Consider the following 57671-nt stretch of genomic DNA (forward strand, 5'->3'; position numbering starts at 1 on the left):
GCCTTTGACGGCCTCCTCCGTCGGACCGTCGTACGTCCCCGTCGGCCCGTCGAACAGCCAGCCGACCTGGCGCAGCCGGGCCTGGAGTTCGCGCACGTCCGGGCCGGTGTTCCCGCGGGACCACAGGACGCGCGGCGGCGCGGCGGGCGGCGGTGGCGCGGGGGCGGACGGTGACGCGGTGGTGCGCGCCGGCGCGGGAGCGGACGGTGCCGCGGGCGCGGGCGTGGCCTTCGCCGGGCCGCCGCCGGACGCGGGCGTGGCGGACGGGCGGGCGCTCGGCAGCCGGATGTGCACCGGCGAGCGGTTCTTCCCGTCGGCCGCCGTGGGCTGCACGGTGCATCCGCACAGCGTGGCGAGCACGGTGAGCGCGGCGGCCGAGGCGAGTGCGGCGGCGGGCCGTCGAGCGATCCGGTCGATCCCCGTGTACCTCATGCCCATGATGCTTCCCAGCGTGACCGCCGCCGAACTACGGGGCATGGTGGGGAGTAGCCGGCCGGCGGGAAGCAGTCGGTGTACATCGGCGTACAGACGTACCGCGGAGGCACCACCATGGCGCGTGAGTCGGAGTCCGGACTGCCCATCGAGCCGGTCTACGGGCCGGACGCACTGCGCGGCTGGGACCCGGCGGAGCAGCTGGGCGAGCCGGGCGGGTACCCCTTCACCCGGGGCGTGTACCCGACGATGTACACCGGCCGCCCCTGGACGATGCGCCAGTACGCCGGCTTCGGCACGGCCGCCGAGTCCAACGCGCGCTACCGGCAGCTGATCGCGCACGGCACCACGGGCCTGTCCGTCGCCTTCGACCTGCCCACCCAGATGGGCCACGACTCCGATGCCCCGATCGCGCACGGCGAGGTCGGCAAGGTGGGGGTCGCCGTCGACTCGATCGAGGACATGCGGGTGCTGTTCGACGGCATCCCGCTCGGCGACGTCTCCACCTCGATGACGATCAACGCCCCGGCGGCGCTGCTGTTGCTGCTGTACCAACTGGTGGCGGAGGAGCAGGGCGTGCCCGCCGACCGGCTGACCGGCACCATCCAGAACGACGTACTCAAGGAGTACATCGCGCGGGGCACCTACATCTTCCCGCCGGGGCCGTCCCTGCGGCTGACCGCGGACATCTTCCGCTACTGCCGCGCCGAGCTGCCGAAGTGGAACACCATCTCGATCTCGGGCTACCACATGGCCGAGGCGGGCGCGTCGCCCGCGCAGGAGATCGCCTTCACCCTGGCGGACGGCATCGAGTACGTGCGGACCGCGGTGGCGGCGGGCATGGACGTCGACGACTTCGCCCCCCGGCTGTCGTTCTTCTTCGTCGCCCGTACGACGCTCCTGGAGGAGGTCGCCAAGTTCCGTGCCGCGCGCCGGATCTGGGCGCGGGTGATGCGCGAGGAGTTCGGCGCGCGGGACCCGAAGTCCCTGATGCTGCGGTTCCACACCCAGACGGCCGGAGTGCAGCTGACGGCGCAGCAGCCGGAGGTGAACCTGGTCCGGGTCGCCGTGCAGGCGCTGGGCGCGGTGCTGGGCGGCACCCAGTCGCTGCACACCAACTCCTTCGACGAGGCCATCGCCCTGCCCACGGACAAGAGCGCCCGCCTCGCCCTGCGCACCCAGCAGGTCCTGGCGCACGAGACGGACGTGACGGCGACGGTCGACCCCTTCGCCGGGTCGTACGCCGTGGAGCGGCTGACGGACGACGTGGAGGCCGCCGCGCTCGACCTGATGCGCCGGGTCGAGGACCTGGGCGGCGCGGTGGGGGCGATCGAGCACGGCTTCCAGAAGGCGGAGATCGAGCGCAACGCCTACCGCATCGCCCAGGAGACCGACGCGGGCGAGCGGGTCGTGGTCGGTGTCAACCGCTTCCGGCTCGACGAGGAGGAACCCTACGAACCGCTGCGCGTCGACCCGGCCATCGAGGCCCGCCAGGCCGAGCGGCTGGCCGCGCTGCGGGCCGGACGGGACCGGGCCGCGGTGGACTCGGCACTGGCCGCGCTGCGCAAGGCGGCCGGCGGCGCCGGGAAGGACGACAACGTCCTCTACCCGATGAAGGAGGCCCTGCGGGCCCGCGCGACGGTGGGCGAGGTGTGCGGCGCACTGCGGGAGGTGTGGGGGGTCCATGTGCCCCAGGACCTATTCTGACCTGCGGTATCGCGCCAGGTACCCGGGGAGTCCCGCGGTCGTGTCCCCTGCCCAGCCGACGTAACCGTCCGGACGGACCAGGAACAGGCCGGGGCCGTACGGTGCGGGGGCCGGGCCGGGGACGGTCCGCAGCCCGGGGAACCCGGGAGAGCGGACCGTCCCGGGTGCGTCGGTGCCCAGCAGTGTCCAGTGCGGGCCCCGGAACGCGTCGAAGAGGCGCACGCCGTCCACCGTCCCGTCCGGCGCACGGTCGCCGGCCCGTACCCCGGTCACGGCCGGCCGGGTCTCCGCGGTCAGTGACGAGTCCCGGTAGCCGAGCCCGAGCTGCTGCGTCGCCGCACCGCGCCGGACCTCGCCGCGGTGCACGGCGGTGGACAGGCCCAGCATGGCCGCGGCGACCGCCCGCCGCTCCTCCTCGTAGGTGGCGAGCAGGGACTCCGGCGCGTCCGCGGTCAGCACCGCACCCAGTTTCCAGCCGAGGTTGTAGGCGTCCTGGACGCTGGTGTTGAGGCCCTGGCCGCCCGCCGGCGAGTGGACGTGCGCCGCGTCGCCCGCGAGGAGGACGCGGCCCGAGCGGAACCGGTCCGCGAGCGCTGCCCGCGGTTGGAAGACCGAGGCCCAGCCCACCTCCGTCACGTCCGCGGCGGCGAGGTGGGAGCGGTCGGCGACCACGGCGCGGATCCCGTCCGGGGTGAGGTCGGGGGCCGCGCCCGCGGGGATCCGGGCGATCAGCTGGAACTCGTCCGTGCCCGCGAGCGGGCAGAGCGCCAGGAAGCCGCCTCCCTCCTCGCCCGGCGGGAAGACGTGCCAGTGGTCGCGGTCGAGGCCGGTGATCCGGAGGTCGGCGACCAGGGCGGGGTCCGGGTCGACGGTCTCGCCGGTCATGCCGGTGCCCAGCGCCCGGCGCACCGCCGAGCGCCCGCCGTCGGCGCCGACCGCGTAGCGCGCGCGGATCGGCGAGCCGTCGGCGAAGTGCACGGTCACCCCGTCCGGGTCCTGCTCAAGGCCCACCGCCCGGCGGCCGAACACCACCCGCCCGCCCAGCTCCGCCAGCCGTGCGGCCAGGATTTCCTGGGTGCGCCACTGGGGCACCATCCACGGCTGTGCGTACGGCGCGTCCGCGGTCGGTTCGGCCGAGTCGAACATCGTTTGTTCGCCGACCCGCATTCCGTAGCCCACGATGCGTCCTTAACGATGTCAAGTTATCGAGCGTGCATGCCGACCGACGAGCCCCGTCCCCTCCCCGGGGGCACCGGCGTCCGGCCCGCCGCCGGGCAGGGCGCCGTGGCCCCACGGTCCGCCGCCCCGTTTCAGCCGCGGGCCGAGCGGTCGCTCCACGAAGCGGTGGATCAGCCAGGCCAGGCCCAGCAGCCCGAGCACGGTGACCGCGAGCGTCGGCCACGGCGGCAGGCCGAGCCCCCGGTGCAGCACCCGGATGACGAACCAGCCCAGGTGCTCGTGGACCAGGTAGAAGGGGTACGTCAGCGCGCCGGCCGCGGCCAGCCAGGGTCGGCAGGCCCACCGCGTCCAGCCCAGCGCCACGGCCGCCACGGCGCCGAAGGCCAGCGTCACCAGCAGCAGGATGACGTACGGGTCGCGGTGGAAGTCGCCGGTGGCGCCCGGCCGCCACAGCCCGGTCGTGACGGACTCCTGGCCGAGCAGCCAGGAGACGCCGACGAGGCCCCACAGGGTCGGGCTGTGGCCGAAGCGGTGGACCAGATAGAGCGCGAGCCCGCCGACGAAGAACGGTGCGTGCTCGGGCATGACCACCTGCGCGGTCAGCGGGGTGCCGGCGTTCTTGCAGATCACCGCGGCCAGCGTCCACACGTAGCAGAACAGCACCACCCGGCGGTAGGTGACGCCCCGCAGTACTACGCACACCGCGAACAGGGCGTAGAACCGGACCTCGACCCAGAGCGTCCAGCACACCCCCAGCACCCTCGGCACGCCCAACGGCTGCTGGAACATCGTCAGGTTGACCAGGATCTGGTCGAGGCGCAGCGGGTGCAGGACGACCGGCAGGGCGAACGCGGCGGCGGTGACCAGGAGCACGGCCACCCAGTAGGCGGGGTAGAGGCGGGCGACGCGGGACCGGAGGAAGTCGCCGGGGCTGCGGCCCCAACTGCTCATGCAGATCACGAAGCCGCTGATGACGAAGAAGAACTGCACGCCGATACAGCCGTAGACGGCCGCCTGGGACAGGTCCGGGAAGATCCGGGCCGGTGTCTGGCCCCAGGAGCGGGAGATGTCGCCGCCGCGGCCGGCGAAGTGGTAGAGGCAGACCATCAGCGCGGCCAGCAGCCGCAGCCCGTCCAGGGCGAGCAGCCGGCCCCCGCGGCGGCCGGGGCCGGGAGGCGGGGCGCGATGTGCGGCGGGCGGGGGAGGAGAGGGAACGGAGGCACGGGTGGGGGATGTCGTCGCTCGCATGGTCCCGCACGCTTACCCGGATCCGCGGGGTTCATTGCGGTGTTCTGTCCCGATATCCCCGGGATGCCTCAGTTGCCCACCCCGCAGCTGGGGGAATCGCCCGGTCGACCGGTGGGTTCCGCGCCGGGGCCGGCGGCGGCTCGGCCGCCGGCCCCGTGACGCGTTCGGCTCAGTCGGACTTCAGCAGCCGCGCGGAGCGGTTGGCGAGGTCGATCCGGATCGACTCCTTGCGGGCGAGCTGCCGTATCGCCTTCCCGCGGTGGCCGAGCCCGCCCGCCACGCGGGAGATCTCCGACCAGACCCGGGCCCGGTCGCCGCCCGCGATCGCGGCCGCGGACAGCAGCCGGTGCGCCTCGTCGACCTCACCGCGCCCGGCCCGTATCTCGGCCATGCCGATGAGCACGTCCACCGGCTGCCGGCGGCGCAGGATCTCCGTGCCCACGCGGAGCGCGTCGTCGTGCTTGCCCGAGGTGAGGTGCCGGGTGAAGTCCTCGGCGAGGTACTTGCCGTGCCGGGAGAGCACCGCGGCGAACGGCCCCTCGCCGTAGACGGTCTCACCGTCCGGCTCCTGCCCGTCACCGCCGGCGGTGCGGCCGCGCACCGCGTCCTCGGGGCCGGCGAGGCCCAGTGCCGTGGTCATCCGGGCGGTGAAGGCGGAGATGTCGAACAGTTCCTCGACGTCCTGGTACTCCTGCTCCGACACCTCCTCGTCGAGCACCTTGCGCAGCGCGTCCAGCGCGGCTTCGGGCGTGTACTCGGCGAAGGAGTGGTAGCCGGGCACCCCTTCCAGCACCTCGCGGGAGCCCACCCGGTGGTAGGTGACGGCACGCAGCCGCTGCTGCACCGCCTCGACCACCGACAGCGGCATCGGGTCGTCCACGCTGGAGAGGAAGAAGACGTCCGAGGCGGCGAGCTCCTCGCGCACCCGGTCCCGGGAGAGCGCCCCCATCCACTCGACGCGGTCCGACAGCAGGGTGGAGGGGCCGATCCGCCAGGTCTTGTGGCCGATCCAGGCGAAGCGCCACGGCAGGCCCTGCGCGTACGCCAGCTCCGCGACCCGCGAGAACAGGTCGAGGCCCTTGCGGTCCTGCATCGAGCCGACCATCACGATCCGCGGGCGCTCGCCGGGGGTCCGCCGGGCGCGGGCGCGGTGGGTGTCGAGCGGCACCGTGTTGTAGACGACGACCGGGTCGCTCACGCCGAGCTGCCGGAACATGTCGGCCTGGGAGGTGGAGACGCACAGCACCTTGATCTTGGGCAGCACCTTGAGCATCTCGGCGTGCCGCAGCGCGTGCTGTTCGCCCTCGAAGTTCATGACGTACTCGGTCTCGTGGGCGTACAGCACCACGGTGCGGCCCAGGGCGTGCAGCGCCTCCGTCAGCTCGTTGGCCAGCGGCGAACGCCAGAACGGGGCGAGGCTGTTGATCAGGACGACCTCGGCGCCCTCCAGGTCGGCCAGGACGTCCTCGGTCCGTGAGTAGACCCCGAGGTCGAAGTAGCGGATGTCGACCGGGCTCTGGGCCAGCAGCGCCTGGGTGTAGGTGAGCACGGGGATCGCCACGCCGGTGACGTAGGAGAAGCCCAGGCCGAGGATGGCCAGTGAGCGCGGCCGGTTCAGCCGGCCCTCGACGGCGCGCAGGGCGCGTTCGGCGCGCGACAGGTGGGCCTGCGGTCCCTCGCCCGGTGCCGACCACCGGGGCGCGGGCCGCTCGACCGGAACCTCGGCCTCCTCGATGCGGCGCAGGACGCGGGAGGGCACGTCCTCGTGGAAGGTGAGGAAGTGCTCGACCGGCTCGCCGTGCACGTTGGCGGTGAACTTGCCCGAGCGCTGGAGGTCGGCGGCGACGTCGACGAGCTCGCCGACCGTGCCGACGTTGCGCAGCAGCGGGTGGTTGACCGTCGGGAAGACGATGTTCATCGGCGGCGGGCTGAACAGGATCAGCGGCGTGCCCGCCCGCAGGGTCTGCAGGTAGGTGGTGGAGAAGAAGGTGATCGCGAGGTCGTACCCGTCGAGGGTCTCCGCCTCCAGCAGCGCGCTCTCGTCGAGCACGGTGACGTCCGGCAGCTTCTGGAGCCACTCCAGGTGGCCGCGGAGCGTGGAGGGGTGCGGCTTGATCTCCACCTCGCCGAAGGCGGTGAGCGCCTCGCACAGCTCGGTGAGCTGCTGCCGGTGGTCGCCCCGGGAGAGCTTTTTCTGGTCGCTGAGCGGCTGGTCGAGGATGACCATGCGCAGCGGCTCACCGGGGCGCTTGGCGTGCCGGTGGGTGGTGGAGCGGGCCGCCCTGAGCAGTTGGGGGTCGTCGCTGTGGCCGAGCGCCCCGGTGATGTGGACGGGCGCGTCGGCGTCCGCCTGGCGGAACATGATGTGGTGCGCCGTCGCCGGTCCCCATACGCAGACGGCGGCCGGTGAGGACGAACCGTAGTACCAGTTCTGGTCGCGCAGGCCGGCGTCCGTCTTCTTGAAGTGGAAGTCCAGATGCCCGTCCTGGACGAGGATCAGCGGCAGGGAGCGGCCCAGCTCGCCGGCCACCCGGCGGCCCCGCTGCGACTGGTCGTTGAAGAACACCAGCCGGTCGATGCGCTCCCGGTCGGTGAAGGCGTGGATGCGGTGGCCCACCTCCTCCAGGAACTCGGCGCCGCTGAGCGCCTCGTCCACCTGGAACAGGTTGTGCACCTTCAGGTCGTCGAAGCGGGCTGCCGCCTCCTGCTCGATCCAGCCGGCGACGTCCCCGTCCCGGTCGGCGGTGACCAGGTGGAACGAGTGGGCGTGGGCCTCCGGTGCGTTCATGATCTGTGCGGCGAGGCCGACGCCGTTGCGGTTCTCGACGAACACAGCGATGCGCATGGACGTAATCAATCCTTCAATCGGGTCCGCCCCGTGTGTGGCCGTGGGCCGACCGAACCTTCATGTGTCTTAAGGAAATACGACCATCTGCCGTTCCATGTCTAACCAATGGGGAACCCCAGGTGAACTCTGGGCAATGACTCGTTAGGTATACGGGTAGAGAGAAGCCCTTGGGGTAGTGGCGCGGTTCACTCCGTGCTACCCCAAGGGCTTCAGTTGCTTTTGTTAAGTTATATGGATTATGTCCGGTCTTAACGCTTGACGGCCCTCTTCAGCGCCCGCGCCCGCCGGGCCACCCGGCGCACGGTGGCGTTGCGCGGGATGAACGACAGCTGGGCCGGGATCCCGCCGGGCAGGCCGAGCGAGGTCAGCCGCTTGCGCTTGAAGTAGCGCAGCGTGTGCGGGCTCAGGTGCTTGGCGAGATAGCTCTCGGCCTGAGGGCGCAGCCGCGGGTAGATCTTCGGCTGCATGGTGAAGCCCACCGCCCGGACCAGTTCGCCGAGGGCCGCCGCGTCCGTGCCGGGCCGCTGCTCGGTGACCGCGGCCCGGTCCGTCAGCTCGGGCAGCAGCGCGTCGACGACGGTGACCGGGATGCGGTTGCTGTTCTCGAACGGGGACAGCCGGTCCAGCAGGATGTCGGTGCCCACCCGGGCGGTCGGCAGTCCGTACAGCGCGGACGCGGTCAGCAGTGCCGTGGAGAAGCAGCCGACGACCAGGGCCGGGCGCATCCGCTGGTACAGCACCTCCGCCAGGACCGGTGTGTCGACGACGGTGAGGTCGGCGCCGAGCCGTTCGGCCTCCTGCTCCAGGGTGCGGGCGAAGCGGGCCGGGGCGGTGGGGTGCGGCTTGAACACGATCCGCTGGTGGCCGAGGTCGACGGCCCCCTTCAGCATCCGTACGTGGAGGTCCTCCTCCTGCTCGGTGCTGAGGATGCCCAGCGCCGACAGGTACTGGCCGAGCAGCAGGGCGGGCTCGTCGATGTCCGGCAGGCTGTCACCGCTGCCGGACAGTTCCGCCAGCACCTTGGTGAACGCGGTGGTCGGGACGATCTCCGGTGCCACGCCGAACTCGGTGAGCAGCAGCGGCGTCAGGCCCGGCACCAGATCGAGGTGGAGCAGCCGGTCCACCCGGGTGCCGACCAGCGGGTCGATCTTGTTGCGGGTGGGGCCGTAGCTCATCAGGCCGTCCGCGTAGACGGTGACGGCGGCGCCGGTGAAGATCTGCGCGATGCCGAGCGACGGGTTGACCTGGATCGACTCGACGGCCAGCTCGACCTCGTCGTCGCCGAGGTCCCAGGCCAGCCGCAGGAAGCGTTCCCACAGCGGGAGGTCCTCCGGCCGCGGGAGCCAGCCGCCCGGGTGGAAGGGGAAGATCGTCTCGTTGTACGAGATGACGTCGTCGAAGCGCTCCCGCAGCCGCTCGAAGCCCGGCATCTCGTCCGGGCCCGGCGTCGTCTCGGGCGTCGTCGCGTTGTTGCAGACCAGCAGGATGCGCCGGTCGGCGGGGCGGAACGAACCGGAGTCGAGGGCGGCGGCCAGCGTCGCCATGCCGTACAGCGTCGACGCCTGGAAGATCTGCGTGGTCACGCGGCGACCCCCGACGGCGCGGGGCGGCGGCGCAGCCGGCGCAGCTTCGTGGCGCGCTGGAGGTCCATCGAGTCCAGGGCCTCGTCCAGGACGGCCTGCGGCATGCGCCGCAACGCCGCGGCGCTCAGTGATTTCAGCTTCTTCGCCACCGGGGGCTCGAACCTTTCGATGGATCCCAGATGATGGGAAATGATGGCGCAGTAAGTCCGGACGGCCTTCGGCAGCAGTTCGTCCGCCTGGGGGTCCTGGGCGGTTTCTTCGATGACCTGATCGAATGCTCGAATGAAATCGAGCTGCCGGACGTCACCGATCTGGGTGAGCGACGAGGCGACCCCGCGCCGGTAGAAGGTGCCGAGCAGGTTCACCGCGGCGAACGAATCCGCCTCCCGGTGCAGCTTCCAGATCCACGGCCGGTCCTCGGCCGTGCGCAGCCCGTCGGTGAAGTGCAGCAGTCCGCGGTCCACCAGCCGGCGGTGGTAGATCCCCGCCCAGGCGTACGCGTAGTCGACCGAGGTGGTGCGGTCGGCGGGCAGGATCGCGTCGCGCGGCTTCATCACGCGGTTCCGGCGGCCGTGCGGCACCCGGTGCACCACCCGCGCCCGCGCCGTGCACTGTACGTGGTCGGTGCGCAGGAAGTCGCAGGCCAGCTCGTCCATGGCGGCGACCAACTGCGGGTAGTAGCCCGGGGCGAGCCAGTCGTCGCCGTCCAGGAAGGTCAGGTATTCGCCGCGCGCCCGGTCGATTCCGGTGTTGCGCGCGGTCGCCAGTCCCCCGTTCTTCTCGTGTCTGACATGTACAGAGCCTGGCAGTTCGTGCTCCGCGCGCGCGAGGAGCTCCGGAGTCCCGTCGGTGGAGCGGTCGTCGACGAGGATGAACTCGAAGTCTTCACGGGCGTTCGCACGCAGGCTTCTGAGCGTGTCCGGCACGTATTGCTGGACGTTGTAGAACGGCACGATGACGGAGAGCTTGACCACGTCATCGACGTTAGGGGGAGCCCCGTCATTCGTCTTGACGGCTGCCTTGATATCAGGTGAACGACATGTGTCGAAGCCGTGAACCGTGGTTTTTTGCCGTGGGATCCCGGGCTGATTCGCCATTCGGCGACATGCTGTTAACCCTTTGTTGTATTCGGGTTGGGCGGAAGCTAGGAATGGCTTCCTAGCTTCTTCGGTGTGCCAGTAAGTGCAACGAACTCCCTGCGGGTCGCCGTCCTCGCGGATTCCGACACCCGGTGGAAGTGGGGCGCGCTCACCGCGACCCGCATCGCCGGGCATCCCGCCGAACCCGACGGATCGGGCATCCAGCTCGACGGCTACCTCCTGCGCGGCCGTGCCACCCCCACCGCCCGCCAGCTCAGAGAGGTCGGCGTGCACGCCGACTCGCTGCGCGAGGTGACCGCCGTCGAGTTCCTGCGCGCCATGGACCAGGAGTCGTACGACGTCCTCGTGCTCGCCCTCGTCGGCGGCGGCGTACAGGCCATCATGCACGGTCTGAAGAAGGCGTGGGAGGACCGCACCGACCGGCCCGTCGTCGTCACCGGCTACGTCGGCGTCGTCTACGAGAAACTGGCCGACGGTCTGCTGCTGCGGCACGGCGCGGACCTGGTCCTCGCCAACTCCCGCCAGGACGCGGACCGGTTCCGCGCCGTGTACGAGGGCGTGGGCGCCGACTCCTCCAGCGTGACCGAGGTGGCCCTGCCGTTCCTCGGCGGCACCCCCTACGCCGGCGAACCCGCGCCCGCCGGTGAGCCGGGCGGCCGGCCCTACACCGTCGTGTTCGCGGCCCAGCCCTCGGTCCCGGACAGCCGCAAGGACCGTACGTACCTGCTCGACCGGCTGATCCGGCACGCGCAGGCGTTCCCCGACCGCGAGGTGCTGCTGAAGCTGCGCTCCCGGCCCGGCGAGCACACCACGCACATCGAGGAACTGCCCTACCAGAAGCTGGCGCAGAGCCGGGAGCTGCCCGCCAACTTCCAGCTGGTGTACGGGCACATGGGCGAGGTGCTCGACCGCACCGACCTGATGGTCACCATCAGCTCGACGGCCGCGCTGGAGGCCCTGCACCGGCGGATCCCCACGGTCGTCCTGACCGACCTCGGGGTCCGCGAGGTGCTCGGCAACCACCACTTCGTCGGATCGGGATGCCTCGCCTCCTGGGACCAGCTGGACGCCGGGCACCGCCCCGAGCCCGAGCCCGGGTGGCTGGCCCGGCAGGGCGTCGCCGCCGACGGTTCGTACGGCACGGCCTTCGACTCCGCCCGGCAGCGCATCGCCCGGCTGCTGGACCGGCCCGGCGGCCTGCCGCGCCTCAACCCCTACTACACGACCGAGACCGCGCCCGGCTATCTGCCGGGGATCCTCGCCCGCCACCACCTCGGCCCGGACGGCACCCCGCTGCCCGGCGCACCCGCCGCCGACAAGGCACCGGGACCCGTCCGCCAGATCGTCCGCAGGGCGGCACGCGGCGCCTACCGGCACGGCGTCCAGCGGGTGGCACCTGTGATCCGACGAATGGGAGAGCTGTGAGCGACCGGATCCCGCGTCAAGGAGGAGAGCCCATGTCCAACTCCGAAGCGGGCCGAGGTGCTTCCGCACGCCGGGTGCTCGCCGTGATCCCCGCGCGCGGCGGCTCCAAGGGTGTGCCCGCCAAGAACCTCGCGCCCGTCGGCGGCGTGCCCCTGGTGGCCCGCGCGGTGCGCGCGTGCCGGGGCGCCCGGCTGGTCACCGACGTCGTCGTCTCCACCGACGACGAGGCCATCGCCGAGGCCGCGCGGCAGGCCGGCGCGGAGGTCGTGCTGCGGCCCGCCGCCATCGCCGGTGACACCGCGACCTCCGAGGCCGCCGTGCTGCACGCCATGGACGCCCACGAGGCCCGGCACGACGCGAACGTGGACGTCGTCCTGCTCGTGCAGTGCACCAGCCCCTTCCTGACCCGCGAGGACCTGGACGGGGTCGCGGGTGCCGTCGTCGAGAACGGCGCCGACACCGCGCTGACCGTGGCCCACTTCCACGGCTTCGTCTGGCGGGACGCGGGCGACGACCCGGTCGCCGTGGAGTCCGCCCGCGAGCAGGCCGCCGGCGGCGGCACCACCCGCGTCACCCACTCCACCGCCACCCAGGGCGGGTACGGCGTCAACCACGACAAGTCGTTCCGGCCGCGCCGCCAGGACCGTCCCCAGGACCTGCTGGAGACCGGCGCCGCCTACGCCATGGACGCCGCCGGGTTCCGCAAGCACAACCACCGCTTCTTCGGCAACACCGAGCTGGTGCGCACCGACCCGGCCCGGGTCCTGGAGATCGACGACCCGCACGACCTCGCCCGGGCCCGCGCCCTGGCCCCGCTGTTCGACGCGGACGCCGCCCGGGCCGACGACCCGGCCGACGCGGTGGAGTGTGCCGCCGCTCTCCCTGCGGCCGACGACATCGACGCGGTCGTCCTCGACTTCGACGGCACCCAGACCGACGACCGGGTGCTGATCGACGCCGACGGACGGGAATTCGTCACCGTGCACCGCGGCGACGGACTCGGCATCGCCGCGCTGCGCAAGAGCGGCCTGAAGATGCTGATCCTGTCCTCGGAGCAGAACCCGGTCGTCGCCGCCCGGGCCCGCAAGCTCCAGCTCCCGGTGCTGCACGGCATCGACCGCAAGGACCTCGCCCTCAAGCAGTGGTGCGAGGAACAGGGCATCGCGCCACAGCGCGTGCTCTACGTCGGCAACGACGTCAATGATCTCCCCTGCTTCGCCCTCGTGGGCTGGCCCGTGGCGGTCGCGAGCGCCCACGAGGTCGTCCGCGACGCCGCCCGCGCGGTCACCACCGTCCCCGGCGGCGACGGTGCCATCCGAGAGATCGCCAGCTGGATCCTCGGCCCCTCTCTCGATTCCCTCACCAAGTAAGGACCCCTGATGACCACCAACTCCCGCATCCGCGCCTTCGGTTCGCGTGAGGCCGGCCCCGGCCGCCCCGTCTACGTCACCGGCGAGATCGGCATCAACCACAACGGCGACCTGGACAACGCCTTCAAGCTGATCGACGCCGCCGCCGAGGCCGGCTGCGACGCCGTGAAGTTCCAGAAGCGCACCCCGGAGATCTGCACGCCGCGCGACCAGTGGGACATCGAGCGCGACACGCCCTGGGGCCGGATGACCTACATCGACTACCGCCACCGCGTGGAGTTCGGTGAGGACGACTACCGCAAGATCGACGAGTACTGCAAGGAGAAGGGGATCGACTGGTTCGCGTCCCCGTGGGACACCGAGGCCGTCGCCTTCCTGGAGAAGTTCGACGTCCCGGCCCACAAGGTCGCCTCCGCCTCCCTCACGGACGACGAGCTGCTGCGCGCCCTGCGCGCCACCGGCCGCACGGTCATCCTCTCCACCGGCATGTCCACCCCGAAGCAGATCCGCCACGCGGTCGAGGTCCTGGGCTCGGACAACATCCTCCTGTGCCACGCCACCTCCACCTACCCGGCCAAGGCCGAGGAGCTGAACCTGCGCGTGATCAACACGCTGCAGCAGGAGTACCCGAACGTCCCGATCGGCTACTCCGGCCACGAGACCGGCCTGCAGACCACGCTCGCCGCCGTCGCCCTCGGTGCCACCTTCGTCGAGCGCCACATCACCCTCGACCGCGCCATGTGGGGTTCCGACCAGGCCGCCTCCGTCGAGCCCCAGGGCCTGACGCGCCTGGTCCGCGACATCCGGATCATCGAGGCCTCGCTCGGCGACGGCGTCAAGAAGGTCTACGACTCCGAGCTGGGCCCGATGAAGAAGCTGCGCCGGGTCGCCGGTGCCGTCGCCGAGGCGGAGATCGCCGCGGCGGCGGGCGAGCCGGTCCAGGTCTGACACCGATTGCACCCGAGTCCGCCTTGGACGCCTGCCGAACGCCTCACGGGACGGTCGTACGCCGATGAACCGCCGCGCCGGTAACGCCGGCCCCAGCCTGAGCACGCTCGCCTTCGTGGAGAGCCCGGTACAGCTGCTGAACGTACTGGAGTGGGCGCACACCCACGCCCTGGGCACAGTGCCCGGGGCCCAGGCGGCCGGCGCGGCGCCGGCCGCGCCCGGCCCGTCCGTGCCGCCGCAGCTGCGGCGCACGGCGTCCGGCGACGCACCGAGGACCGGCCCGGACCTCACGGTCGTCGTGCTGTCCCCGACCGACCCGATGACCCGCGGTCAGCTGCGGCGCATGGCCGACCTGGCCCGGGACGAGGGGTACGAGGTGCGCTGGGAGGAGGCGCGGGGCGGGACGACCGCGCCCTTCCACACCATCGGCTCACTCGCCGGTCCGCTGCGCCGGGCGGACCGGATCGTCATGGGGGACCCGTTCTCCCGCTACGTACAGCTGCTGCTGACCATCACCCGGGCCCGGGATCTGGTGGTGGTCGACGACGGCACGGCGACGATGGAGTTCGTCGCCCAGCTCGCGCGCGGTGAACGGCTGGTGCGCTGGCACCGCAAGGGCGGCCGGCCGGGCCCGCGCGACCTGCTGTTCGCCCCGGTCTCCTCCTCGGCCCGGCGCCGGCTGACGCCGAGCGCCGGCCGCCGGGTGGAGGTGTTCTCCTCCATGCCGGTCGAGGAGGCCCCCGACGGCGTCACCGTCACCGCCAACGACTTCGGCTGGACCCGCGCCCGCTTCGGCCCGCCGCGCATCACCAAGGGCGCCGACATGGTCGGTACGTCGCTGGTGGAGACCGGCGTCGTGGACGGCGACCGGTACGTGGCGGCCGTACACGCCCTGGCCAGGGCACACGGCGCCGACCGCTACTTCGCGCACCGCCGCGAGAGCACGGAGAAACTCCACCGCCTCGCGACCGAGACCGGCCTGGAGATCGTCCGCCCCGACCTCCCCCTGGAACTGATCGCCCGCCGCGGTCCGATCGGCCGGACCATCCTCAGCTTCCCGTCCACGGTCGTCCACACCCTCCCGCTGGCGCTGGCCGGGACGGGCGTCCGCATCGCGGTGTGCGACATCGACCCGGCCTGGCTGACGGAACACGCGTCACCGCGGGCCCAGGGCTTCCTGTCCGGGGTGACGGGGACGGCGAAGGACGTGCACCGGCTGGCGGCGGTGGCGCCGGCCTGACCGACGGGGCCGTCGGGCTCCGCGGCGACACCCCGCCGCTCAAGGTCGCCGCCGAAACCTCCCATTAACACAAGTTTACTTGTTAGAAATGCCACACGGTCCGGGCTCCCCGGACCGTGAACTTGTCGCATGCATAGGGCACCAGTCTCCTGAGGCAACTTTCCTTAGAGGAATGAGGCGCTTATGTGTGGAATCACCGGCTGGGTCTCTTACCAGCGTGACCTGACGGGGCACAGGCAAGACCTCGACACCATGACCGAGACCATGTCCTGCCGTGGCCCGGACGCCGAGGGCGTCTGGCTCTCACCCCACGCGGCCCTGGGGCACCGGCGGCTCGCGGTCATCGATCTGCCGGGCGGCACCCAGCCCATGACCGTCGAGACCCCCGACGGCCCGGTGAGCATGGTCTACTCCGGCGAGGCGTACAACTTCACCGAACTCCGCACGGAACTGCGCCGGTCCGGGCAGCGCTTCGACACCGACTCCGACACCGAGGTGGTGCTGCGCGGCTACCTGGTGTGGGGCGAAAAGCTCGTCGAGCACCTCAACGGCATGTACGCGTTCGCCATCTGGGACGCCCGCATCGAGCGGCTGGTCATGATCCGCGACCGGATGGGCATCAAGCCGTTCTACTACTACGAGACCGATGACGGCGTGATCTTCGGCTCGGAACCGAAGGCGATCCTCGCCAACCCCCTCGTCGACCCCGTCGTCGGACTCGACGGCCTGCGGGAGCTGTTCACCGGGGCCAAGACCCCCGGCGCCGCGGTGTGGGAGGGCATGCGGGAGGTACGTCCCGGCGAGATCATCCTGCTCGACCGCGGCGGACTGCGCCGCCGCACCTACTGGCGGCTGCGCTCCGAACCGCACACCGACACCCGGCAGGAGACCGTCGCGCACATCCGCGAGCTGCTGGACGACATCGTCCGGCGCCAGCTCGTCGCCGACGTGCCCCGCTGCACCCTGCTCTCCGGGGGCCTGGACTCCTCCGCGCTGACCTCGCTCTCGCAGATCCACCTCGCCCCGCAGGGCGAGACCGTCCGCAGCTTCGCGGTGGACTTCCCCGACCAGGACAAGCACTTCCAGGCCATCGACGTCGCGCCTACCCAGGACACCCCGTACGTCCATGCCCTCGCCGAATACGTCGGCTGCGACCACCAGGACATCGTCCTGGACGGAGCCGCGCTCTCCGCCCCCGAGGTCCGCCGGGCCGCCGTCGCCGCGCGCGATCTGCCGATCGGCATCGGCGACCGCGACAACTCCCTCTACCTGCTGTTCGCCGCGGTCCGCCGGCACTCCACGGTGGCCCTGTCCGGCGAGTCCGCGGACGAGGTGTTCGGCGGCTACCCCTGGTTCCACGACGAGCGCCGGTACACCGAGACCTTCCCTTGGCTCGCGGGCAATCAGTCGATCGTCGAGTCCAGCGGCATGGTCGGCGACGACCTCAAACCGGTGCTCGGCCTGCGGGAACACACCTTGGAGAGCTACCGCTCGGCGGTCGCGGAAACCCCCGTGCTCGACGGTGAGACGGGCCTGGACCAGCGGATGCGGGCGGTCAGCTACCTCCACCTGACCCGCATGGTGCAGACCCTCCTGGACCGCAAGGACCGGATGAGCATGGCCGTGGGCCTGGAGGTCCGCGTCCCGTTCTGCGACCACCGCCTCGTGCAGTACGTCTTCAACACCCCCTGGTCCCTGAAGACCTTCGACGGCCGCGAGAAGAGTCTGCTGCGCGCCGCCACCCGGGACGTCCTGCCGGAATCGATCGCCAACCGCAAGAAGAGCGGCTACCCGGGCACGTTCGACCCCGACTACGTCTCCGCCATCCAGTCCCAGGCGGCCGACCTGCTGCGCTCCGGCCACGCGGCGGTGCACCTGGTCAGCCACGACGGCCTGACCGCGGCCACCAGCGGACCCGCCGCGGACCTCACCCAGCAGCAGCGCATGCTGCTGGAACGCACCCTCGACCTCGGTGCCTGGTTCGACCTCCACCACCCCACGGTCAAGATCTGACCCGACGGGGGCGGGCACCTCGGCCCGCTCCCGCCATCCCGCCCGCCCTTCGCCCCGGCGGCCGGCTGCGGGCGATGAAGCGCCGTCGGACGACGTCCGCCCCCGTCAGGGCACGCCCGGCGGTTTCGGCATGTACGGGGGTGCAGCTGGCTTGAACCGTCGGCGGATCGGTTCCGTTAAGGACCGGAGAAAGCCCGCGGCGGCCGGTGTTTCCGGCTGTAGGCGACCGGAGGCCGCGTGGGGCAGCGATACGCAGATCAACGACGGCAAGGGGAGGCGACGAGTTGCCGCGAGACGAGCAGGCGCAGGGCGAGAATTCCACACGGCATCGTAGTAAGCGCTTGGGCCGGGAGAGAGAGAAAGAGTTCCTGCGAGCCTATTTGGAAGAGCCGGAGGGCACTCCGCTCAATAAATTTGCCGAAAATTGGATATCAAAGGACCGGCAGCGCAAGGTAAACGTCGACGCGGCCTATAAGTTGGCTAGCTCCGCAACGATTGAGGGTGGTCGCGGCGATTTGACGTTCAAGGAACGGGAAGAACTGAGCCGGCGTTTGGGGACCAACCGAGAGAGATTCCTGAAAGGGGGGTCGTCGAAGCGGAAGGGCGTTGGTGTGGCTGCGGCGGAAACGCCACCCGGACACTCGCCCGACCCACGAGATCAACCCGCCGCCCCTGGTTCGAGCACCATGGCGTCTGCCGCCGCGGCCCGCCCCGTTCCCGACCCTCTCGCCCCCTCCGGCTCGTACGACACGACACCTCCCTTTCCCCTCGACCGTGACTCGTACTCCCGCTCGCACGGCGCTCCCACCCCTCTTCCTTCTATTGATTCCTTCGGCCCTGATCCGTCTTCCGGCTCGTACGGCACAGGCACAGCACTTCCTTCTATTGATTCTTTTGGCCCTGACCCGTCTTCCGGCGCGTACGGTACGACGCCTCTCCCTCCTATCACCTCCTTCGACCACAACCCGAACGACGGCTCGTACCGCACCGGCACAACACCTCCTCCGGCGCCGTTCAAAGCCCAGGGCTACCCCGGGTATGGCGGCGGCGCGCACGGCCCGGCGAGAGGCGGACGCTGAGGCCCGTCAGCGGGCCCGTCCTTTCCCTTTAGCCTTCCAACTATGCGTCCAACTCTTCCCGGAAACGCCATCGGAGCGCGGACCAGATGGACGGGAAAGCAACCCGAAGTGCCCGCCCACCGCGCTCCCGCTTCTCGTCTCAGCGGCCCGGGAGTCTACGCTTCGGCGCCGACTGGAGGCGGTCTGACAGCAGCAGCCGTTGCCAGGCCGCAGGTAGAGCGTCGGCGGTGACCAGCAGCACAGTGCCGAGGAGCGCCGCACAACTCCCCGCCACACACACGATGCCGAGCCAGCCGACACGGTGGTCCTCGGCCCAGCCCGCCGCCAACAGGCCGCCCACGGCGAGCGCGAAGAGCATCAGGCCGATGGCGAGCCGCAAGAGCCAGAGTCGCATGTCCCCAGCATCCCACCGCCGCTATCCGGCCCCAGTGGCATTGGGCGTACGCGCCCTGAGCCCGCCCGCGTCAGGCGGTCAGCCCTTCGGTCGCCTGCAGCTTGACGGTGCGGGCGAGCGTCAGTCCCTGCGGTGCCGTGCACTCCACCACGGCGTTCGGGCCGAGCGGGACGATCTGCGGCGGCGTCCAGCCGGCCGGTACCGAACCCCCGGCGGAGCCGAAGGAGTCGAGGACGCGGGATGCGGGTGCCCACCGGGTGACGGTGTTCATGGCCACCGATACGGGACTCGCCGCCGCGGCGGCCGAATGCGGGCGGGTTGAACCGTCGGTAGATCGGTTCCGTAGTGGACGGGAGAAAGTTTGCGGCGGCCGGGGGTCCCGGCCGCAGACGATCGGGAGGTCACGCGATGCCTGGTGTCAGGATGGACGAAGAGCAGAAGCTACGCCTCATCCGCAAATTTTTGGGGACGTCACCGGCGATTTCACTCAGGCAGTTCGTTGAAAGAGTTAAAGCTGATGCCAGCGACGACCATGAGAGGAATCTGGCCCAGAAGAGTTTCAATCGTTGGGCCCAAGAAGCAAGTGAAGAAATCGGGGGGGAGATAAGGCTGCCAGGGTTGGAAGCTCAGGAGCGGAAGCTGCTTGTGGAGCTCAGGAAGGGAAATAATAGAAAGCAGCCTGCCGGAAGGGACCACGAGGTGAAGATTGCTCTCATCCGAGATTTTATGGCGACTGGCTTGTCAATTAGGCAGTTCATTGCAACAAAGAATCCTGTAGACTCCAATGGGAAACCTGTAGGTCACTCGATTTTCGGTCGTTGGGTCAAACAAGCAAGTGAAGAAGTCGGGGGGAAGGTAGGGCTGCCAGGGCTGGAAGCCCAGGAGCGGAAGCTGCTTGCGGAGCGCAGGGAGGAAAAGAACCTGCACACTCGATCCGGCCGCCTTGGTTCAAGCGCCATGGCGTCTGCCGCGGCGGCCGGCCCCGATCCCGCCCGTCTGACAGCCTCCGACTCGTACGGCACGACACCTCTCCCTCCCTTCGGCAGTGACTCGCACTCCCGCTCGCACGGCGCATTCACCTCTCTTCCTCCTATTAGTTCCTTTGGTCCCGATCTGACTCTCGGCCCCGTACTTCCACCTATTGGTTCCTTCGGCCCTGATCCGACTTCCGGTTCGTATCACGCGACACCTCTCCCTCAGGAAGCCGCTCGCACCTTTTTTCCTCCTGTCACGTCCTCCGACAACAACCCGGACTACGGCTCTTACCGCACCGTCACAACACCTCCTCCGGCGTCGTTCAATGCCCAGGGCTACCCCGGGTATGGCGGCGGACAGGGTCGGGCGCGGTGACCATCCAGTTGCCCGGCGGTTCTCGGTTCAGGGACCGCGCACGGGTGAGACCCGGGCAAGCTCCGCCGGCGGACCCTCCGACCTGCCGACTGCGGTTCCGGTCCTTGACGACTCGTACGGCGGAGCCCAGTTCCCCTGTTACCAAGTGCGGACACAACTCGGCGAACAACTGCCACCGGGGTGCCATCTCACGGGGTGTAGCGAACAGAAACCGCGGCCGGTCGCCCTGCGAGAGCAGGCGCAGGTGCCGCGGCCCGAGACCCCTGGGGTGACTTCCATGATGACTACTCGCCGTACTCGCCGCACCGTCCGTTCCGCCGCCCTGGTGGCCGTCGCCGCCGCCGCGGCCTTCTCGCTGACCGCCTGCCAGGGCGGGGGCAACGTCGCCGCCTCCGGCACTGAGAAGAACGTCTCCGCCTCCGTCTCCGTTTCCGGCTCCGGTTCCGGTTCCGCCAGTGACGGTGGTGCGTCCAGCGGTGCCAAGACCGGCACGGGCAAGGACACGACCGGCACGCAGGACACCGCCGCAACGGGCGCCGCGAGCGGCACGAAGTCCTCCCCGATCCGTACCGAGACCCTGGTGGACGGCAGCAAGGCCGAGGTCTACAAGACCGGCGAGGACTACCTTGCCAAGATCGTCAACAACGGTTCGGTCCTGGCCACGCTGCAGACGAAGGGCCACGACGACGGTGTCGACGCCAATGACATGTTCGTCGTGCTCACGATGGGCGGCGAGGTCAAGTCCTGGATGGGCGGCGGCGACCAGGGGCCGGGCACCTTCGTGCTTGAGGGCGGCTGGCAGGCCGAGGTCAGCAAGGTCGGCGACCTCAAGTACCGTGCGGAGATCCTCGGCAGGGAGGGCGACGTGGAAGCCACGCTGGAGACGAACGGGCACGACGTCGGCCTCGACGCCAACGGCTCCTACATCGTGCTCAGCGCCGGCGGTGTGATCAGCTCCCACATGTGATGCCCGCCCGGCAGCACGGTGGAGCCGCCCGCTCAGGAGCGATGCGGCTCCTTCAGTGCCTCGACGAAGGCGGCGAAGGCGGGGGTGGGGAAGGTGAGGGTGGCTCGGGTGGGGGTTTTGGAGTCGCGGACGGCTATGTGGGCGGGGCTGGTGGCGATCTCTACGCACGCATTGCCGTCGCCGCTGCCGCTGTAGGAAGACTTCCGCCAGTTGTCGAAAGTGATCACCGAACGCCTCACAGTTCTTTGGCCAGCTCGTGGAGGAGATCACGCGACCGTTCAGGATCGAGTGATGCCGCCTCCACTCTACGAAAGAGCGTTCGGAAGACCGCCAGCTGTGCCTCGGAGTCGATGAACAGCGATCCGTGCGGACCGTCGCGCACTACGGTGTCCAGCTTGGGTACGCCACCGCCGACGTAGACCATGGCAGCTGTGATGTCGGCGAAGCTGTCCAGGTCGAACGGGATAACGCGTACGGTGACATGCTCCGCCTCCGACACCTCCAGGATGTGGGAGAGCTGTGCCCTGGAGACGGCGCGTCCTCCCACTCTGATGCGCAATGCCGCCTCGTGCACCAGTACGTCGTATGGCACCCACCTTGGTCCCTCGATGATGATGCGCCGCTCAAGGCGGTGACGGACACGCAAACTCAGCTCGTCCTCGGTGAGTTCGGGTACCCGGCGGGAGAAGAGAGCATGAGCGTAATCCTCCGTCTGGAGAAGGCCCGGAACGTGCAAGAAGTCCACGTCCCAGCGATAGGTGGCGTGGTACTCCAGCTCTGCCAGGTCCAGGAAGGACGTGGGCAACGAACCTCGGTACTTCTCCCACCAACCGACTGTCCTGTCAGCGGCCATGGTGGCCAGAGCGTCGACGAAACCCCCGTCCGTGCACGCGTAATGCGAGGCGAGACGACGGAGTCGTTTCTCGCTGACACCTGCGAGTGCGGACTCGATGTGGGTGATCTGTGGGGGGCTCACGCCGAGCAGCCCCGCCGCCTGGCGGGCGCTCAAGCCCGCCGATTCGCGGAGTCTGCGAAGTTCTGTCGCGAGACGTGACTGACGGCCTGTTGATTGGCGCCTCAGAGCTCTCAACTGCTCCTTGTCCAACGCGCTCAAAGAGCGCTACTCGTTCGGTGTCAGTTTACGCGACCAGCTTGCTCGATCTCTAGATTTAGATCCACCGTCGGTGACGTACTCGATGCGCTGCGGAAGCGCACCGCCCCGTCCTGCCGCGACGGCTGCGGCAATGCCACCGCGCGCGAAATCCCCTTCACCGCATTGGAGTTGACGCCGCATGCCCGAAAACGCACACGAGATCTGGGACTACACCCTCTACGTTCCCAACGACCTCAGAGCGGTCACGGTCTGCCGTCGCACCCTCCGTCTGATCCTGACGATCCACGGTCTGATCGGGCTGGTGGACACGGCGGAGCTGCTGGCGGCGGAGCTGGTGTCCAATGCAGTACGGCATACGAAGGGGCCGGCCGCGCTCAGGGTCCGGCGTTCCCCGGAGGGCATGGTGTGGATCGGGGCGTGGGACACCGACCCCGAGCCGCCGGACTCGCCCCAGCCCTTGGGGTTGGCCCTCGATGTGGAGGAGGGGCGGGGGCTGGGGTTGGTGATGGCCTGCGCGGACTACTGGGGCTGGCGGCCCTCGGCCCGTTTCGGCGACCGGGGCAAATACGTGTGGTGCGAACTCGCCGCGGCCTGAACGGGCGAGGCGAAGTGCCGCCCGCCGGACGATGCGCGCACCCGTCACGGGTGCGCCCGTCGTTTCAGGGCGTGAGGGGCGTGAGCTCCTGGTTGTGGCTGTGCTCGCAGCGTAACCGCACGCAGTCCTGAATCCGAGACGAACTCCAGTCGCCGTGGCAGCCCTTTCGGGCATCGTCGGGCACGCACGGTTGGGGCGGGCCGGTGGTGCGGCTCAGCCCCTCCGTCGTGGTTGTCGTCGGTCGCCGCTGTTGCTCCCCAAAGGAGGGCGGCGGCCTTGGCGGCCACGGCGGTGGTCGTGGCCGCCAAGGCCCGGTGAGTAAAGTGAGGCGGCCTGAGACACACTCAGTTCCGGCGTGCTGTAAAGCCCCGTCCGAAGTGCGACTCTCTGCGTCAGCCCGCGGCTTTCGATGTGATGGATGAGATTATTCTCGTAGGTGTTGAGTAGACTGCTCGCAATCTCCTGAGATCGTCGCACGTCTTCTGTCAGCCCCTGTCGAAGCCCCTCCGTTTGTTGATATACAACCTGGGCTTGGTCAGGGGTATACCCCTGGGTGGCAATATTTCGCTCTACATTACTATCAAAAATTTGCAGTTCATTCATCCAGTATTGAAGGAGCTCGTGAGCTCTTTGGATTTCGCTCCACGGGTTCGCCTGGTCGAAAAGCAGTCGCTCGTCTGAGGGCAGGGCGTCTCGGACGGCCTCGGAACCAAGCTGCTCAACCAGTTCACGGGCAGTCTGCGGAGGCGGCGGAGCAGTGTAGATCTCGAAGTCCTGCCCGTCCTGATACCGATAACTCACTGAAGTCCCTCCAACGTTCGGAAACCCCTGTTTTAACGTGCCGCCCACCCGAGTGGTTCCATCTGAGCTTGCGGCAACACCGTCTTGGAGCGGATGCGATCAGCCATCGGGGCACCTGACGCTGCCTCACCGGACCGACGGGCCCCCGCGAACGCGGAACGACGGCTCGCCGAGCAGCGGACGAACCACGGCAGCGAATAGCCGGGCCCGTCCGTCGGGTTCCAGGCTTTCCCGGCTCGGCGGCGTTCTCACCTGAGGCAAGCCGGTGGTGCGGCTCAGCGCCTCTGTCGTGGTTGTCGTCGGTCGCCCCTGTTGTTCCCCAGAGGAGCACGGCCGCCTTGGGGGTCACGGCGGTCATCGTTTCCGCCAAGGTCCGGTGGGTAAAGTGAGGCGGCCTGAGACACACTGAGTTCCGGCGTGCTGTAAAGCCCCGTTTGATGTGCGACTCTCTGCGTCAGCCCGAGGCTTTCAATGTGATTGATGAGATTATTCGCGTAGTTGTTGAATATTGTGCTCGCAATTTCTGTCAGCCCTTGTCGTCGCTCCGCCGCTTGCTGATATAAAACCTGGGCTTCTGCACGGGTGTACCCCTGGTCGGCAATATTTTGCTCAAGAATTTCCAGTTCAGTCATCCAGTGTGCATAGAGCTCTTGAGCGCTTTGGATTTGGCTCCATGGGTTCGCCCGGTCGAAAGACCGTCGCGCGGCTGCGGGCAGGGCGTCTCGGACGGCCTCGGCACCCAGCTGCTCAACCAGTTCACGAGCAGTCGGCGGAGGCAGCGGCTGAGTGTAGATCTCGAAGTCCGCCCCGTCCTGATTCGGATAACTCATTGAAGTCCCTTCAGCGTTCGGAAACCACTGTTCCAACGTGCCGCCCACCTGAACGGTTCAATCTGAGCTTGCGGCACCGACTTGGGCGGATGCGATCACGCCATCAGGGCTCACCGGCCGCCGCCGTCATCAGGCCCGTGAACGCTGGTTCGGCCCGAGCGCGACCAAGCCGTGAACCGTCCCTCGGTTCGGCGAAGGGCCGGATCTCGTTGCCGCGGTCGCTGTCAGCAGGGCCGGTACGGGGCCTACGGGCGGTGCGCGATGTGAGTCGAAGCGCCGGGTCCTGGCCCGGGGTGTCCGAGCAGCCGTCGCGCACGCCGGAACTTGCCCGTCCACCTCTGTGAAGATCTTATAAAGATGCAGTCAAGTTGCCACGCGTACAGAACTTTTTGACGCGGAACGCACTCCGAAGAAGTGGAAGAAGTGATGGTGCCGAATCAAACCCGTCGGCATCCGCCACCGATGAGCCGCACGTTCCACCTACGTTCCGAGAAACCTGACCGGCGGGATCTGCCGGCCGGGGACCGGCCGTTGCGGGTGGAGTGCCCGGTGCGGGACATCGCGGTCAGCCGGTGGCGGGCGTTGGCCGAATCACGGCACGCCTGCGGCCGGGGCGGGCGAACGCGCCCTACCAAGGGCTGTGTTTCACGACGTCAGGAACCGGAATTGAACCATGAGCGAGGCGAAACGTAGTGGTGGTATGGACAACAATGTGAACTACACAGGGTCCGCTGATACGGATGAGGCACTCCGTAATAATCTAGACCTCTGGGCTGTTGGGGCTGCGGGACGCGCTGCGCAAGCGTCCAGGCTTAATAGGGGGCGGACTGAGGCTGACAGGCGAGCAGCGGTGTATTCCGACCGGGCGGCGGAACCGTACCAGCGGCAACCAACGCAGCAAGCAGCGGATTGGTACTCGCAGCAATACCAGGTATCACAGGAACGACCGGTGTCACAGGTATCGGATGGGCCGTTCGACCCGCGGATGGTATCACCAATGACGCCTACCGCCCCCTCCTGGGGATTTGAGACCGCGACGTATGGGCAGTCGTCAGTGGACACCACGAATCAGGTGCATTATGCCCATACCTCCGAAATTCCACATGCAGCCAGCTACTTGAATCAGAATCGGCATAATGTGCAGGGTTCTTCGGGGAGTTACGGAGGTCGCGGAGGCGAGGAGAGGCCAGCATATAAGGCGCCGAAGAAGACCAAGGCGCAGAGTAAGAAAAAGTAGGTCGTCGGAGCTGCGAAAACGCAGGCGGAGCCATGGGCTGATACGCAAGGCGTGCCCGTCGCACCGCTCCCACGTCCTTCTGCCCCAGCTTTCCGGGCTGACCGCCGCCGCCCATGAGCCGAGGGCGAACCCGCCCCTGTCCCGCCGGACTTCCAGGGCACCGGAGCCGCCGAAGTGCGCGGGGACGAGCAGTTCCCGTTCTTCGACGGCCCGGTCGAGGATCCGGCGCGGCCGGCCGCCGCCGGATCCGGGTTCAGGCGTCCGTACGCGCTCTCCCACGCCTTCCAAAGGGAGTTCGGCACCACGCGGGCGGTATCGGGCGCGGGCCGCGGAGTGGTCGTTCCGCTTCGGCCGGGGGCCCGGTGACTCCTCCGGGTCCCCGGCCGTCCGCTCAGGGTGCCAGGGCCGCCCCGTCGGCGCCGGGCGCGGACTCGGTTCCGTCCGCGTACTGAGCGGTCACCCAGTAGAAGTGGGAGGTGCCCTTGGCGGCGTCGATGTCCTTGTAGGAGGTCTCCGCCGTGGCCGCCAGCTTCTCGTACGCCTTGGTGTCCGGGTTCCAGCGGTAGACGTGGTAGCCGGTGGCGTCGGCCACCGTGGACCAGGACAGTGCGACAGCTCCCCCTGCGGATTCCGCCGTCAACCGGACCGGTGAACCCTCCGGCGTCGCCACGGTCGGTGTCATGTCCAGCTCGGTCGCGGTCGCGACCTCCATCTCACGGGTCCACTCGTAGGAAGAGTTCGAGGCGTCGTCGACGGCGTCGACCATGAAACAGGCCTCCTCGCCGTCCGGGAGGGCGGTGTACGTGTACGAGGTGGTGCCGGCCGGCACATGGAAGCCGGCCCCGCTCGCGTAACACACGTACTGTCCCTCGTCGTACTCCATCAGCTCACCCCGATGGACCACGTACCACTCCAGGTCGGGGGTCGGGTTGGCGTCCCAGCTCACCTCGAAGCCGTACTCGGTCGGGGTGGCGGTCACCCCGGTGACGGCGGACGGCGGGGTGAGGTCCTGGCGCGTTCCGCTGACGGCGGCGGACCGTGCGGACTCGTTGCCCGCGGCGTCCAGGGCGGTCACCCGGTAGGAGAAGGGGGTGTCCTCGGCGGCCGAGGCGTCCAGGTACGAGACCTGGCCGGTGCTGCCGACACGGGTGTAGGTCCCGTCGGCACCGGTCGCCCGGTACACCCGGTACGACACCGCTCCCGGGACCGCGCTCCAGCCGACCCGCAGACCGTCCTGCCCCGAGTCGGTGCTCAGGCCGGTCGGCACGGACGGCGCCGTGCGGTCGACGGTGGTGACCAACTGATCGGCGGTGCCCGTCGACTCGTTGCCCGCCTTGTCGTAGGCGCGGATCTCGTAGAAGTACGCGGCGCCGGTCACCGGCAGGGTCGCGTCTGTGTACGACGTGCCGGTGGTGGACGCCATCCTCGTCCACGTGCTGCTGTCCTTCGGGCGCCGGTAGACCCGGTAACCCGCGAGGTCCATCTCCTTGTTCACGGACCAGGTGAGCTTGGCCTTCCCCGTCGCCTTGTCGTACGACGCGGAGGTTCCGGCCGGGGCGAGCGGCCTGACCTTGTCGACACTCGCCGTGGTCCGGGGTGCATAGGTGAACTTGGCGTTCGCGTTCCCGGTCCAGTTGACGTAGTCGACACGGAGGGTGTGCTTGCCCGAGGGGACGGTCAGGTTGACGGTCTTGGAGACCGTCGACGAGACGTTCTTCCAGAGGTCGATCCTGCGGGTGCCGTCGAGGTAGACGCGGATGCCGTCCTGGGCCGACGCGGTGAAGGCGAAGGGCCCGCCGGAACCGAAGTCGCGCGTCAGGGTCCAGCGGACGCCGAAGCTGTTGGACGGCAGACCCGAAGCGGGGGCGCCCGCGCCCCAGCTCTCGCTGATCGCGGAGTCGCAGTCGGTCTTCTTCGGCGCCCCCGAGAAGGCGGTGTTGGCGAAGAACTGCCGCTGGTAGACGGGGGAGGTGCAGCTGACGGCTGCGGAGGCGGGCGTCGCGAGCGCGGTGAGCAGGCCGCCGGTGGTGGCGAGTACGACGGCGGTGGCGGCCGCGGAGGCCGTGCGTCGTCTGGCTGGATTCATTCGGTCCTCTGATCGGATCAGGACGCGGAAAGAGCGTTCGCGATCACGACACGCGAGGGCAGGAAAAGGTTGTGCCGAATCTTTACGGTTCGACGACTGGGACTTTGCGTCGGCTACGCGACGTCGAGTCCGGCCGTGCCGGCCGCGGGGTTCCTCGGGGGTGAGGGGCTCGCCGGCGGAATGCCGGCGACAGCACTGGTGCACGGCGACGACCTGACGGCTGGCCGGAAGCCGGGAGCCGCGGCGGCATGGTTCCCTGACGCGGCAGGGCCCGGGTGATTCCTCCGGGCCTCCGTCCCGTCCGCTGTGTTCGGTGAGGCTTCTGCGCGGCGTCACAACACCAGGAGGCTGAAATTGAACCATGGTCGGGAGCGCGACGTAGTGATGGTATGGACGAAGACGACCGGATTGATCTTGGACCAGACCCTCGTGGAAGGGTTGGTTGGGTAAACGCCGCAACTTATCAACTTAATACATTGAATGACCCATATTTTGCGCAGGGAGCGGGTCAGGAGGCAGCCCAGGGGTACACGGCTCCCGCGCAGCCAGGATCGGGAACGTTCGTGTCTTACGCCGCGGCTCCTGCTTACTCGCAGGTGGCGGAAGAGACGCAGGCATCAGCGGTGTACAGCCCGGTGGGTGACGCGTTTGGGTCGGCGGCGTCGCGGATGCCGGAATCGGAAGCGGATTACAGCCCGGTGGGTGACGCGTTTGCGCAGGCGGCGGTAGGTATACCCCAAACCGACTATGAACCGGAACCGGAAGAGTACAGCCCGGTGGACGGTGCCTCTTTCGCGGCGGCGGTACCGTGGATGGGAGAACCACCAGTTTACTACGCCCCGGATCGCGCCCTTGTGGCGCACCGTGACGACCGGACCGTCGTCCGCCCAAACATAGCCAACAGGTCGCGCGAGCGGGCAATGAGAGACAGGCTCGTGCCCGCGATCAATACGGGCTCCAAGGAGGGCGCGGAGAGGCCCCAGCGGACTCAGCAGTCGAAGCCCCAGCCCAAGCCGCGGTCTCTGATGTCGGATGTGGCCGGCTACTTGCGCAAGCAGCGGAATCCTGTGCAGGGGGGTTCTTCGCGGCCCCAGGGCGTAGTACCGCCGCAACAGCCGCATAAGAAGCACGAAGAAAAGAAGAATAAGATGAGGACCAAGTAGGTTCTTGAGCTTCGAAAGCGCAGGTCAAGGCGGGGGCTGATAGGCAAGAGGTGCCCGTCGCGCCGCTCCCGTCATCCGCAAGGGTTCTCCCGGCTGACCGCCGCCCATGAGCCGAGGCGGACCTGCCGCTGTCCCACCGGATTTCCACGGCACCCGGGCCGCTGAAGTGCGCGGCCCGGGTGCCGTGGCCGGGAACGCCCCAGGTACACACGCCGCGTTGCCGGGAATACGGCCGATCGACTGCGGAGCGCTCCCGGCAGTCCGGGCGCCGTCCGGGCGAGCCGTCCGTTCGGTCCTCCGGCCCGGCCGCCGGCCGTGTTCGCGACCGACCGTACGACCGGCCGTACGAATTGCCGTACGACCTGCCGTACGACCGGCGGAAACCGGACCTCTCGTGCTCGTTACTGCGCCCTGAGGGACCAAAGACGCGACGGGTCGGTGTCGCAGTTGTAGATGACGGTGGGGGTGTTGTTCAGGACACCCCCGCCTGCCGGGCTGAGGCACTTGCCGCTGTTGTTGTTCACCAAGTGGTAATTGAGATTGCCCTTGTCGACGAAGTACCAGAGTCTCGACGGGTCGTTGTCGCAGTTGTAGATGACGGTCTCGGTGTTGTTGGTGCCGGCACCCCCGGCGGGGCTGAGGCACTTGCCGCTGTTGAGATTCAGGATCTGGTAGATGTTGTTCCCCTTGTTCACCAGATACCAGGCCCGCGACGGGTCGGTGTCGCAGTTGTAGATGACGGTGAAGGCGTTGTTGTCCACACGGCCGCCGGCGGGGCTGAGACATTTGCCGCTGTTGGAATTCACGAGGTAGAGCCCGGCCGCCGCAGCCCTGGCCTCCGCCGACGGCGCCGCGGACGCCGCTTTGGGCGTCACCGACGCGGGACCGGACGCCGAGGCGGTCGGCGCGGACAGGAGTGAACCACCGATCGCCGCCGCGGTTGCCGCGATCAGCCCAGCAGCCTTGAAGTACATGGTCGTCGTCGCCTGCTCTCTTGTGTGAGTGCGGAGGGTCGAAGAGGGTCGAGTGTGGGCGGACGGACGTCTCTGCCGCGCCCGGTCGGACGAGGCGGTGCTCAGCCGCAACTGCGGAACGCGTCCGTCGTCCCGGCCGTGGTGACCAGGCCGGACTTCCGGTCGAGGACCACCACGGTGGCTGGTTGTGTGACACCGCTGCGGCAGCTGATGAAGCCGACGTACTGGTAGCCCGGGATCCGGCCGGTGGCATCGGCGGTCAACTGGCCCAACGAGAACGGGCCGGTCGTGCTGATGCCGACGGCGTAGAAGGACACCGTGCCGCTCGGGGACAGGCCGCTGCCGGTGGCCTTCAGGTAGGCGCCGGTCGAGTAGCCGTATTCGGTGTACACCGACACCCCGCCGAGCGGTGTGGCGCCCGGGTCCACCAGCCTCCAGGGCGCGTTGCCGTTGTCGGCGCGGGCCTGGTCGCGACTGGCCGGCGGCACGCACACGTGGTCCGCGGGGCTCGTCTCCCGCCAGACGTAGCCCGCCTTGCAGGTGTCGGGCCCGTAGGGGCCGCCGTCCGGCTCGCGTCGCGAGTCGGCGAGTGAGTTCTCCGTGACGGTCTGGGAGCGGATCTGCGGGGTGACGCAGACCAGGTCGGACGGGACGGCCTCGCGCCAGACGTAGCCGTTCACGCAGGTGTACGGCCCGTACGGCAGATCGGCCGCGCTCGCCTGTGTGCCCGTCGCCAGCAGACCCGTCACCAGTGCGGCCCCCGCGGCCAGCGCGGCCGTGGCCCGGCGGGCGGAGCGGGCCTGCCGAGTGGATCGGGTCTGCCGAGTGGATCCGGTCTTCTGGGCTGAGGCGTTTCGTGTGTCGCGCATGTGACCCCTCTGGATAGGTCGGATGCAATGCAACGTCGAATTCACGCGCCGGTTTACTGAATTCCCCTGCTGATTTGTTCGGTTGGCCCGAGGAATCGTTCCCTGTGTCACCTTCCGGCAAGGCGAAAACGTACCTGTGAGGCGGCGTCCAGTCGTGAGTAATGTGTTACTCAATGTGCGGACCCTGGCTTGCCCGGCGGTTCGGGCCGACCTGTGCGGAGAGGCTGCTGATGAAGGATCGGGAGAACGCACCGCACCATAGACCCGGCTCCGGCTCCGGCTCCGGCCCCGATTCCGTCCCCGGTCCCGTCCCCGACCGGTCCTGGCCGCTCACCGGCCGGGACGGTTCGCTGGCGGAGCTGAGGTCGCTGCTGGCGGATCCGGCCAGGGCCGGCGTTCTGATCACGGGTCCGATGGGGGTCGGCAAGACGCGGCTGGCCCGTGAACTGCTGGCCGGGTTGTCGGCCGCGGGGCCGGTCCTGGTGGTCGCGGCCACCGAGAGCACCGCGGGAATTCCGTTCGGCGCCTTCGCCCACCTGCTGCCGGTGGCGCTGCCGCCCACCGGCGGGCGGCCCAACCTGCTGCGGATCCTCGCCGACGCGCTCCTCGCCGAGGCGGGCGACGGCCGGACGCTGTTCGTGGACGACGCGCACCTGCTGGACGACGGTTCGGCAGCCCTGCTGCTCCAGCTCGCCGTGCGCGGCGGCACCCGGATCGTCCTCACCGCGCGCTCCGGCGCCCCGATGCCGGACGCCGTGGCGGCGCTGCTGCGCGGCGACTACGCCACGCGTGTCGAGGTGGGGCCACTGGACCAGGACGAGGTCGGCCGCCTGCTGGAGGGGGTGTTGGGCGGACAGGTGGAGACCGCGAGCGCGTACCGGCTCGGGCAGGTCAGCGGCGGCAACGTGCTGTGGCTGCGGCAGCTCGTGGAGGCGGGACTCACCGCGGGGACACTGGCGCTGGTCGCGCGGGTGTGGCGCTGTCGGGGGCCGTTGGGACTGCCGGCGCACCTGACCGACCTGGTACGCCACCGGATGGGACGGCTCGGGCCGGACGAGCAGCGCGCCGCCGAATTACTGGCGTTCGGCGAGCCGCTGGAGACCGCCGTCCTCGACCAGCTCACCGGCCCCGCGGTCCTGGAAGCACTCGACCGGCACGGTCTCGTCCTCGGCGAACAGGACGGCTGCCACACCCTGCTCCGGCTGGCCCACCCCCTCTACGGCGAGGTGCTGCGCGCGGGAACGCCGCCCCACCGCAGGCAGCGGCGCTGCCTCGAACTGGCCACGGCGGCCGAGCGGACCGGCCTGCACCGACGAGGGGACATCGCCCGGGTGGGCGCCTGGCGGCTGGCCGCCGGAGACCACAGCGACCCGCGTTTTCTGCTCGCCGCGGCCGAACACGCCGTCCGCACCCTGGACTTCGCGCTGGCCGCCCGGCTCGCCGAGGCCGCCTGCGCCGCCGGGGGCGGGAGCCCCGCCCGGCGCGCGCTGGCCGCGGCGCTCGGCCATACCGGGGACGGCGTACAGGCCGAGGAGGTGCACAGCGACCTGCCGCAGACCGACGTGTCCGAACGCGACCAGGTGCGCTCGGTGCAGTTGCGGGCGGCCAACATGTACCTGTCGCTGGACCGGCCCACCGATGCGCTCGACCTGCTGCACCGTACCGAGAACCGCCTGCATGATCCGGCGGCCCGGTCCGAACTCGCCGCACTCCAGGCTGTGTTGCGGGCCAGTCAGGCCGACTGGCCGGCCTGCGAACGGGATCTGGCGCGGGCCCGGCAGCACACGTCCCCGGGTTCTGCCACCCTGGTCAGGACCCGCTATGCCGAATGCGTGGCGCACTTCGCCCAGGGCCGGACCGGCGCGGCGGTCGAACTGGCCGAGTCGGGCCTCGCGGCACTGACGGCCGGGGACGCCGAGGAGGACCTGCCCATGCTGGGGGCGGGTCTGGTGGGCTGGCTCGCCACCGCCCAGGCGTTCGCGGGGCGGCTGGATGCGGCCGTGGCGACCGCCGACGCGCAGTACCGGCTGGCACGGGAATCCGGCTGGGTGGGCAGTCAGGGCGCGTGGCAGTTCTTCCTGGGGCGGATCGCCGCCCGCCGGGGGCGGCTCCGGTCGGCGCGGCGGCACATGCGGGAGGCCGTCTCGACGCTGCGCGAGGACACCACCTGGGGGCAGCAGGCACTGGTCTTCGGGGAACTGGCCACCATCGAGGCGCTGCTCGGCGACGTGGCCGAGGCACGGTCCCTGCTCGACCGGGCGCACCTGGCGCGCGTGGAGTCCTATCGCGTCCTCGACGTGCCGGCGTTCCAGCTGGCCCGGCCGTGGATCCTGGTCGCCCAGGGCCGTGGGCACGACGCCGTGCGGCAGGCGATGCGCGTCGCGGCGGACGCCCGTGAGCGACGGGCCCTGCTGTGGGAGGCGGAGCTGCTGCACATCCCGGTGCGGCTCGGCCGGTCCTCGACCGTTGCCCGCCGGCTCGCCGAACTCGTCGCCGTCTGCGACGCGCCGCACATCGCCGTCTACGCCGACCACGCCGCGGCACTGGCGGCCCGCGACCCGGACGCCCTGGAACGGGTCTGCGGCGCGTTCGAGGCGGGCGGCCTGCTCCTGCACGCGGCGGAGGCCGCCGCGCAGGCCGCGCGTCTGTGGCCGGGAACGGGTGGTTCGCTGTCCGCCCAACGGGCCGCCGACCGCTGCCACCGCCTCGTCGGCCGGTGCGAGGGCGTCATGACGCCTGCCGTGCTGGCCTGCCGGTCTCCCGAGCTGACCGACCGGGAACGCGACGTGGCCCGGCTCGCCGCGGCGGGTCTGAGCAGCCGGGACGTCGCGGACCGACTGGGCATCACCGTACGGACCGTCGACAACCACCTCTACCGGGTCTACCGCAAGACCGGTGTGACCAGCCGCGGGGGCCTGCGCGGGCTGCTGACGCCCGGCGGGGCCGGAGAGACCGGGGAAAACTGATCCCCCCGGTCCGCGGTACCTCGAACCCGCGCTCGGTCATCCCGGCAGGCGTTTTCCGGTCGGGAAGCAGTGACTTGCGCAGCCGTCGTGGAACGGCATCCGCACGCAAGGGTGCCCGGTTCGCCCCTCTCGTTCTCCGGTCGGCCGGAGCCGCGTCGGCACGTACGCGGACGCAGGTGGCATGAACCTCCGGCGGATCGCTCGCGTTGTAGGCGTGGGAACGCTCGCGACGGCCGGGGATCTCGGCCACGGACGACCGGAGGACAACGATGCCGAGGCGCGAAGGCCAACAGAGAATCGATTTGTTGAGGGAATTCAGGGCTTCCGATAAGAGTTTGTCGGCCTTCGCGCAGAGTAAAAAGATGGATCCGAGGAGTTTCCATCAATTGGCTTCGAAGCAGCTCGCTTCGGGTGAAGGGTTGACGAATGACGAACGCACGTGGCTGGACACGAAACTGAAATCCAGCAGAAAGTACAAAGCCCGCGTGGCCCCCGCGGACGTCGCGGATTTCTTCGAGAGATTTTTGCGCACTCCCCTCGGAACGTCCCTGGCTTCGTTCGCCAAAGAGGATGGCCAAGATCCGAATACTGTCGACAAATGGCTCCGTCGTGGTCACACTGGAGTGACGTCAGAATTGAAGGAGGGGCTGGCCGAGCGTTTGGGTGAGCAGAGGGGTGCATCCCGCAAGCAGCGGGGTGCGGCGAGTGCCCCCTCTCCGGCCGTTCCGCCGTCACAGACGGGACAGCCGCACGGTCAGTCGTCCTTCTCGCATCCGACCGCCTACCCGCTCGCTCCGCAGGGGCAACCCGGCGTCCCCGGTTCCGGCGTCATGGCGTCTGCCGCCGCGGCCCGCCCCACCCTCGCCGAGCCCTCCTCCTTCGGCAAGGACTTTAGATCAATGCCTGTGCCGCACCGTGCCTCGGGCTACTTCCCCGGGCACGGCGGCATTCAGGGGCAGGCGAGCGGGAGACGGTGAAGGGCCCACCGGCGGAATGCCGACGGCAACACCCCACCACCGGCCTCACCCGAAGGCGTTCGGGTCTGCCTTCAGGGCTCGGACGAAGGTGATGAAGGCGGGGGTGGGGAGGGTGAGGGTGGCTCGGGTGGGGGTTTTGGAGTCGCGGACCGAGGTGTGGGAAAGAGTCTGGGCTATCTCCACGCAGGCGTTGCCGTCGCCGCCGCCTGAGTAGGACGACTTGTGCCAGTGGTCGCGGTTAGTCATGTTTACCTCACAGTTCCTTCGCGAGCCTGTGGATCAAATCACGTGACCGATCGGGGTCGAGTGACACTGTCTCCACTCTACGGAAATGCGTTCGGAAGACTTCCAGTTGTGCTTCAGAGTCGATGAAGACCGTGCCGTGAGGGCCGTCTCGTATGACGGTGTCCAGTTTTGGGACGGCGCCACCCGCGTACACCATGGCCGATCCCAGGTCGGCGAAGTGCTCCAGGTTGAAGGGGATCACGCGCACTGTGATGTGGTCTGCCTCGGAGAGTTCCAAGATGCGCGCAAGCTGAGCCCGTGAGGCGGCGCGGCTGCCCACCATCATGCGGAGTGCCGCTTCGTGGACCACGGCTTGGTACAGGACAGCCGGTTCCCTCTCCAGGATGACGCGCCTCTGCATGCGATGCAGTACGCGCAGTTTCAGCTCGTCTGCGGGGAGTTCGGGAACGCGGGACGAGAAGAGGGCTCGCGCGCAGTCCTCGGTCTGAAGGAGCCCGGGGACGTGCAGGAACTCCACGTCCCAGCGGTAGTAGGCGTAGTACTCCAGCTCCGACAGGTCCAGGAACGATGTGGGCAGCCGGCCCCGGTACTCCTCCCACCAGCCGCGTGTGCGGTCGGCGGTCATTGCCGCGAGGGCATCGATCAGTTCCGGGTTCGTGCAGGCGTAGTGAGCCGCAATTCTGCGCACCCGCGCCTCGCTTACGCCTGCAAGGCCGACCTCGATCTGGCTCACCTGGGCAGAGTCCGTTCCCAGCAGCGCGGCAGCATCACGGCCTTTGAGCCCTGCCGCTTCACGTAGTTTCCGCAGCTCAGCACCCAGTCGTGCCTGGCGTGCGGTGGCCTGCTGCCTGCGTGGCATGCCTTCCTCCTCCGCGCCCAACTGCTTGGGGGCAGCAACTCGTTCGAGCGTCAGGTTATGGCAATGACTTGCTGGGACCAAATTTGGCCCCTACTGTCAGTGGCGTACTGAACACGCAGCGGAAGTGCACCGCCTCGTCCTGCGTGGACGTCAGCGGCAATGCCACCGCGCGCCGAAATCTCCCTCACCGCAACGGAGTTGATCCCACGTGCCTGAAAACGGTCATGAAACCTGGGACTACACGCTCTACATCCCCAACGACCTCAGAGCGGTCACGGTCTGCCGCCGTACCCTGCGTCTCATCCTGACGATCCACGGTCTGATCGGCCTCGTGGACACCGCGGAGCTGCTGGCGGCGGAGCTTGTGTCCAATGCCGTGCGGCATACGAAGGGGCCCGCCGCGCTCAGGGTGCGCCGCAACCCGGAGGGCATGGTGTGGATCGGGGCGTGGGACACCGACCCCGAACCGCCCGACCCGCCGCAACCTCTCCAACAGGCACTCCACTTGGAGGAGGGCCGGGGTCTGGGACTGGTGACGGCCTGCGCCGACTACTGGGGCTGGCGGCCCTCGGCCCGGTTCGGCGACCACGGCAAGTACGTGTGGTGCGAACTCGCCGGGGTCTGAACAGGCGGGCGGTGCCCGAAAGGCGCGGGGGAACGAGGGCCGCTCGTTTTGAGCCCCCTGTCGCGGCAGGCGAAAGACGGCCCCCTGGCGGGCGTGCCGTCGCGCACCTCGGCTCGTTGATCACATCGTACGAAAGGAGAGCAGATGGTCGGCTCATCGCATGAGGCGCTGCACCGGATCTTCCAGAAGGACCCGGCGTTGCTGACGAGGGCATTACAGCAGGTGCTGAACGTGCCCTTCCCGGAACCCCGGGAGATCGCCGCGCTGAACGTGGATCTCACCGAGATCGAACCCGTCGAACGACGCGTGGACACCTTGCTGCGGGCGGAGACCGACGAGGGGACCTATCTCCTCGTCGTCGAATCGCAGGGCAAGGTGGACGACCGGAAACGGGGCAGCTGGCCCTACTACCTCTCGTACTTGTTCGAGAAGTACCGCTGCGAGCCCGTGCTCATCGTCATCACCCAGAACACCGCCACCGCCCAGTGGGCCTCACAGCCCATCAGGCTCGGTTTCCCCGGCTGGGAATCGCTGATCGTCCGGCCGCTGGTGCTGGGTCCGGACAACGTGCCATTGATCGCCGACGAGCGGCAGGCCGAGCAGGACGTACCTCTTGCGGTGCTGTCGGCGATGACACATGGGCGGGGCCCGCAGGCCGCCGCCATACTGGAATCCCTGGCTGCCGCCCTGCGGACCGTCGACACCGACAGCGCCGCGGTCTTCGTGCAGTTCGTCGACTCGTGCCTGGTCGATCCCCAGGCGAAGCAGATGTGGAGGGACCTGATGACGGCGATCCAGTACTTCTGGCGACACCCGCTGGCCGAGGAAGTCCGCGAGGAGGGCCGCGAGGAGGGCCGCGAGGAGGGCCGGACCGAAGCCAAGGCCGAGATGGTCCTGAGCATTCTCGAATGGCGGAGTATCCCCGTACCGGAGGCCGTTCGTGATCGGGTGAGTGCCTGCACCGATCTCGACCAGCTCGAAGTCTGGGCCCAGCGTGCCATGCACACCGCCGACGCGGAGGCTCTCTTCACCGACGGGTGAGTGAGCGGGACCGGAAGTACAGACGGGGTCGGGGCACACCTGGGGCCGACCGGCTGGGGCCGGGAGGCGTCACGTGGGGGTGTGCCCCGCCGAGCAGTCGCATACGGCTGTGGACAGCGCCGCGCCCGCGGTGTTCGTGCGGTTCGTCGGCTCGTGCCTGGCCGACCCCCAGGCGAAGCAGATGTGGAGGGACCTGATGACGGCGATCCAGTATTTCTGGCGACACCCGCTGGCCGAGGAAGTCCGCGAGGAGGGTCGCGAAGAGGGCCGGACCGAAGCCAAGGCCGAGATGGTCCTCCGCATCCTCGAATGGCGGAGCATTCCCGTACCGGAGCCCGTCCGTGACCGCGTGAGTGCCTGCACCGATCTCGACCGGCTTGACGTCTGGGCCCGGCGTGCCCTGCACGCCACCGACGCGGACGCACTCTTCACCGACGAGTGAGCGAGCGGGACCGGCAGGGCAAACGGGGTCGGAGGCGCACCCGGAGCCGACCGGCTGGGGCCGGGAGGCGTCACGTGGGGGTGTGCCCCGCCAAGTAGTTGCATACGGCCGTGGACAGCGCCGCGCCCGCGGTCTCCTCGTACGGAGTCCATCGGATCTGCTCGGGCGGGAGCCGGCCGCCCTCGGACGGGGACTCGCTCAGCAACTGGCACACCACGGCCGGCACCGTGTCCTGCTGAGCCTTGAGCGTCTGGCCGCCGTCGACCAGGTAACCGGTCAGTTCGTAGACGACACGCGCCGCGGTGGCCTCGGCCGTCTCGGCCGGTTGCGGAGTGCCGGAGGGTAGCCCCCAGCCGTCCGCCCGGAGTATGAGCAGCAGCCGCCCGTCGTATCCGACGAGCGACTCCACCGTGCCTGAGTCTGCCTGCTCCACTGTCATGCCTCGATCTCCCCTCCCCGGCGCCGGGCCGGCTGTCCGCCCGGCCGGGGCCATGCCGCCGGGCCCTGATGGTCTACCCCGGCCGAGCGATCGAACGCCTCCCGGTGCGTCACCCCTTCCGGTGCGTCACCCCTTCCGGTGCGTCACCTCAGCGACCGGCGACCGGCGACCGGCGACCGGTGCCCGATGCACGGTGCACGGTGCCGGTGCGGAGAAATAGTCGGCGCAGCGTACCCGTCCAGCGCCGAGGTGCTCTCGGCGACGAAATGAGCCGAGAACGCAGCAGACCTGACGGAAGGGGTACAGGCCCCGAGGCCGCATCCCGATGCGTCAAGCGGCGCAGGACGGGCCGAACCCGCAGGATGCGCCCACCCACGGCGCCCGCGCCCGCGCGGCATCCCCTCCGCGCCCGTACGAGAAGAAGCAAACGATCACCCTCCGTGTCCATGATGGTCGTGTGGTCCCGGGCGTCGGCGTCGTAGGCGGAACGGGTGGCGTCGAGGGAATCCGTGGTGGTGTCGTCGGTCACGTCGGCGCAGGTCACCGGGCCCGCGGTGGCTGAGCGGCCGGGAGGCGGCGCTGCCGCGGACCCCCGCCGGTGGTTCCGTCAGGTGGACGGCCGGGGCCCGGGGCGGGCCGGGCGTGGTAGTCGTGGAGGGAGGAACCGTCGGGTCCATGATCGTCACGGGCGGCAAGCGAGCGAGTTTACCCATCCTTGTCGACAGCTATGCGGCCAGTGGCCAGGTTTTTTCGCCTGACGGGCTGAAGTTTTGTTGATCGAGGGGTAGTTGACCGGCAGGTCGGCATACCCTTCAAAGGGTGAACCAACTGATGTCCCGAGAGTCCGAGGCCGATCTTCCCGAGGATGCCGTGCTCCCCGGCGCGCTCAATGACGCGCTGTACGCCGAGCTGGTGGCATTCCGCCGCGACCTGCACATGCACCCCGAACTAGGCAACCAGGAGTTCCGTACCACCGCGGCGATCAAGGCCAGGCTCGAACAGGCCGGACTCGCACCCCGGGTCCTCGCCCTCGGTACCGGACTCGTCTGTGACATCGGAACAACGGAGGGCGAGAGCGCCGGGCCGCTGTTCGCCCTGCGCGCCGACATCGACGCCCTGCCCATCCCGGACACCAAGAGTGACTGCGCGTACCGGTCGACCGTGCCGGACCGCGCCCACGCGTGCGGGCACGACGTGCACACGACCGTGGTGCTCGGGGCCGGCCTGGTCTTCGCCGAGCTGCACCGGCAGGGGCTGCTGCCACGGCCCGTGCGGCTGCTTTTCCAGCCCGCCGAGGAGGTGCTGCCCGGCGGCGCCGCCGACGCCATCGAGTCCGGGGTGCTCGACGGCGTGGAGAAGATCATCGCCGTGCACTGCGATCCGCGGGTGGACGCCGGGCGGATCGGGCTGCGGCAGGGTGCGATCACCAGCGCCTGCGACCGGCTGGAGGTGTCGCTCGACGGCCCCGGCGGGCACACCGCCCGGCCGCACCTCACCACCGACCTGGTGACCGCCGCTGCCCGCGTCGCCACCGACGTGCCCGCGCTGGTGGCCCGGCGGGTGGACAGCCGCGGCGGGCTCGCCGTGACCTGGGGGCGGATCGAGTCGGGGCACGCGCCGAACGTGATCCCGCAGCACGCCGAGCTGTCCGGCACGGTGCGCTGCCTCGACCTCGGAGCCTGGCGGCTGGCCCCGGACGTGGTGCACGCCGCGGTCGACGAGGTCGCCACCATGCACCGGGCGAAGTCCGAGATCACCTACGTGCGCGGGGTGCCGCCCGTGGTCAACGATCCGGCGGTCACCGAGCTGCTGCGGGACGCCATGGTCACGCGGCGCGGCGCCGAGTCCGTGGAGAGCACCGAGCAGAGCCTCGGCGGCGAGGACTTCTCCTGGTACCTGGAGCACGTGCCCGGCGCCATGGCCCGGCTCGGCGTGCGCCCGCCCGGCGCGCGCCAGTCGCGCGACCTGCACCAGGGCGACTTCGACGTGGACGAGCACGCCATCGCGGTGGGCGTCGAGCTGTTCACCGCCGCCGTGCTGCTCGACGCGGCCCGGTAGGCAGAGCGGCCGGGCGAAGCCCGCTGTGCGGGGCGTGGTCGACGGGGCGCGACGCAGACGCCAGAAGACGACGCAGGACCCAGGGGACGAAGCGGTGCCGGATCGGTGCCGCTTCGTCCCTTTGTGTCACTAGGGGGTAACCCGCGATACGCGGTCGTGACCATGGGGCGGCACGAATCGATAACGTCCGGGTACAACCCCGTTCCCCTCCCCTTCTACGCGCGTTACTGTGCGCCGAAATCGCCGCCAGCTGCGGCACGTTGGGGAAATAGCGGGGCCGGCGACGGTGCCGTGGGGACAAAGGGGTACTTGCTGTGCGTCTGAACTCTCGGAGGACGAGGTTCTCCCAAGCCGCGGTGACCGTCGCGGTCGTCGCCGTCGCGGCTGCCGGGTGCGGCAAGTCCAGCGGTGAGTCCGCGGGCACGACCAAGGACGGCAAGTACGCGGGCAAGGGCATCGGCCTCGCCTACGACGTCGGCGGCAAGGGCGACCAGTCCTTCAACGACGCCGCCTACTCCGGTTTCCAGAAGGCGGAGCAGGAGTTCAAGATCGGCGGGCGGGACATCGAGCCGCAGGACGGCGAGTCCGACGCGGACAAGGTGCAGCGCCTGGAGACGCTCGCCAAGCAGGGCTACAACCCCATTATCGGGGTCGGCTACTCCTACGCCCCGGCGGTCAAGGAGGTGTCCGTCAAGTATCCGAAGGTCAGCTTCGGGATCATCGACGACGAGACCATCAAGGAGAAGAACGTCGCCGACATGGTCTTCCACGAGGAGCAGTCGTCGTACCTGGCGGGCGTGGCCGCGGCCATGACCACCAAGAAGGACCACATCGGTTTCGTCGGTGGCGTGGACAACCCGCTGATCCACAAGTTCGAGGCCGGGTACGTCCAGGGTGCGCAGTCGGTCAACCCGAAGATCAAGATCGAGAAGCAGTACCTGACCGAGACCGCCGCCGAGGGTGGTTTCGCCAGCCCGGACAAGGGCGAGAACGCGGCGGACGGCCAGATCGAGGCCGGAGCCGACGTCGTCTACCAGGCGGCCGGTCTCTCCGGTCAGGGCGTGATCAAGTCCGCCGCCGGTCACAAGGTGTGGGCGATCGGCGTCGACTCCGACCAGTACGCACAGGGCGCGCTCGCCCAGTACAAGGACTACATCCTCGGTTCGGCCCTGAAGAACGTCGGTGGCGCGGTGTACGAGCTCGCCAAGTCCGTCGTCGATGGCAAGCCGCTCAGCGGTGAGGTGCGCGGCGACCTCAAGTCGGGCGGGGTGGGCTTCGCCGACACCAACCCCAAGTACCAGGCGATGAAGGACGTCGTCGCGGCCGTGGACAAGGCCAAGCAGGACATCATCGACGGCAAGATCACCGTCAACACCAAGTGATCCCGCGGACCTGAGCCCACCCGGAACGCCCGGTGGCCCGGTGGACCTGAGTCTTACCGGGCCCTGCGCTCCGGTGCCGAAGGCCGGGCGGTCCCGGCACCGTCGGCACCGCCGCCCGTGCTTCCCCGCTGTGATGTGCCCCCCGCCGCCCGCGAGGGGTACGTCACCGAGTCCCCCTCGCCGCCCCCTTCGGTTCCGGCCAGTGGTCGTCGTAGCACCCCAGCTCAAGGGGCGCATCGCCGTGTGTCCCTTGCCTCCCGCAACGGGTTCATCACTGTGTGTCGGCCGGGCCCGGCTTACGCCACATCTCGATAACGGAGCGGACAGAAGGGGTTTTCCGTCTGGTCTACGCGCGTTACGCTGCGCCGGAATCAGCGCCTGGAATGGGCGCTTGCACGAAGGAGTCTCGTTCCATGCGCCGGGTGTCCCGTATCGCGGTTGCGGGCGTTGCAACCGCAGCCCTCGCTGTCACAGTTTCCGCCTGTGGCAGCTCGTCCACTTCGTCCTCGGGCAGCGGAAAGTCCAAGGGTATCGGCCTGGCGTACGACGTCGGCGGCAAGGGCGACCAGTCTTTCAACGACGCCGCCTACGCCGGCTTCCAGAAGGCCGAGAAAGACTTCGGCGCCGGCGGGCGGGACATCGAGCCGCAGGACGGCGAGTCCGACGCGGACAAGGTGCAGCGCCTGGACACCCTCGCCAAGCAGGGCTACAACCCGATCATCGGGGTCGGCTACGCGTACGCCCCGGCTGTCAAGGAAGTCTCCGCCAAGTACCCGAAGGTCAGCTTCGGGATCATCGACGACGAGACCATCAAGGCGGACAACGTCGCCGACATGGTCTTCCACGAGGAGCAGTCGTCGTACCTGGCGGGCGTGGCCGCGGCCATGACCACCAAGAAGGACCACATCGGTTTCGTCGGCGGCGTGGACAACCCGCTGATCCACAAGTTCGAGGCCGGGTACGTCCAGGGCGCGCAGTCGGTCAACCCGAAGATCAAGATCGAGAAGCAGTACCTGACCGAGACCGCCGCCGAGGGCGGCTTCTCCAGCCCGGACAAGGGCGAGAACGCGGCGGACGGCCAGATCGAGGCCGGAGCCGACGTCGTCTACCAGGCGGCCGGTCTCTCCGGGCAGGGCGTGATCAAGTCCGCCGCCGGTCACAAGGTGTGGGCGATCGGCGTCGACTCCGACCAGTACCTCCAGGGCGCGCTCGGCCAGTACAAGGACCACATCCTGACCTCGGCGACGAAGAACGTCGAGGGCGCGGTGTACGAACTCGCCAAGTCCGTCCTCAAGGACAAGAAGCCGCTGTCGGGCGAGATCCGCGGTGCTCTCGACAACGGCGGCGTGGGCATCGCCGACTCCAACCCGGTCTTCAAGAACAACGCCGCCCTCCAGGCCGCGCTCAAGAAGGCCGAGGACGGCATCAAGAACGGCAGCATCACGGTCAAGACGTCCTGAACCAGAGCGCCGGCCTGTCCGGGGCATGGCCAAAAGAGCGCTGTAATGGCAGCGTTACGGCCGCGGAACGGGGTGCGGGGAGGATGACCTCTTCGTGCCCCGTTCGTGCGGCATACCGCTCGGAACGGATCGAGTGCGACACGAGTCGACCGGACCCGAGCACTATCTAAAGCAGGGGCCGCGATGCGCGTAGAGCGGCCCCTTTTCCGAGGAGAGTGCGCCATCGACCCGTCCAGCAGCCCTCCGCCCACCGCTGAGTCGACAGCCGCGGTCGAGCTCGCGGGCATCACCAAACGATTCCCCGGTGTTGTCGCCAACCACGACATCCACCTGAGCGTCCGCAAGGGCACCGTGCACGCCCTCGTCGGCGAGAACGGTGCCGGCAAGTCGACCCTGATGAAGATCCTCTACGGCATGCAGAAGCCGGACGAGGGCACCATCGCCGTCGACGGCGAACAGGTCGCCTTCGCCAGCCCCGCCGACGCCATCGCCCAGGGCATCGGCATGGTGCACCAGCACTTCATGCTGGCGGACAACCTGACCGTCCTGGAGAACGTGGCCCTCGGCAGCGAGAAGCTGTACGGCATCGGCGGCGCCGCCCGCAAGAAGATCAAGGAGATCTCCGACCGCTACGGCCTCGGTGTCCGCCCCGACGTACTGGTGGAGGACCTCGGCGTCGCCGCCCGGCAGCGCGTGGAAATCCTGAAGGTCCTCTACCGCGGCGCCCGGATCCTGATCCTCGACGAGCCGACCGCCGTCCTCGTGCCGCAGGAGGTCGACGCCCTCTTCGACAACCTGCGCGAACTGAAGTCCGAGGGCCTCTCCGTCATCTTCATCTCGCACAAACTGGGCGAGGTGCTCTCCGTCGCCGACGACATCACCGTCATCCGGCGCGGTACGACGGTCGGCACCGCCGTCCCGGCCGAGACGACCTCGCGCCAGCTCGCCGAGATGATGGTCGGCAGCGAGCTGCCCACCCCTCAGACCGCCGAGTCCACGGTCACCGACCGGGTGGTCCTCCAGGTGGACGACCTCACCGTCTACGCGGGCGGCGGCGCCTCCCTCGGCGCGGAGGCCGAACCGGCCGGCCAGGGCCTCACCGGGTCCGCGGGCGGCGACGGGGCCAAGCGCGTCCTGGACGACGTCTCCTTCACCATCCACGCCGGCGAGGTCATGGGCATCGCCGGCGTCGAGGGCAACGGCCAGACCGAGCTGATCGACGCACTGATCGGCACCCGGCAGGCCGACGCCGGACAGATCGTCTTCCTCGGCGAGGACATCACCCCCTGGCCCACCCGCAGGCGCCGCGAGTCCGGCGTCGGCTACATCCCCGAGGACCGCCACCGCCAGGGCCTCCTGCTGGAATCCCCGCTGTGGGAGAACCGCATCCTCGGCCACGTCACCGAGAAGCCCAACGCCCGGGGCTTCTGGCTCGACCTCGGCAGCGCCCAGGCGGACACCCGGCGGATCGTCGACGAGTACGACGTCCGCACCCCCGGCATCGACGTCACCGCGGCCTCGCTGTCCGGCGGCAACCAGCAGAAGCTGATCGTCGGCCGGGAGATGAGCCACGCACCGAAGTTCCTGATCGCCGCCCACCCCACCCGCGGTGTCGACGTCGGCGCCCAGGCGCAGATCTGGGACCGCATCCGGCAGGCCCGCCGCGAGGGCCTGGCCGTGCTGCTGATCTCCGCCGACCTGGACGAACTGATCGGCCTGTCGGACACCCTGCGGGTGATCTACAACGGCAGGCTGGTCGCGGACGCCGACCCGGCCACCGTCACCCCGGAGGAACTGGGCTCGGCCATGACCGGGGCCGCCTCCGGTCACCTCGAACACGTAAGCGCCGGTCCGGAGGACGAGGCCCGATGAAGAAGTTCGACAAGGAGCGGGTGCTCCTGGCGGTGGCCGGACCGGTCATCGCGCTCGTCCTCGCGATCGCGCTGACCTCGATCGTGCTGCTCGCCTCGGGGAAGAACCCGTTCCAGCCGTACGCGCTGATGCTCCAGCAGCTGCCGTACTCGGACATCCAGGTCCTGATCGTCAACCAGGCGTCGTTGTACTACATCGCCGCCCTGGCGGTCGCCCTCGGCTTCCGGATGAACCTGTTCAACATCGGCGTCGACGGACAGTACCGGCTCGCCGCCGTGATGACCGCCGTGGTCGGCGCGAACATCGGCCTGCCGGCCTTCCTGCAGATACCGCTGCTCCTGCTGGTCGCCATGTTCACCGGCGCCTTCTGGGCCGGCATCGCCGGCGCCCTGAAGATCACCCGCGGGGTCAGCGAGGTCGTCGCCACGATCATGCTGAACTCCATCGCGACCTCCCTCATCGGCTACATCACCCTCGCCAACGTCTGGGGCGTGCAGGTCGGCAACAACATGACCACCGGCGTCATGAAGGAGTCCGGCTGGTTCCCGGGCATCGACCTGGGCTCCGACGTAGGCGAGATCTACGGCCTGGTCTTCCTCGCCGTCCTGCTGGGCGTCCTGTACTGGCTGGTCCTCAACCGCACCCGGTTCGGCTTCGACCTGCGCGCCACCGGCGCCTCCGAGACCGCCGCCGCGGCCTCCGGCGTCAACGCCAAGCGCATGGTGCTGGTCTCCATGCTGATCTCCGGCGCGGTCGCGGGCCTGTCCGGCCTGCCGCTGCTGCTCGGCGACACCCACACCTACAGCCTGAGCTTCCCGGCCGGCCTCGGCTTCACCGCCATCGGCATCGCCCTGCTCGGCCGCAACCACCCCGGCGGCATCGCGCTGGCCGCCCTGCTGTGGGCCTTCCTCGACAAGGCCTCGCCCGCCCTCGACTACGCGACCCCGGTGGCATACGAGAAGGAGATCGCGACGATCATGCAGGGTCTGATCGTCTTCGCGGTCGTCATCTCGTACGAGGCCGTACGCCAGTGGGGTCTGCGCCGCCAGCAGCGCCAGGTCGGTGCCGAGCTGGCCGCCGCCGCCTTGACCATCAAGAAGGAAGAGGTGGCGGCCTGATGAGCACCGCGACCGTCACGAAACCGAAGGCGCCCCAGCCCGTCCGGGGCGGCCGCCGGCTGTCCCTCCCGGTACTCCTGCTGGTCATCGCGGGCGTGCTGCTGCTGACGTCGATCGTCCGCCTCGTCACCGGCGCCGACGGCATCACCTCGACCGGCCAGATGTCCACCGCCCTGCGCCTCGCCGTGCCGATCGGGCTCGCCGGCCTCGGCGGTCTGTGGGCCGAGCGCTCCGGCGTCGTCAACATCGGCCTCGAAGGCATGATGATCCTCGGCACCTGGTTCGGCGCCTGGGCCGGATACCAGTGGGGCCCGTGGGCCGGCGTGATCTTCGGCGTGATCGGCGGTGCGCTCGGCGCCCTACTGCACGCCATCGCCACCGTCACCTTCAACGTCAACCACATCGTCTCCGGTGTCGCCCTGAACATCCTCGCCCTCGGCACCACCCGCTATCTGTCGAAGTTCACCTTCGCCGACGCGCCGCAGGGCTCCGCCAAGCAGTCCCCGCCGATCAGTTCGCTCGGCGACTTCGACATCCCAGGACTGTCCGGCTGGCTGGACACCCTCAACGAGAAACACTGGTTCCTGGTCTCCGACGTCGCCGGACTGCTCGGCGGTCTGGTCACCGACCTGTCGCCGCTCACCGTGATCGCGGTGGCCTTGGTGCCCGTCAGCTGGTGGGTGCTGTGGCGTACGGCCTTCGGGCTGCGGCTGCGCTCCTGCGGCGAGAACCCGGTGGCGGCCGAATCCCTCGGCGTCAACGTCTACAAGTACAAGTACCTCGCGGTGATCATCTCCGGCGGTTTCGCGGGCCTCGGCGGCGCGTTCCTGTCCATCGTCGCCTCGAACGTGTACCTCGACGGGCAGACCGCGGGCCGCGGCTACATCGGCCTCGCGGCGATGATCTTCGGCAACTGGATGCCGGGCGGCCTCGCCGTGGGCGCGGGCCTGTTCGGCTACACCGACAGCCTCAACCTGCGCGGCGGCACGGTGAACGTGCACGCGCTGATCCTGCTCCTCGCCATCCTGCTGGTGTTCGGGGCGGCGTACCTCGCCTGGCGGAAGAAGTACGTCCCCGCCGTCGTGACCGCCGTGATCGCGGCCCTGATGTTCGTCTGGTACGCCACCACGAACGACGTCCCGCGCCAGCTCGTCACCGCCACTCCCTACCTCGTCACCCTGCTCGTCCTGTCGCTGTCCGCGCAGTCCCTGCGGATGCCGAAGGCGGACGGCCTGCCGTACCGGAAGGGACAGGGCACGTGACCCGGGCCGACGACGTCGACTGGGAGGCGCTGCGCGCCGAGGCGCGGGAGGCCATGTCCCACGCGTACGCCCCCTACTCGGGCTATCGGGTCGGGGCGGCGGCCCTGGTCGACGACGGGCGCACGGTCTCCGGCTGCAACGTGGAGAACGCCTCGTACGGACTCGGCCTGTGCGCCGAGTGCGGGCTCGTCTCCGCACTCCAGCGCACCGGAGGTGGCCGGCTCACCTACTTCACCTGCGTGGACGGCCAGGGCGAGCTGCTCGTGCCGTGCGGGCGCTGCCGCCAGCTGCTGTACGAGTTCGGCGGGCCCGATCTGGTGCTCGACACCCCGGCGGGCGTCCTGCCGCTGTCGCGGATGCTGCCGCAGGCCTTCGGCCCGGACCATCTCACCAAGTAACTCCTGTGCGGCCCCTCCGACGTCGTTCAGGGGGGCCGCACCCCTGTGCACCTCCGGAAGGAATGCCATGGCCATGGACGCCATCTCCGTCATCCGCACCAAGCGGGACCGCGGCGAACTGACCGACGAGCAGATCGACTGGGTCATCGACGCATACACCCGCGGGGAGGTCGCCGACGAGCAGATGTCCGCGCTCGCGATGGCCGTCCTGCTCAACGGCATGAACCGGCGCGAGATCGCCCGCTGGACCGCCGCGATGATCGACTCCGGCGAGCGCATGGACTTCTCCGCACTGTCCCGGCCCACCGCCGACAAGCACTCCACCGGCGGGGTCGGCGACAAGATCACCCTGCCGCTGGCGCCCCTCGTGGCGGCCTGCGGAGCCGCCGTGCCGCAGCTGTCCGGACGCGGCCTCGGCCACACCGGCGGCACCCTCGACAAGCTGGAGTCCATCCCGGGCTGGCGCGCGCTGCTGTCCAACGAGGAGATGCTGCACGTCCTCGACACCACCGGCGCGGTGGTCTGCGCCGCGGGCGACGGCCTGGCCCCGGCGGACAAGAAGCTGTACGCGCTGCGCGACGTCACCGGCACGGTCGAGGCGATCCCGCTGATCGCCTCCTCGATCATGTCGAAGAAGATCGCCGAGGGCACCGGTTCGCTCGTCCTGGACGTCAAGGTGGGCTCCGGCGCCTTCATGAAGACGATCGAGGACGCCCGCGAACTGGCCTCGACCATGGTCGGCCTCGGCACCGACCACGGAGTGCGGACCGTGGCGCTCCTCACCGACATGGCGACCCCGCTCGGCCGCACCGCAGGCAACGCCCTGGAGGTCCGCGAGTCCGTCGAGGTGCTGGCGGGCGGCGGCCCCGCGGACGTGGTCGAGCTGACCCTCGCCCTGGCCCGGGAGATGCTGGCCGCGGCGGGCATCACCACCGCCGACCCGGCGAAGGCCCTCGCCGACGGCTCGGCCATGGACGTCTGGCGCCGGATGATCGCGGCCCAGGGCGGCGATCCCGACGCCCCGCTGCCCACCTCCCGCGAACAGCACGTCGTCACGGCCCCGGCCACCGGTGTCCTCACCCGCCTGGACGCCTACGACATCGGGGTCGCCGCCTGGCGCCTGGGCGCCGGCCGCGCCCGCAAGGAGGACCCGGTGCAGGCGGCGGCGGGCGTCGAACTGCACGCCAAGCCGGGCGAGCCGGTGACCGCGGGCGAGCCCCTGCTCACCCTGCACACGGACACCCCGGAACGCTTCGCGTACGCGCTTGAGGCGATCGGGGGCGCCTATGACGTCGCGCCCGCGGGCACCCCGTTCACCGCCTCGCCGGTTGTGCTGGAACGTATCGCCTGACCTGGGGCTTCCTCATATGGGTGAACGGGATCGGTGGACCTGGGCCGGTCCCGTTCGGCATGCTGGGATCGGTGACGCACCGATAGGAGATACCGCCATGAGCGCACTCACTGTGGGCCAGGACCACGACCAGAACTGGGACGACCTCGTTCGGTACTGGGAAGAGATGGAATGGCCCGAGGGCAGCAAGGTGGAGATCATCGAGGGGATCATCACCGTGTCACCACCGCCGTCCAATGACCACAATGACATTGCCGAGCTCGCGCAGCGCGAGCTGTATCAGGTCATCCCGCGTCACTGGGGTATCTACCAGACGTTGGGGACGGCCGTACCGTCCCGCGACGGGCTCTACATGCCCGACCTCGCGGTGGTGCCGAAGGAAGTATTGCGCACGAGAATCGCAATTACGTCCCGGCCGCTGCGGCTGAGCTGATCGTCGAGGTCACCTCCAAGTCCAACGCGAATAACGACCGCATCAAGAAGACCGCTGGATACGCGCAGGGGGGCATCCCCCTCTACCTCCTCATCGACCGCTGGGCCCCCGGCGGCCCCACCATCACGCTCTACGGAGAGCCGAAGGGCGATGTCTACCGGGTCCTCAGCGCCGTGAAGTTCGGTGATCCCATCAAGCTGCCGGAGCCGTTCGGCATCACGATCGACACCGCCGAGTTCCCGGCGGAGTAGTCCGGCCGGGCAGGGACCCGCCTGCCCGCCGATGAGTTGGGCCCGTCCATGCGGTCTATCCGTACGTGGACGCCAAGACACCGGCCGTGCTCGTGCTGACCGGCCCCGTCGCCCGGGACGAGGTGACGGGGCTGTGCGACGACGTGCGAGGGCTGTTGCAGGGCACCGGGCTCGGGCACGTGGTCGTGGACGTGGCCGGGCTCGGGCCGCCGGGACTCGCAGCCGTGGACCTGCTGGCCCGGCTGGAACTGACCGCCCGCCGGGCCGGCGGGCGGATACGGCTGCGGGACAGCGATCCCGCGCTACGCGCCTTCCTCGATCTCGTAGGTCTCCGCTTCCAGATGGAGCGGCAGGCCGAACAGGGGGAACCACCGGGCGGTGTCGAGGAAGCAGTGCATTCCGGTGATCCGGCCGTCTGACATCTCCAGCACCTGCACCGCCCAGGGGCTGAAACCGCCGTTCTCCGGGTCCGGCTTGTAGTGCGCGAAGGCGGGCAGGCCGTTGGCCTGGACCGGCCGCAGCCGGGACCCCGCGCAGCTGGCGCCGATGGTGGTCATGAAGCCGGCCATCTCGGCCGGGCCGCGCAGCCACAGGTCGAACGGCGGCATCGTCATGATGGCGTCCTCGTGCAGCAGGGCCGTGAGCGCCGTCATGTCATACCCCTCGAACGCCTTCACATAGCGCTCCAGGAGTCTTTGCTGCTCCTCGTCCAACGGGTCGGAGACCGCCGCGTCCGCGCCCGCGTCCTCCCGCTCGGCGAGCGTCGCCCGGGCCCGCTGCAGGGCGCTGTTCACGGAGGCCACCGTGGTGCCGAGCAGCTCGGCGACCTCGCTCGCCTTCCACGCCAGCACCTCGCGCAGGATCAGCACCGCACGCTGCTTGGGCGGCAGTTGCTGCAGGGCCGCCATGAAGGCCAGCCGGACCGACTCCTTGGCGACGGCGGCCTCCGCCGGGTCGTCGAGGGCGGGCAGCACACGGGCGTCCGGCATGGGCTCCAGCCAGGTGCTGTCCGGGCGGGGGTTGAGGGCCGCCTGCGCGAGCGGCGTCGCGTCGGTCAGGTCCACCGGCCGGGCCCGCTTGGTGCCGGCCGCCAGCATGTCCAGGCAGACGTTCGTCGCGATCCGGTACAGCCAGGAGCGGAGACTGGAGCGGCCCTCGAACTTCTCGTAGCTCCGCCAGGCGCGCACCAGGGTGTCCTGCACCGCGTCCTCGGCCTCGAAGGAGGACCCGAGCATGCGGTAGCAGTAGCCGGTCAACTCGATCCGGTGCTTCTCCAGTGCGACGTCGAGATCCGTCGTCGCCGTGCTGTTGCTCATCGTCCACCCACCCCCGTGGCCGTTTTGGTTCGCGCGTCGTCGCGCCCAGCACTCCGGAAGCTACCGCAGCCCACTGACAATGGCTGCCCGAGCCAACAAACGCCCAGGCCAGACCGATTGCTTTCGGACTGTTCGCATTTCTGTCCGCTTGTTGCGGTGCGGCCCTGGTACCGGGAGAGCCGGAACTCAGCGGGCCGCGGCCGGCTCCCCGCGGGCCGTGAGCCGGGCCGCCGCCAGCGAACCGAGGGCCGTGATGGCCACGACCCCGACGACCGCGAGCAGACCGACCCCGACCGTTCCGGACCAGCCGCTCGCGTGGAAGGCGAGGGCGCCCACCGTGCTGCCCGCGCTGGACCCGATGTAGTAGGCGGACTGGTACAGCGCCGCGGCCTGGGCCCGGCCGTGTGTCGCCGTCTTGCTGACCGCCGAGGACGCCGCCGCGTGCCCCGCGAAGAAGCCGGCCGTGATCAGCACCAGGCCCAGCAGGACCAGCGGCAGCGAGGACACCAGGGACAGCAGCAGCCCGGCCGCGGTCGTACCGCCCGCCAGGTACAGGGTGCCCCGGCGGCCGAGGCGGAGCACCAGGCGGCCGGCCGCCGCCGACGACACCGTGCCGACCAGGTACACCAGGAAGATCGAGCCGACGATGCCCTGCGACAGCCCGAACGGCGCTTCGCCCAGCCGGTAGCCGATCACCGTGTACACGCCGCCGAACACCGTCATGAACAGCGCGCCGATCGCGTACAGGCGGCGCAGCAGCGGGTCGGCGAGGTGGTCGCGGACCGTACGGAGCAGGACGCGCGGGCGCAGTGAGCCCGGCGTGAAGTGCGTCGGCGCCGGCAGCAGCATCCGGAACGCCACCGCACAGCCCACCGCGAGCACGCCGACCACGCCGACCGCCACCCGCCAGTCCCACTCCTGCGCGACCCATCCGGTGACGATCCGGCCGCTCATGCCGCCGATGCTGTTGCCCGCGACGAACAGGCCGATCGCCGAGACCAGGGCCCGCGGCCGGACCTCCTCGGCCAGGTACGCCGTCGCCGAGGCGGGCAGCCCGGCCAGCGCCGCGCCCTGCATCGCCCGCAGCGCCACCAGCACGCCCAGCGAGGGCGCGAACGGCACCAGCATGCCGAGCGTCACCGCGACGGCCAGCGCGGCCGTCATCACCGTACGGCGGCCGAAACGTTCCGACAGGGAGCTCATCGGCAGCACGAACAGCGCGAGTCCGCCGGTCGCCGCCGACACCGTCCAGCTCGCGTCGCTCGCCGCCACCCCGAACTCCCCGGAGATCAGCGGCAGCAGGGCCTGGGTGGAGTAGAGGAGTGCGAAGGTCGCGACGCCGGCCAGGAACAGGGCGAGGCTGATCCGGCGGTAGCCCGGGTCGCCCGGGGCGAGCCGGGTGTCGGCGGCTTCGGCGCCGGGTGCGGCGGCCGGACCGGGAGCGGGGACTTCGGCAGCGGGGGTCGGGACGGCGCCCACGGTGGTGGGCGCCTCGGTACTGGCGGGAGGCATGCTTCGAAGTTACGGACCCCGCGGTTCATCCGTCCAATGCATGGAATCGGCATAATCGTTCCCATGGTGCATCAGCAGAGGCCACAGGGTCGCCTGTCATCGTCCAGTGACGTAGGAGACAAAGAAGCCGACATGGCGAGGCTGCTCGCCCCACGCCTCGCCCACTTCGCCGCCGTCGCCCGCGCCGAGCATGTGACGCGGGCCGCACTGGAGGCGCAGGTCCCGCAGTCCACGCTGTCCCGGGCGATGGTCCGCCTGGAACAGGACCTCGGCGTCGACCTCTTCATGCGCCGCGGCCGCACCGTCTCCCTCACCCCGGCCGGCCGCACCTTCCTCGCCTCCGTCGAACGCGCCCTCACCGAGATCGGGCGGGCCGCCGACGAGGTGCGCGCGGACGCCGACCCGGCCGCCGGCAAGGTCGCCTTCGGCTTTCTGCACACCATGGGCGCCGAGACGGTCCCCGCCCTCATCCACGAGTTCCGCGCCGACCATCCGCGGGTGCGGTTCAGCCTGGTGCAGAACTACGGCGAGGCCATGATGGAGCGGATGCGGTCGGGCGAACTCGACCTCTGCCTGACCTCCCCGGTCCCGGACGCCCCCGACCTGGTGGCCCGCCGCCTGGACGAGCAGCGGCTGCGCCTGGTCGTCCCCGCCGACCACCACCTGGCCGGGCGCCGCCGGATCCGGCTGGCGGAGACCGCCGACGAGACCTTCGTCACCCTGGAGCCCGGCTACGGCCTGCGCCGTTTGGTCGACGACGCGTGCAGGCAGGCGGGCTTCAAGCCCCGGGTGGCCTTCGAGGGGGAGGAGGTGGAGACCCTGCGCGGGCTGGTCGCGGCCGGTCTCGGCGTGGCCCTCCTGCCGCCGCCGGCCGTACCGCGCCCGGGCGTGGTCGAGGTGACGGTGACGGCGCCGCGGGTGGTGCGGGAGATCGGGGTGGCCTGGCCGGACGGGCGGCCGGACACCCCGCCGGTGGCGGCGTTCAAGAGGTTCCTGCTGTCGAAACGGGGCAGCCTGCTCGCCTGAGCCGGGCCACCGGCCGGCTCCGGAACGACGGCCCGATGCGACGGCCCGGACCGACAGCCCGGTGCGCCGAGTCCGCCCGCCTCGCGCCGCACCCTCGTGCGCCGCACCCTCGTGCGCCGCACCCTCGTGCGCCGCACCCTCGTGCGCCGCACCCTCGTGCGCCGCACCTTCGTGCACCGCACCCCGCGCGCGTCAGTCCCGTACGCCGCACCCTCGTGCACCGCACCCCCGCGCGCCCCAGTCCCGTGCGCCTCAGCCCCGGCGCAGTGACCTGCCGAATCCCGCGGCGAGCGGCATCCTGAGGCCGATGGGCGGTGGCGCGGCCAACGCGTCCTCCACGGGCCGGGAGACCGGGTGCCCGAACAGCCCGCCCATCGCGAAGTCCGCGGTGAGCGCAAGCACCTCGTCCCGGTGCTGGTGCAGCCCGTGCCCGTCGGAGTGCACCTCGAACCGGCACACCTCCCGGTTCGCCTTCTTCGCGCGGGCGGCCAGCCGGAACGACAGCTCCGGGTCGGTCCGCTCGTCGTTCGTGCCGTGCACGATCAGCACCCGCCGCCCCACCAGCTGCCGTACCGGCTCCGGCGGTACCGCCATGTCGTCCTCGGGCAGCCAAGGAGCGATGGCCACCACGGAGTTGACCGTCTCGTGGCCGCTTGCGCGCAGCGCCGCCCGGCCGCCCATGTCGAGCCCGACCAGGCACACCGGCACATCGCCGTAGCGCCGTACGACTTCCTCGACCGCCCAGGAGGCGTCCCGCGCGAGGTGCGCCTCGCTGCCGTTCCAGCCGCGGTAGCGGTAGTGGACGGCGTGCGTCACCAGTCCCTCGCCGCGGCCCGCCCGGGCGAGGGTCCGGCCCAGCGCACGGACGAACGCCGTCGCCCACATGGGGGGCGGTCTGCGGCCGGAGACCTCCTCACCGCCGGGCAGGAGCAGCACCGCCCCGCTCACCGCCGTCGGCTCCTGGCCGACTGACCTCCCCAGCCTGGCCGTTCGTACCGGCGTTGCTTGCTGTGCCATGGCAGAACAGTGTCAGAAGTGCCTCTGTACGCGACCCCTCCGTGCGGTCACCTTTACGTATCGACGCAGTTCGGGAGCAGGCGTTCTACGCGCGTAGGAGTTACAGTGCGGAAATGACGAGCCAGACTGCGCCAACCGGGACCGTCCCGACACCGGACCAGATCCGCCGTGCCCCCAAGGTCCTGCTGCACGACCATCTCGACGGCGGCCTCCGCCCGGGCACCGTCATCGCGCTCGCCCGGGACACCGGCTATTCCCAGCTCCCGGAGAGTGATCCGGACAAGCTCGGTGTCTGGTTCCGCGAGGCCGCCGACTCCGGCTCCCTGGAACGGTATTTGGAGACCTTCTCGCACACCGTCGGGGTGATGCAGACCAAGGACGCGCTGGTCCGGGTCGCCCGCGAGTGCGCGGAGGACCTCGCCGCGGACGGCGTCGTCTACGCCGAGGTGCGCTACGCCCCCGAACAGCACCTGGAGGGCGGGCTCACCCTGGAAGAGGTCGTCGAGGCGGTGAACGAGGGCTTCCGGCAGGGCGAGGCGCTGGCCCGGGAGGACGGCCGCCGCATTCGGGTCGGCGCCCTGCTCACCGCCATGCGGCACGCCGCCCGCGCGCTGGAGATCGCCGAACTGGCCAACCGGTACCGGGATCTGGGCGTCGTCGGCTTCGACATCGCCGGCGCCGAGGCCGGCTACCCGCCCACCCGGCACCTCGACGCGTTCGAGTACCTCAAGCGCGAGAACAACCACTTCACCATCCACGCCGGTGAGGCGTTCGGGCTGCCGTCCATCTGGCAGGCCCTCCAGTGGTGCGGCGCCGACCGGCTCGGGCACGGGGTGCGGATCATTGACGACATCCAGGTCGCCGGGGACGGCTCGGTGAAGCTCGGCCGGCTCGCCTCGTACGTCCGCGACAAGCGCATCCCGCTCGAACTGTGCCCCAGCTCCAACCTGCAGACCGGGGCCGCCGCCTCCTACGCCGAGCACCCGATCGGGCTGCTGCGCCGACTGCACTTCCGGGCCACGGTGAACACGGACAACCGCCTCATGTCGCACACCAGCATGAGCCGGGAATTCGAGCACCTCGTCGACGCATTCGGTTACACGCTCGACGACCTCCAGTGGTTCTCCGTCAATGCGATGAAATCAGCGTTCATTCCTTTCGATGAACGCCTGGCCATGATCAATGACGTTGTCAAGCCCGGATATGCCGAGCTGAAATCCGAATGGCTGTTCCGGCAGACCGCCTCCACCAGCGGTTCTGTCCCGCGAGAGGGCTGAATTCACCCGGTCGGGGCGTACGGAATGCGGACGGGTTTCACGATCCGTCCGCATTTCGATGTTTGCGGCGGGCGGCCCGTGGTGTTTACGGTCGTGGACCGCTCATCCTCGTCAACGCATTCAAGGACGCATTCACCATGAAGCAGTCTGCTGCCAAGACCCTCGGCGTTGCTGCCCTCGGTGCCGCCTTCGCCGCCGTCGGCGCGGGCACCGCCGCCGCGGCCCCGGCTGTCCCGGACGCCACCCAGGTGCTGGACGGCATCACCCGGACGCTGCCGGCCGAGACCGTCACGAAGGCGCTGCCGGGCGCGGGCGCGGCGCTCGCCCAGGGGCAGGCTGCCCTCGGCACCGGGCTGGCCACCGCCAAGCCCGCCGCCGAGAAGGCCCTCGCCGAGCGTCCGACCGCGCCGGCCGCCGGCCTGATCGGCGGACTGCCGGTGCAGGGGCTGCCCACGCACGGCCTGCCGGTGAACGGGATCCCGCTCGGCTGAGCCGGACCCCACGACGCGCCGTTGGGGCACACCTCCTCCTCCCGGGGTGCGCCTCAACGGCGTTCTTGCGTGCGGACGGGGCCGGGGGACCGCGCGGCTACCAGGCCGTCCGGGCCTTCCCCTCCGCGGGCAGCAGGATCCACAGCGCCAGGTAGACCAGGAACTGCGGTCCCGGCAGCAGGCAGGACACCAGGAAGATCACCCGCATCGTCGTCGCGGAGGTGCCGAAGCGCCGCGCGAGCGCTGCGCACACTCCGCCGATCACGCGGCCGTGGGTGGGTCGGGCCAGGGCACTCATGTCGCTCTCCTTCTTGATCTGGCTCGGTCTGGCCAGATCCGGCTCGAACTGGGCGTGCACTTGTGGGCGCCTCAGCCGACACACACCGGGACGGCGGCTGTGCCCGGTCCCGCGGACCTGCACGGCTCCCCCTCCCGCCACCGACGCGCCCCCTTCGGCACACTCCCGGCCGACGCGTGGGGACACGGTCCCCATGGCGGCCCTGGACGCTGTTCGTGTGGGCTCGGCTGCCCATCTGCCTGCAACGTTACGGAGCCGCGGCGCGCGGGGCGTCGCTCTACGGAGCGATGCCGACCCTGGGAATCGTCGGGGTGCGGCCCTTAGTCGCTTCCTCCTGGGGGAGGGGCGCACGCCCGGCCCGCCCGCCCCTGCGGCGGAGCCGGCGACGGCCCGCCGGCACCACGGCGAGGTGCGCGACCGCCACGCCCACCGTGTTCAGCAGCAGCGAGTCCACGTCCACCACCCGGCCCGGCACACCGGTCTGCAGCAGGGCGATGCCGACCGAGAGCAGGGTGCCCGCCGCCGCCGTACGCAGCAGGGAGGCGAGCGGGGAGACGGTGAGCCGGCCGTGGGCCATCGGCAGCAGCACGCCCAGCGGGGCGAGCAGCGCGAGCCCCTCGCCGATCTGCCGGGCGGCCTGAGGCCAGCCCAGCGCCAGATCGGCGCGGATGCCGGCCAGCGGGTGCAGGTTGGCGGGCATCACCCAGGGCACGTGCAACGGGCGCAGCATCAGCCAGGCGACTAGCGCGAGATGCGCGACGAGGAGGACACCCCCTGTCACCCGGATACGGATCGCGGCGCTGCCGCCGATGGAGCCTTGACGCTGCACGCCCCCCTAGACGCGCCCCCGTGCACCATCGGTTCCGCACCGGCCCCGCACCGGGTGAGGCGTGCGACACATCCCGTCACCTCCGTCCGCGGGCGCACCGGCCGCCGCCCCGTGGCCCGGTCTGCACCCACCGCGCGGGCCGGGTCCGCTGCCCCCCCGCGTCACCGCGCGGG

Annotated in this window: 48 protein-coding genes and 2 pseudogenes (1 of these 50 only partly in view); 27 read left to right on the top strand and 23 right to left on the bottom strand. The window is 69.9% G+C overall.

The annotated features are described in order from the left end of the window. Positions 1–432 carry the 5' portion of a L,D-transpeptidase family protein gene (locus ACFYPJ_RS08805; RefSeq protein ID WP_389012592.1) on the bottom strand. It extends 498 nt beyond the left edge of the window, so 432 of the gene's 930 nt are visible here — the first part of the coding sequence; the start codon lies at positions 430–432; its stop codon lies off the left edge, out of view. A gap of 117 nt (positions 433–549) precedes the next feature. Here ACFYPJ_RS08805 and ACFYPJ_RS08810 point away from each other — a divergent pair, with 117 nt between their 5' ends. Continuing rightward, positions 550–2139 carry a methylmalonyl-CoA mutase gene (locus ACFYPJ_RS08810; protein WP_389012595.1) on the top strand — a complete coding sequence of 530 codons (1590 nt, stop codon included), beginning with the start codon at positions 550–552 and terminating at the stop codon, positions 2137–2139. On the opposite strand, the gene ACFYPJ_RS08815 is transcribed toward ACFYPJ_RS08810, so the two are convergent. The 5 genes from ACFYPJ_RS08815 to ACFYPJ_RS08835 all read right to left on the bottom strand — a co-directional run bounded on the left by ACFYPJ_RS08815 (position 2131) and on the right by ACFYPJ_RS08835 (position 9971). After that, a complete protein-coding gene (locus tag ACFYPJ_RS08815; protein WP_389012598.1) occupies positions 2131–3318 on the bottom strand; it encodes an FAD-dependent monooxygenase in 1188 nt (395 codons plus the stop codon). The two genes, ACFYPJ_RS08810 and ACFYPJ_RS08815, sit on opposite strands and share 9 nt — an antisense overlap. 18 nt (positions 3319–3336) lie before the next feature. Beyond that, positions 3337–4566: an acyltransferase family protein gene (locus ACFYPJ_RS08820; RefSeq protein ID WP_389012600.1), complete on the bottom strand. Its 1230-nt coding sequence runs from the start codon at positions 4564–4566 to the stop codon at positions 3337–3339. 169 nt (positions 4567–4735) lie between these two features. Then, entirely contained in the window at positions 4736–7411 is a 2676-nt protein-coding gene (locus ACFYPJ_RS08825) for a glycosyltransferase family 4 protein (RefSeq protein ID WP_389012603.1), read from the bottom strand. Positions 7412–7662: 251 nt separating this feature from the next. Beyond that, positions 7663–8997: an alpha-2,8-polysialyltransferase family protein gene (locus ACFYPJ_RS08830; protein ID WP_389012606.1), complete on the bottom strand. Its 1335-nt coding sequence runs from the start codon at positions 8995–8997 to the stop codon at positions 7663–7665. Continuing rightward, positions 8994–9971 (bottom strand): glycosyltransferase family 2 protein, encoded by a 978-nt coding sequence (locus ACFYPJ_RS08835; protein ID WP_389012609.1) that lies wholly within the window; start codon positions 9969–9971, stop codon positions 8994–8996. The genes ACFYPJ_RS08830 and ACFYPJ_RS08835 overlap by 4 nt, the downstream gene beginning before the upstream one ends. Positions 9972–10169: 198 nt before the next feature. Here ACFYPJ_RS08835 and ACFYPJ_RS08840 point away from each other — a divergent pair, with 198 nt between their 5' ends. From ACFYPJ_RS08840 to asnB, 5 genes are all read left to right on the top strand, one after another. Beyond that, positions 10170–11522, top strand: a complete 1353-nt coding sequence (locus tag ACFYPJ_RS08840; protein ID WP_389012612.1) for a DUF6716 putative glycosyltransferase — start codon at positions 10170–10172, stop codon at positions 11520–11522. 32 nt (positions 11523–11554) lie between these two features. Then, positions 11555–12892, top strand: coding sequence for a cytidylyltransferase domain-containing protein (locus ACFYPJ_RS08845; protein ID WP_389012615.1), 1338 nt, complete (start codon positions 11555–11557; stop codon positions 12890–12892). 9 nt (positions 12893–12901) lie between these two features. Beyond that, positions 12902–13840 (top strand): N-acetylneuraminate synthase family protein, encoded by a 939-nt coding sequence (locus ACFYPJ_RS08850; RefSeq protein WP_389012618.1) that lies wholly within the window; start codon positions 12902–12904, stop codon positions 13838–13840. A gap of 64 nt (positions 13841–13904) precedes the next feature. Continuing rightward, positions 13905–15080, top strand: a complete 1176-nt coding sequence (locus tag ACFYPJ_RS08855; RefSeq protein ID WP_389012621.1) for a hypothetical protein — start codon at positions 13905–13907, stop codon at positions 15078–15080. A gap of 183 nt (positions 15081–15263) precedes the next feature. Then, a complete protein-coding gene (asnB, locus tag ACFYPJ_RS08860; RefSeq protein WP_389012624.1) occupies positions 15264–17093 on the top strand; it encodes an asparagine synthase (glutamine-hydrolyzing) in 1830 nt (609 codons plus the stop codon). A 1218-nt stretch (positions 17094–18311) separates the two neighbouring features. Here asnB and ACFYPJ_RS08865 read toward each other — a convergent pair. Then, entirely contained in the window at positions 18312–18566 is a 255-nt protein-coding gene (locus tag ACFYPJ_RS08865; protein ID WP_389012627.1) for a hypothetical protein, read from the bottom strand. A gap of 70 nt (positions 18567–18636) precedes the next feature. Beyond that, entirely contained in the window at positions 18637–18837 is a 201-nt protein-coding gene (locus ACFYPJ_RS08870; protein ID WP_389012630.1) for a hypothetical protein, read from the bottom strand. Between the two features lie 152 nt (positions 18838–18989). Between ACFYPJ_RS08870 and ACFYPJ_RS08875 the strand changes: the two genes are divergently transcribed. Together ACFYPJ_RS08875 and ACFYPJ_RS08880 are read left to right on the top strand one after the other, a co-directional pair. Continuing rightward, positions 18990–19916, top strand: a complete 927-nt coding sequence (locus ACFYPJ_RS08875; RefSeq protein ID WP_389012633.1) for a hypothetical protein — start codon at positions 18990–18992, stop codon at positions 19914–19916. 280 nt (positions 19917–20196) lie between these two features. After that, the gene (locus ACFYPJ_RS08880) at positions 20197–20883 is read left to right on the top strand and encodes a hypothetical protein (RefSeq protein ID WP_389012974.1); all 687 of its coding nucleotides are present in this window, start codon (positions 20197–20199) and stop codon (positions 20881–20883) included. Between the two features lie 32 nt (positions 20884–20915). On the opposite strand, the gene ACFYPJ_RS08885 is transcribed toward ACFYPJ_RS08880, so the two are convergent. Both ACFYPJ_RS08885 and ACFYPJ_RS08890 read right to left on the bottom strand, forming a co-directional pair. Next, the gene (locus ACFYPJ_RS08885; RefSeq protein ID WP_389012636.1) at positions 20916–21110 is read right to left on the bottom strand and encodes a DUF397 domain-containing protein; all 195 of its coding nucleotides are present in this window, start codon (positions 21108–21110) and stop codon (positions 20916–20918) included. 8 nt (positions 21111–21118) lie between these two features. Then, entirely contained in the window at positions 21119–21973 is an 855-nt protein-coding gene (locus ACFYPJ_RS08890; protein WP_389012977.1) for a helix-turn-helix transcriptional regulator, read from the bottom strand. Between the two features lie 202 nt (positions 21974–22175). On the opposite strand from ACFYPJ_RS08890, the gene ACFYPJ_RS08895 reads away from it, so the two are divergent. Beyond that, positions 22176–22592, top strand: a complete 417-nt coding sequence (locus ACFYPJ_RS08895) for an ATP-binding protein (RefSeq protein ID WP_389012639.1) — start codon at positions 22176–22178, stop codon at positions 22590–22592. A gap of 1076 nt (positions 22593–23668) precedes the next feature. Here the strand turns inward: ACFYPJ_RS08895 and ACFYPJ_RS08900 are convergent. The 5 genes and pseudogenes from ACFYPJ_RS08900 to ACFYPJ_RS08920 all read right to left on the bottom strand — a co-directional run bounded on the left by ACFYPJ_RS08900 (position 23669) and on the right by ACFYPJ_RS08920 (position 30552). Further along, positions 23669–24271 carry a hypothetical protein gene (locus tag ACFYPJ_RS08900; RefSeq protein WP_389012642.1) on the bottom strand — a complete coding sequence of 201 codons (603 nt, stop codon included), beginning with the start codon at positions 24269–24271 and terminating at the stop codon, positions 23669–23671. 1294 nt (positions 24272–25565) lie between these two features. Then, positions 25566–25688, bottom strand: a pseudogene (locus ACFYPJ_RS08905) (MBL fold metallo-hydrolase); the annotation flags it as partial. A 163-nt stretch (positions 25689–25851) separates the two neighbouring features. Then, the gene (locus tag ACFYPJ_RS08910; protein WP_389012645.1) at positions 25852–27546 is read right to left on the bottom strand and encodes a fibronectin type III domain-containing protein; all 1695 of its coding nucleotides are present in this window, start codon (positions 27544–27546) and stop codon (positions 25852–25854) included. A 1564-nt stretch (positions 27547–29110) separates the two neighbouring features. Continuing rightward, entirely contained in the window at positions 29111–29683 is a 573-nt protein-coding gene (locus ACFYPJ_RS08915) for an RICIN domain-containing protein (protein ID WP_389012648.1), read from the bottom strand. 101 nt (positions 29684–29784) lie between these two features. Continuing rightward, positions 29785–30552, bottom strand: a complete 768-nt coding sequence (locus tag ACFYPJ_RS08920; protein ID WP_389012651.1) for a hypothetical protein — start codon at positions 30550–30552, stop codon at positions 29785–29787. Between the two features lie 230 nt (positions 30553–30782). Here ACFYPJ_RS08920 and ACFYPJ_RS08925 point away from each other — a divergent pair, with 230 nt between their 5' ends. Further along, positions 30783–33518, top strand: a complete 2736-nt coding sequence (locus tag ACFYPJ_RS08925) for a LuxR C-terminal-related transcriptional regulator (RefSeq protein ID WP_389012654.1) — start codon at positions 30783–30785, stop codon at positions 33516–33518. 386 nt (positions 33519–33904) lie between these two features. Then, the gene (locus ACFYPJ_RS08930) at positions 33905–34495 is read left to right on the top strand and encodes a hypothetical protein (RefSeq protein ID WP_389012656.1); all 591 of its coding nucleotides are present in this window, start codon (positions 33905–33907) and stop codon (positions 34493–34495) included. Between the two features lie 45 nt (positions 34496–34540). Here ACFYPJ_RS08930 and ACFYPJ_RS08935 read toward each other — a convergent pair whose 3' ends face one another. After that, positions 34541–34741 carry a DUF397 domain-containing protein gene (locus tag ACFYPJ_RS08935; RefSeq protein WP_389012659.1) on the bottom strand — a complete coding sequence of 67 codons (201 nt, stop codon included), beginning with the start codon at positions 34739–34741 and terminating at the stop codon, positions 34541–34543. Between the two features lie 7 nt (positions 34742–34748). Next, positions 34749–35600: a helix-turn-helix domain-containing protein gene (locus tag ACFYPJ_RS08940; protein WP_389012662.1), complete on the bottom strand. Its 852-nt coding sequence runs from the start codon at positions 35598–35600 to the stop codon at positions 34749–34751. A gap of 208 nt (positions 35601–35808) precedes the next feature. Here ACFYPJ_RS08940 and ACFYPJ_RS08945 point away from each other — a divergent pair, with 208 nt between their 5' ends. From ACFYPJ_RS08945 to ACFYPJ_RS08955, 3 genes are all read left to right on the top strand, one after another. Beyond that, positions 35809–36225 (top strand): ATP-binding protein, encoded by a 417-nt coding sequence (locus tag ACFYPJ_RS08945; RefSeq protein WP_389012664.1) that lies wholly within the window; start codon positions 35809–35811, stop codon positions 36223–36225. Positions 36226–36369: 144 nt separating this feature from the next. Next, a complete protein-coding gene (locus ACFYPJ_RS08950; RefSeq protein WP_389012667.1) occupies positions 36370–37266 on the top strand; it encodes a hypothetical protein in 897 nt (298 codons plus the stop codon). Positions 37267–37375: 109 nt separating this feature from the next. Further along, a complete protein-coding gene (locus ACFYPJ_RS08955) occupies positions 37376–37708 on the top strand; it encodes a hypothetical protein (protein WP_389012670.1) in 333 nt (110 codons plus the stop codon). Positions 37709–37778: 70 nt separating this feature from the next. Here the strand turns inward: ACFYPJ_RS08955 and ACFYPJ_RS08960 are convergent, their stop codons facing one another. Next, positions 37779–38147 (bottom strand): NUDIX domain-containing protein, encoded by a 369-nt coding sequence (locus ACFYPJ_RS08960; protein WP_389012672.1) that lies wholly within the window; start codon positions 38145–38147, stop codon positions 37779–37781. A gap of 831 nt (positions 38148–38978) precedes the next feature. Here ACFYPJ_RS08960 and ACFYPJ_RS08965 point away from each other — a divergent pair. The 10 genes and pseudogenes from ACFYPJ_RS08965 to ACFYPJ_RS09010 all read left to right on the top strand — a co-directional run bounded on the left by ACFYPJ_RS08965 (position 38979) and on the right by ACFYPJ_RS09010 (position 50151). After that, positions 38979–40205 carry an amidohydrolase gene (locus tag ACFYPJ_RS08965; RefSeq protein WP_389012980.1) on the top strand — a complete coding sequence of 409 codons (1227 nt, stop codon included), beginning with the start codon at positions 38979–38981 and terminating at the stop codon, positions 40203–40205. A gap of 356 nt (positions 40206–40561) precedes the next feature. Continuing rightward, entirely contained in the window at positions 40562–41587 is a 1026-nt protein-coding gene (locus tag ACFYPJ_RS08970; RefSeq protein ID WP_389012675.1) for a BMP family protein, read from the top strand. Between the two features lie 413 nt (positions 41588–42000). Beyond that, on the top strand, positions 42001–43047 hold the full coding sequence (locus ACFYPJ_RS08975; RefSeq protein ID WP_389012678.1) for a BMP family protein: 1047 nt from the start codon (positions 42001–42003) through the stop codon (positions 43045–43047). Between the two features lie 183 nt (positions 43048–43230). Beyond that, entirely contained in the window at positions 43231–44919 is a 1689-nt protein-coding gene (locus ACFYPJ_RS08980; RefSeq protein WP_389012681.1) for an ABC transporter ATP-binding protein, read from the top strand. After that, positions 44916–46037: an ABC transporter permease gene (locus ACFYPJ_RS08985; protein WP_389012684.1), complete on the top strand. Its 1122-nt coding sequence runs from the start codon at positions 44916–44918 to the stop codon at positions 46035–46037. The genes ACFYPJ_RS08980 and ACFYPJ_RS08985 overlap by 4 nt, the downstream gene beginning before the upstream one ends. Beyond that, positions 46037–47299: an ABC transporter permease gene (locus ACFYPJ_RS08990; RefSeq protein ID WP_389012687.1), complete on the top strand. Its 1263-nt coding sequence runs from the start codon at positions 46037–46039 to the stop codon at positions 47297–47299. The genes ACFYPJ_RS08985 and ACFYPJ_RS08990 overlap by 1 nt, the downstream gene beginning before the upstream one ends. Further along, a complete protein-coding gene (locus ACFYPJ_RS08995) occupies positions 47296–47697 on the top strand; it encodes a cytidine deaminase (protein ID WP_389012690.1) in 402 nt (133 codons plus the stop codon). Before ACFYPJ_RS08990 ends, ACFYPJ_RS08995 begins: the two co-directional genes overlap by 4 nt. A gap of 67 nt (positions 47698–47764) precedes the next feature. Continuing rightward, positions 47765–49048, top strand: a complete 1284-nt coding sequence (locus ACFYPJ_RS09000; protein ID WP_389012693.1) for a thymidine phosphorylase — start codon at positions 47765–47767, stop codon at positions 49046–49048. 97 nt (positions 49049–49145) lie between these two features. Continuing rightward, a pseudogene (locus ACFYPJ_RS09005) lies at positions 49146–49732 on the top strand (Uma2 family endonuclease). 65 nt (positions 49733–49797) lie between these two features. Then, positions 49798–50151 carry an STAS domain-containing protein gene (locus ACFYPJ_RS09010; RefSeq protein WP_389012696.1) on the top strand — a complete coding sequence of 118 codons (354 nt, stop codon included), beginning with the start codon at positions 49798–49800 and terminating at the stop codon, positions 50149–50151. Here ACFYPJ_RS09010 and ACFYPJ_RS09015 read toward each other — a convergent pair. Then, entirely contained in the window at positions 50035–51048 is a 1014-nt protein-coding gene (locus ACFYPJ_RS09015; protein WP_389012699.1) for a sigma-70 family RNA polymerase sigma factor, read from the bottom strand. The genes ACFYPJ_RS09010 and ACFYPJ_RS09015 overlap by 117 nt on opposite strands. Before the next feature lie 186 nt (positions 51049–51234). Then, positions 51235–52560: an MFS transporter gene (locus ACFYPJ_RS09020; RefSeq protein ID WP_389012703.1), complete on the bottom strand. Its 1326-nt coding sequence runs from the start codon at positions 52558–52560 to the stop codon at positions 51235–51237. A 63-nt stretch (positions 52561–52623) separates the two neighbouring features. Here ACFYPJ_RS09020 and ACFYPJ_RS09025 point away from each other — a divergent pair, with 63 nt between their 5' ends. Further along, positions 52624–53586: a LysR family transcriptional regulator gene (locus ACFYPJ_RS09025; RefSeq protein WP_389012706.1), complete on the top strand. Its 963-nt coding sequence runs from the start codon at positions 52624–52626 to the stop codon at positions 53584–53586. Positions 53587–53838: 252 nt separating this feature from the next. Here the strand turns inward: ACFYPJ_RS09025 and ACFYPJ_RS09030 are convergent, their stop codons facing one another. Next, the gene (locus tag ACFYPJ_RS09030) at positions 53839–54603 is read right to left on the bottom strand and encodes an alpha/beta hydrolase (RefSeq protein ID WP_389012709.1); all 765 of its coding nucleotides are present in this window, start codon (positions 54601–54603) and stop codon (positions 53839–53841) included. 113 nt (positions 54604–54716) lie between these two features. Here ACFYPJ_RS09030 and ACFYPJ_RS09035 point away from each other — a divergent pair, with 113 nt between their 5' ends. Together ACFYPJ_RS09035 and ACFYPJ_RS09040 are read left to right on the top strand one after the other, a co-directional pair. Beyond that, positions 54717–55880: an adenosine deaminase gene (locus ACFYPJ_RS09035; RefSeq protein ID WP_389012712.1), complete on the top strand. Its 1164-nt coding sequence runs from the start codon at positions 54717–54719 to the stop codon at positions 55878–55880. A gap of 137 nt (positions 55881–56017) precedes the next feature. Then, positions 56018–56371, top strand: coding sequence for an ATP-binding protein (locus ACFYPJ_RS09040; RefSeq protein ID WP_389012715.1), 354 nt, complete (start codon positions 56018–56020; stop codon positions 56369–56371). Positions 56372–56468: 97 nt separating this feature from the next. On the opposite strand, the gene ACFYPJ_RS09045 is transcribed toward ACFYPJ_RS09040, so the two are convergent. Further along, positions 56469–56669, bottom strand: coding sequence for a PspC domain-containing protein (locus tag ACFYPJ_RS09045; RefSeq protein ID WP_376524258.1), 201 nt, complete (start codon positions 56667–56669; stop codon positions 56469–56471). Between the two features lie 277 nt (positions 56670–56946). Then, complete coding sequence (locus ACFYPJ_RS09050) at positions 56947–57498, bottom strand: VanZ family protein (protein ID WP_389012717.1); 552 nt, start codon at positions 57496–57498, stop codon at positions 56947–56949. Positions 57499–57671: the final 173 nt, after the last annotated feature.

This window comes from Streptomyces sp. NPDC006012, from assembly GCF_042871185.1.
Classification (GTDB): Bacteria; Actinomycetota; Actinomycetes; order Streptomycetales; family Streptomycetaceae; genus Streptomyces.

Coding starts and splice junctions, on each gene's coding strand:
- ACFYPJ_RS08810 (WP_389012595.1), top strand. CDS start 550: ATGGCGCGTGAGTCGGAGTCCGGACTGCCCATCGAGCCGGTCTACGGG.
- ACFYPJ_RS08820 (WP_389012600.1), bottom strand. CDS start 4,566: ATGCGAGCGACGACATCCCCCACCCGTGCCTCCGTTCCCTCTCCTCCC.
- ACFYPJ_RS08825 (WP_389012603.1), bottom strand. CDS start 7,411: ATGCGCATCGCTGTGTTCGTCGAGAACCGCAACGGCGTCGGCCTCGCC.
- ACFYPJ_RS08845 (WP_389012615.1), top strand. CDS start 11,555: ATGTCCAACTCCGAAGCGGGCCGAGGTGCTTCCGCACGCCGGGTGCTC.
- ACFYPJ_RS08850 (WP_389012618.1), top strand. CDS start 12,902: ATGACCACCAACTCCCGCATCCGCGCCTTCGGTTCGCGTGAGGCCGGC.
- ACFYPJ_RS08855 (WP_389012621.1), top strand. CDS start 13,905: ATGAACCGCCGCGCCGGTAACGCCGGCCCCAGCCTGAGCACGCTCGCC.
- asnB (WP_389012624.1), top strand. CDS start 15,264: ATGTGTGGAATCACCGGCTGGGTCTCTTACCAGCGTGACCTGACGGGG.
- ACFYPJ_RS08865 (WP_389012627.1), bottom strand. CDS start 18,566: ATGCGACTCTGGCTCTTGCGGCTCGCCATCGGCCTGATGCTCTTCGCG.
- ACFYPJ_RS08870 (WP_389012630.1), bottom strand. CDS start 18,837: ATGAACACCGTCACCCGGTGGGCACCCGCATCCCGCGTCCTCGACTCC.
- ACFYPJ_RS08875 (WP_389012633.1), top strand. CDS start 18,990: ATGGACGAAGAGCAGAAGCTACGCCTCATCCGCAAATTTTTGGGGACG.
- ACFYPJ_RS08880 (WP_389012974.1), top strand. CDS start 20,197: ATGACTACTCGCCGTACTCGCCGCACCGTCCGTTCCGCCGCCCTGGTG.
- ACFYPJ_RS08895 (WP_389012639.1), top strand. CDS start 22,176: ATGCCCGAAAACGCACACGAGATCTGGGACTACACCCTCTACGTTCCC.
- ACFYPJ_RS08910 (WP_389012645.1), bottom strand. CDS start 27,546: ATGAATCCAGCCAGACGACGCACGGCCTCCGCGGCCGCCACCGCCGTC.
- ACFYPJ_RS08915 (WP_389012648.1), bottom strand. CDS start 29,683: ATGTACTTCAAGGCTGCTGGGCTGATCGCGGCAACCGCGGCGGCGATC.
- ACFYPJ_RS08920 (WP_389012651.1), bottom strand. CDS start 30,552: ATGCGCGACACACGAAACGCCTCAGCCCAGAAGACCGGATCCACTCGG.
- ACFYPJ_RS08925 (WP_389012654.1), top strand. CDS start 30,783: ATGAAGGATCGGGAGAACGCACCGCACCATAGACCCGGCTCCGGCTCC.
- ACFYPJ_RS08935 (WP_389012659.1), bottom strand. CDS start 34,741: ATGACTAACCGCGACCACTGGCACAAGTCGTCCTACTCAGGCGGCGGC.
- ACFYPJ_RS08940 (WP_389012662.1), bottom strand. CDS start 35,600: ATGCCACGCAGGCAGCAGGCCACCGCACGCCAGGCACGACTGGGTGCT.
- ACFYPJ_RS08950 (WP_389012667.1), top strand. CDS start 36,370: ATGGTCGGCTCATCGCATGAGGCGCTGCACCGGATCTTCCAGAAGGAC.
- ACFYPJ_RS08960 (WP_389012672.1), bottom strand. CDS start 38,147: ATGACAGTGGAGCAGGCAGACTCAGGCACGGTGGAGTCGCTCGTCGGA.
- ACFYPJ_RS08965 (WP_389012980.1), top strand. CDS start 38,979: ATGTCCCGAGAGTCCGAGGCCGATCTTCCCGAGGATGCCGTGCTCCCC.
- ACFYPJ_RS08975 (WP_389012678.1), top strand. CDS start 42,001: ATGCGCCGGGTGTCCCGTATCGCGGTTGCGGGCGTTGCAACCGCAGCC.
- ACFYPJ_RS08980 (WP_389012681.1), top strand. CDS start 43,231: ATGCGCGTAGAGCGGCCCCTTTTCCGAGGAGAGTGCGCCATCGACCCG.
- ACFYPJ_RS08985 (WP_389012684.1), top strand. CDS start 44,916: ATGAAGAAGTTCGACAAGGAGCGGGTGCTCCTGGCGGTGGCCGGACCG.
- ACFYPJ_RS08990 (WP_389012687.1), top strand. CDS start 46,037: ATGAGCACCGCGACCGTCACGAAACCGAAGGCGCCCCAGCCCGTCCGG.
- ACFYPJ_RS09000 (WP_389012693.1), top strand. CDS start 47,765: ATGGCCATGGACGCCATCTCCGTCATCCGCACCAAGCGGGACCGCGGC.
- ACFYPJ_RS09015 (WP_389012699.1), bottom strand. CDS start 51,048: ATGAGCAACAGCACGGCGACGACGGATCTCGACGTCGCACTGGAGAAG.
- ACFYPJ_RS09020 (WP_389012703.1), bottom strand. CDS start 52,560: ATGCCTCCCGCCAGTACCGAGGCGCCCACCACCGTGGGCGCCGTCCCG.
- ACFYPJ_RS09025 (WP_389012706.1), top strand. CDS start 52,624: ATGGTGCATCAGCAGAGGCCACAGGGTCGCCTGTCATCGTCCAGTGAC.
- ACFYPJ_RS09030 (WP_389012709.1), bottom strand. CDS start 54,603: ATGGCACAGCAAGCAACGCCGGTACGAACGGCCAGGCTGGGGAGGTCA.
- ACFYPJ_RS09035 (WP_389012712.1), top strand. CDS start 54,717: ATGACGAGCCAGACTGCGCCAACCGGGACCGTCCCGACACCGGACCAG.
- ACFYPJ_RS09040 (WP_389012715.1), top strand. CDS start 56,018: ATGAAGCAGTCTGCTGCCAAGACCCTCGGCGTTGCTGCCCTCGGTGCC.
- ACFYPJ_RS09045 (WP_376524258.1), bottom strand. CDS start 56,669: ATGAGTGCCCTGGCCCGACCCACCCACGGCCGCGTGATCGGCGGAGTG.